We start from the raw sequence: 57671 nt of genomic DNA on the forward strand, positions 1-57671 counted from the left end.
TCCCCCACGTGGATGCCCACTTACCGGAGTCATCCATTTATCGGATACCTTTATAACTACGATTGGCGCTCAGCCAACGATGACTCTCGACAGGTAATTTATCTGAATCAGTTTGCGGTGGACCTCAATGACTACAATTACCTTCAGGTGGTCTATAACACGTTACGGGACAGAGATACCTTTACCTACCATGGACAGGATTCGCCCTACCTGGCCGCTTTTCGTGACATTACTCCAGAACTGGGCAGATACCTTAAGGACTGGAATTCTCAGGATGTTTCTGTCGTTCTCAACAAAGTAAAAGCCTTATACCCTCACTGGTTTGCCGCGTTTGCAGAAGGTACGCTGGGATGGGAACACAATTTATCTCATCCCATTGACTCCTTCCAGATATTTATGGCGCACGCATGGATTCTGGACACCCCGGGGAACACGCTCACCCGCTACACAGATATTTCATGGCTTTCAGAAGGTGACTTCTTCTACATACAAAAACTTGCTGAAGCCGTGAAACAATATCGCGGGGTTCAATGGGGAAGTGCAGTCACAGTTCAGGCATGGGCTGTCCCAGGCAACCAGAGTTTGCGATTATACTGGTGGGTTTACCCGGATGAAGATGATGGATATACATGGAGAATTGACATCAGCGGATCGGGTAGTCCCGCTCCGGTCACAGGGATCCCCTTCGCCAATAGAACTTACCTGTTTACAGGATTGTCCAACTATCAGACATATTCCATAACAGTTTCTCTGGTAAATCCAGAAGGAACGATTATTGCCTTTTCACCTGCCATTCAGGTCATGCCCAGCGATTTAATGGTTAATTTACCGCTGGTGTTTAAGGCACCTTAGGAGGCCTTTATGGGTAAAAAAGTATCCAGAAGACGTTTTTTAGCCCTTGTTTCAACCGGGGCACTCTCCACGCTGGTTGGCCTGATGCACCTGAAAGACGAACTGGTTCATGGACAGGGCGGCGCAAACTCCATATTTCTGCCCCTCGTTCTGAAACCCAGCCAGCCAACAGTCACCCCGACACCGGTTACACCCAGCCCAACCCCAACGCCCAGCCCGACGAATACCCTGCCGCCGCCTGGAGGAGCGCGTGTCGTTCATGTGCGCCACACCTCAGTAACCAGCTGGACGGAAAGCCCTTATGATTACTGGAATTACGTCAGTCAAGACAAAGTCGATCTCATGGTTGAAGAGGGATTAAAGACTCTGACCGGGCAGACCAATCTTGCCAGTGCGTGGCAGGTCCTCTTACCCAATTATGTGCAGGGGCAGGGGATTGCCATCAAAGTGAATTTCAACAATGCAATGCAAATGGCATGTGGAAATGAAACAGGACAAATTAATGCCTTGCCTCAAGTCATCAATGCCGTAATCAAAGGACTGAAAGCACGGGGGGTGGTAGAAACGGATATCAAAATTTACGATGGAGTCAACCGCATTTTTCCCCTATATTTTATTAACGCCATTCGCGCGAGATATCCGAATGTACAGTTGTTTCATGCCTGCGCAGATGACGCCCACAAAGTGACGTACAATTCCACCCAATCCAGCGCTTCGGTTCAATTTTCACCGCCCTCCGGAGTACCCAGCCCTGCTCCCCAGAAAATCGCTGATGTGCTGGTAAACGCTTCTTATCTGATTAACATCCCTATTCTGAAACATCATTCCTGTGCAGGAATTACTCTGGGTTTTAAAAATCACTTTGGCACCATCAGCAATCCGGGAGGAGTGCACAGTCATATTTTCTTGAATGATGACTGTGGAGGAGGCTTTTACACCGATTACAGTCCTCTGGTGGATATCTATAAAAATCCAAACATTCGAAACAAAACCATTCTAACCCTGGGCGATGGAATTTTCGGTTGTCTGGAAAGGGAAGATGCCACGCCTTCTTACTGGGCAAAAACATTTGGTGAAGGGGAGTTCCCAAAAAGCCTCTTTTTCTCCAGGGATCCGGTGGCAATTGACAGCGTGATGGCAGATTTTCTCCGTACAGAATCCGGGTATTTCCAGTATGCTGACAAATACCTGGATTTGGCTCAAGATGCAGGACTGGGAACTTACGAACAAGGCGATCCATGGGAGAGTGGATACAGCCAGATTGATTACCAAAAAATCGTCCTGACCTGACCTTCATTTTTCCTGATTAATTATCTTTCCATCCTCTCCTGAACCCCGTTCAGGAAAAGATGGCTTTTTTGAATTCCTCCCAAAGGATTTTCTTCTGTGGCAAAAAGACTTTTCTGGCTCAACGGTATTGCCATTCTGGCTGTAGTCATCAACCATGCCATTGGGTGGGGTTTTACAGCAATGTTCTGGTGGACAGACCGATATCGGGACGTGGCTGTTCCCAATTTCGACGCCATGGATTCCCCCATGTACATCGTCATGGTCATCCTCAAGCAAATTACCCCTTTCAGTTTGCCAGCATTTGTTGCCGTTTCAGGCTACTTTATTGCCTTTGCATCCCGGAGTGGGTTGACCTGGAAGATGATCAGCGCCCGTCTCAAAGGAATTCTCATTCCCTATGCACTCTGGTCTCTGCTGGTCATGCTATTTGACCACCTTCTTTTAGATGCCCCACTGTCCTTCTCAGGCATCCTTACCAGACTGCTCACAGGGAGTGCCAGTCCAGTTTATTATTATGTCCCTCTGATCTGTCAATTGTTCTTGCTCTCCCCATTGCTGGTTCGAGGCATTCGCAGTCCTGGCTGGAATAAAGTCCTTGCCGTGATGGGTGTTTTACAGGGACTTACGATTGTCTGGAGTTATCTGGTCTTGTTCAAAGTGTTCCCCTGGAAACCGGAATGGTTCTTTGGAAACCTGGGGTTTATTTTCACGCTGAGCATTGCGTTAAACCTGCGCGCAGAAGAGATCATCCCCTGGCTCAAAAAATGGCGCAAAGTATGGCTTGGACTCCTGATTGTTTCCACTCCTTTCGCCATTGTTGAAACGGAATGGTTTTACCGTTCTTACGGAATTGACTGGCGTGGTGGGGTGGAGACGTTCTTTGCCACTGCCTTTACCCTCTCTCTTTTGCTTACATTTCTGACTTACGATCACATTGCCCTTCCCCAGTCTGCCATCCTTTATAAACTTGGGCAAAAAGCCTTCGGTATTTACCTCATGCATCCTCTGGTACTGGAAATAACGGCAAAACTGGTCTATCACTTTGCCCCTTCCCTGCTTGGGATTCAGTGGATATTCCAGCCCTTATTGATTGCAACAGGGATCATCATTCCCTGGGTGAGTATGAAACTCATGAGCGCAACCCCATTGCGAAAAGGTTACGCATACGTGTTCGGTTAATCTAGAGGTGATGTGATGCAAACGATACATGTTCAAAAACGAAAAAAACGGTTGGGTTCGTTGTTGCTGATCACAGGGGGACTCCTTGTCGTGATCTTTGTGATCCTGCTGGCTATCCGGATCGTTGGCGGGAAGCCGCTTGGGATTCGATCCTTTGTAGAAATTCAAATCTGGAAAGCCAGCGCGCTGGTTCGTTCTCTTCAATATTCTAAAGAAATTCAAAGCCTGAGCCAGGGAAATTACACCAATGTCATTTTTCTCCACCATTCCGTTGGCGATAACCTCATTCGGCAAACCGATTATCGAGACCGCCTGACACAGGCAGGACTTTCTTTTTGGGATCACGATTATAACTACTACGGGTTGAACGATCCCAACGGACAAAACCTGGGATTTCACTTTAACATTCCCAACGATGATACCGATCCACCGGGACTGGCAAAACTGTTCTCACAACCTGTATATCCACTGCCGATTAATGCAGTCAGTGGACTGATGCAGTACGAGGTTATCATCCTGAAATCCTGTTTTACGGGGAATGTTTTGCCTGATGATCAAAGCGTGGAAAAAACCCGAACGTATTATGAAGTAATGCATCGATTCTTCGAAAAACATCCCGAAAAACTCTTTATCCTCCTCACCACCCCGCCATTAAATTCTGCAGAAGCCGATGAAGCCATGGGCGCAAGAGCGCGCGAAATTGCAGAATGGCTCCAGTCGCCTGAATATTTACGCGGGCTACCCAATGTATACGTGTTTGATCTGTACAGTGCACTCGCAGAGAATGATCCATCTTCTCCCAATTACAATCGGCTCAGGGAAGACTATAAAGAGGGAACCGACAATCATCCAACAATGAATGCCAATCAGGATATCGCTCCCGTACTGGCTGAATTCATTGTTGACTCGATTAACGATTTCCGAGCCAAACAAACCGGGGTTACATCCATTCCATAATGAAAACTAAATCCATTCAATTCTCTCTTTTTCTGATTGCTTTTCTGCTGTTCTGGAACAGTGGTTCGCAGGGCTCCCACCCTGTCCACGCTCAGGGTAGTGCAGTTGCATGGGGAGAACCCATCCCCCTGTCAAATTCTTCCATTCAAGCCTGGCAACCAACCATTGCCGCCGACCTTGCCGGGAATGTCCACATCATGTGGTCCCAATCCACCCAACTGGAACGCCCGGTTGGTTATGGAGATACGCTCTATTACACCCGCTGGGATGGAAAAAAATGGATTACTCCTGTGGATGTACTTGTCTCCCCCGAGACAGGGCTTGGCGCTGAATTCCCGGAAATTACTGTAACCCCTGACGGGACGCTCCATGCAATCTGGGGAACTGGCGGCGTAAACAGTCGTCTGTACTATTCCAGAGCCCCTGCTTGCTGTGCCGAAGACCCACGAAACTGGAGCAAGCCCATCATGATTGGCATCGGGGTAAATGAAACCAGTGCTCTTCTTCATGACTCGGAGGGAAGGCTTTACGGAATGTATGCTTCACTGGATTTCAAAGAACCGGTTTTTCTCCGTTCCGACGATGGCGGGAACACCTGGTCCAAGCCCATCCGAATTGTTTCAGGAATTCGACAAAACGACGAATATACAGCCTACCCAAGAATGGCACTGGATGGGCGCGGGGTTCTTCACGCGGTTTGGACGATCATGCCCTTTCCGGGAAGACGAATTGTTTATGTTCAGTCCCCGGATCGCGGAACGACATGGACTGAGCCCGTCTTCATTGACGAATACAGCCCCGAAAAATATCTGGACGGTTTTGGACCCTTTCTTATCGACGTAGAAGCCGTAGGAGAACAGGAGATTCATCTCACCTGGGACGGTGCTCCGACTGTTGAACGACACCATGTCTGGTCCAAGGATGGCGGAAATACCTGGTCTGAGCCTGACACCTTCATTCCGGAACTGACCGGTGGTGGGCGTGCCCTGTGGAATGACATGGTAGCCGACAGTCAAAACACCCTCCACGCGGTATCCATCAAACAGCCATGGCATGTGCAATGGCTGGGAAATGGCTGGACACCCTCCACTCCTATTGGACAGCGTGGTTTTGCCGAAAACATGCGCATTACTGTGAGTGAGGGGTATATCCTGCATGTCGTCTGGCTTGAGGTGGTGGAAGGCATTCCCAGTGTGGTTTACTATAACCGCGGAATCACCCAGGCGCCACCTCTGCCGAAACAGAATTTGCCCCTCTCTCTTCCCCAGAGCACCAAAACCATTTCAATCTCTCCCACCCATCCATTCGTTGAGACTGTGATTCCAACAATGATCAGCCCTGTTCAGGCAAAACCTCTTGAAAACAACCCCGCGCTTGGAGCGTTTATCAGCCTTGGTGTGGTAGGTGTATTTCTTGCAGGAGCCGTTTACTGGATTTCCAGAAAAAGAGCAAGGTGAAGTACCTATGGATCTTTCGATTGTGATTCCGGTTTACAACAGTGAACACAGTTTACCCGAACTGATTCAGAGGTTAAATGCATCTCTCCCGGGAATGGCAGAACACTATGAAATTCTGCTGGTCAATGACGGCAGCAAAGATGGGAGTTGGGAAACCATTCAACGACTCTCTCAACAGTATCCATGGATACGGGGCATCAACCTGATGCGCAACTACGGACAGCACAATGCTCTCCTGTGTGGCATTCGAACAGCCAGGTATCCAATTACGGTAACCATGGATGACGATTTACAGCATCCTCCGGAAGAAATTCCCCTCCTGCTTGAAAAAATTCGGGAAGGATATCAGGTGGTCTATGGGCGCCCTGTAAAGGAACAGCACAATCTCTGGAGAGACCTGGCTTCTCAGGCAACCAAAATTGCCCTGCAAAGCGCGATGGGCGCAGAGACAGCCCGAAACGTGAGCGCTTTTCGGGCATTTCATACCCAGATTCGTCAGGCATTTTCTCAGTATCAGGGAGCCTACCCTTCAATAGACGTTCTTTTGACCTGGGGAGCCAATCGTTTTACTTCTGTCCCCATTCACTTTCAGCCCCGGCGTTATGGAAATTCTCAATATTCATTTACCAAACTCGTCCGTCATGCGATGAATATGATCACCGGGTTCAGCATTGTCCCCCTGCAGTTAGCCAGTTTGATTGGATTTTCTTTTACTCTGTTCGGGCTTGGGGTACTGGTGTATGTGATAGCAAGATACATCGTTCAGGGCGGAAGCGTGCCCGGATTTCCCTTTTTAGCCTCCATCATTGCCATTTTCTCAGGTGCGCAGTTATTTGCCCTGGGGATCATCGGTGAATATCTTGCCCGTATGCACTTCCGCCTGATGGAACGTCCAACTTACACCATTCAGGAAATGACTGATTCGCAGGAGCATCTCCAGAATGAATCATGAGGATTCAGCACTGGTAGAATTCCTCCCATGGGATTCATCCTTCTTTCAGAAACGGATTGCCCGGATTATACCAAACAGGCTCACCCCCTCCACCATTGAAAGGATCTTTGAGTGGGTAGCCAGCCATCAAATTGATTGTCTTTATTTTCTGGCAGATCCAGAAAGCAAAGAAACCACTGCACTGGCTGAACAAACCGGTTTTCACCTTACCGATATTCGGGTGACGCTGGAACGGCACATCTCAGGGGAAACAGAAATCCCAGCCATGGTACGCCCCGCAGTGGAAAGTGACCTTCCCACACTGAAATGGATTGCCCGTCAGAGCCACCATGATTCCCGGTTTTATTACGACAACCATTTTGCAACGGAACAATGCGATAAATTGTTTGAAATTTGGATTGAGAATAGTTATAATGGATTTGCTAATCAGACTCTGGTTGCTGATCTTAATGGTATTCCCACAGGGTACATTACCTGCCAAGTAGAAGAAAAAGAGGGAAAAATAGGTCTTTTAGCGGTACATCCAGACCATCAGGGTAAAGCGCTAGGGTCTGCATTGGTCAATGTATCTCTGGGCTGGTTTGCGTCACAGGGGGTCAAAGAGGTTTCTGTTGTTACCCAAGGCAGGAACATCCGGGCGCAACGATTGTATCAGCGCTGTGGTTTCATCACTCAATCCATCCAGATCTGGTATCACTGGTGGAACACCCCCAAGAGGCAGGAAACATGAGCATAACCTCGCAGAATATTGTGATTCCATTTAACCGCCTGACCGTGGTGGGGAATGAACTTATCTATTTACAGGAAGCGATTGAAAGCGGACATGTATCGGGTGATGGAACCTTTACCAGACGTTGTCATGCTTATTTAGAACAAACTTTGGAAGTGCCAAAAGTACTGCTGACCACTTCCTGCACCCATGCCCTGGAGATGAGCGCGCTGTTGCTGGAAATTCAGCCGGGGGATGAAGTCATTGTTCCAGACTTCACATTTGTTTCTACCGTCAATGCTTTTGTGTTGCGCGGGGCAAAACCAGTTTTTGTGGACATCCGTCCGGATACCCTCAATCTGGACGAAAGCCTGCTGGAAGCAAAAATCACTTCGAAAACAAAAGCCATCATCCCTGTCCATTACGCCGGAGTCGGGTGCGAGATGGATAGCATCATGGAAATTGCCAACCGGTACAGCATTGCAGTTGTCGAGGATAACGCTCACGGATTGTTTGGAAAATACAAAGGAAAGTACCTGGGCACATTTGGGCAACTGGCTACTCAAAGTTTTCACGAAACCAAGAACTTTTCCTGTGGAGAAGGTGGCGCGTTATTGATCAACGATCCCCGGTTCATCGAACGTGCAGAAATTCTGCGAGAGAAAGGCACGAACCGGAGCCGTTTCTTCCGCGGGCAGGTGGATAAGTACAGCTGGGTAGATATTGGTTCAAGTTACCTGCCTTCAGACATGCTGGCAGGCTTCTTACTGGGGCAACTGGAAGCCCGGGAGTCCATACAATCAAGGCGTAAAGAAATCTGGGAAACCTATTATCAAGAATTGCAATCCTGGGCTGGGCGCAATCAGGTCAGGCTCCCCATCGTACCGGAAACCTGTGAACAAGCCTATCACATGTTCTACCTGTTAATGCCTGATCTTGAAAGCCGGCAAGGGCTTATTCAACACTTGAAAAGCCAGGGAATTCTCAGCGTTTTCCATTATCTCCCTTTGCATTTATCAGAAATGGGCAGGCGCTTTGGAGGACAACCGGGAGATTGTCCAGTTACCGAGGATATCAGTGACCGTTTGATCCGGTTACCTTTTTATTTTTCGCTCAGTTTAGAAGAGCAGGAAAAAGTCATTCAAGCCATTTTCGCGTTTCAAATATAAAACGAGGGAAGTGTACAAGAAAAAGGAGCGGAGTGAAATGATACAAGTGAAATTACATAAAGTCATTACCGTTTTGACGCTGTTGGGGATTCTCATTTCAGGTTTGATGGGAATACCCAATCAAACGGTCAAAGCGCAAGCCACAGTTCAGCGGGCAGACGCTATTGTTCTGGTCAATTCCACCAGTGCCCGGTACTGGGAATTCCAGCAATGGGTTCAGCCTTACCTGGATCAATTCGGCGTTGCCTATACCCTGGTAGATATTTCTTCCTCACCGCTCCCCTCGCAAATTTCCGATTACGCCCTGATCATAATTGGGCATGGGCAACTGGATTTACAAGGCACCTATCTGGACGCATCCGAACACCAGTTGATCACCAATGCCGTCAGCCAGGGAACCGGACTGGTTAATTTTGATTCATTCCTCACCCAAAATGGCACAACCCCTCTCTATGGATTTATTCAGAACATCTTTTCCTTTGGGTACAACAGCGGGATCTCTTCCAACCAGGCTCAGGTGCAATCCCAAGCCTCAATTGGCTCCTATATTTTGCAAAATCAAAACACCAATGCTACCTACACCCTCTTTGGAAGCATTACTCCTCAAGGAATCATTCTGGGGACTAATACATCTGTTTTGCTCTCTCTTGGGAATCAACCGCTCTTAATAGCGGGAATTTATGGTCAGGGGCGAGCCATACAGTGGAGTTCTATAGCCTGGATGAATCCTAATATTTGGGGACCCCTGCAGGGATGGGACGATATAGTATGGCGAAGCATCGTCTGGGCTGCAAGAAAGCCTTTCGTGCTGCAAGCCCTTCCTCCATTCGTGACACTTCGCATTGACGATGTGGAAGGTCCTTTCCCATGGCTGGTTTCGACAGTAAACCAGGGGTTCCGCCCCTGGACAGGAATCTTCCTGGACACAATTACCGATGTGAACACTCTCCGTTCGCTGGCGAATACCGGATCGGTAACAGTATCGATCCATGCAAGAAGCCCCTGGGACTTCTTTTACTTCAACCATGAAGGGGGTGTAAACCTTCCTGACTCTGTGATTAACCAAAATTTTGCAGATGGCAGCGCATGGCACACCCTAAACCAGATTCCGATTTCAAAACTGGTAATCCCCCATTACTACGAAATCGGGACCAACGCATTTAATGGATTGAACAACTGGGGTGTGGAATTTGTAGGTGTCCCTATTCCGCCGGGCCGTTTATATGACGGCAATTGCCTCCAGGCTGGCCCTTATCGAAAATGGGCGGGTACAGATTGTATCGTCACCGACAATCGTCCATTTTACTACGCTGACGATCTGACCATTTCGGGACACCCGGAATTGAATGGCGAATTCATGGTCATGATCAGTGAAATGCGCGGCATCCCTGCATACGAATGGGCACCTGACAATAATGTTTCAGCAACCGTCACCCGCGGGGTAAACCAGATTTCCCGCGCCCTGAACAGTCTGGTACTGGCAACCTTATTCACACATGAGTATTACATTCATAACATCTCATCCGGCAACTGGGACTCCATCCTGTCTGGAATTTATAATGGCGTTCAATTCTATAACCCCGAATTTGTGACGCTGGACTATGCGCTCCAGTACGTCAGAGCACTGCATACCTCCCACATTTCCAGCAGCGTGATTAATCCGGTCAGTGGACTGCTTGAGACAACCTTAAGCGGGCGAACCGATCTGGAAACACGCTTTATGGTCTTCACAGAATCCAACGGACAAATCCAACGATGGTTCCTGCCTGTGCCGGTTTTTAATGGCAATATCACCGTAAGTTATGATTTGGGAGTACCACCTCCCCCAACGGCTACGCCAACAACGATTCCGCTGACACCGACAGCCACTGCGGTTCAACCCACCCCGACATTTACCACACAACCCACCTCAACGCCGAATCCCACCCAGCAACCTACAGCCACCCCAAGCCCTACCCTTTCCCCCACCCCGATTCCCGGGCAACCCATACAAATTAACCTCTATGAGGATCAGCATCAGGATCCAGTACTGGTTACCACTACAAACCTCAACGCGTTAAATGCTACCGATAACCAGTGGACAGAATTTCTCTACGAACCGCGGGGATATCCGGGCATTTTTGCTGGAACAGCAGAACAGCCCCCTCTGATGCGTTTTTATGAAACTGTTCCTTCAGGGACGTATACCCTGATTGCCAACCTGTACAAGCATGCCAACCTCAGATACTTCTGGGGATACAGTGCCACTTCTCCACAACAGTATTCTTATGATGTAACCACCGGCAATAGCGGCGACTTTTACGAGTACACCCTGGGGACAGTAACCATCACCAATGGGCTGTTTGAAATGTTTGTGAATCGGGCTGATATGCTACCTGGATCGAGCACCTACCCGTTTTACGGCTGGTCTTACATTCGACTGATCCCACAGGTGCCGGCAGTGTCCCCTACGCCCACAGCGACCGACACGCCTGTCCCGCCCACTGCCACCCCATTGCCACCCACAGCGACCGACACGCCTGTCCCGCCCACCGCCACCCCATTGCCGCCCACCGCAACGCCCTTGCCACCCACGGCGACCAACACACCCGTCCCGCCCACCGCCACCCCATTGCCGCCCACTGCCACCCCATTGCCGCCCACCGCGACCAACACACCCGTCCCGCCCACCGCCACCCCATTGCCGCCCACCGCAACCAACACACCCGTCCCGCCCACTCCAACACCAACCAGAACCCTTACTTCACCTTCTACAACGCCCACAAGAACGCCCGTACCTACCACCATACGCTTTGATGTGTGGGATGACGCCCATCAAAGCCCTATCCTGACTACAACAACCAATTTCAGTGATCTGATTGCCACGGATAATCAATGGACAGAATTCTTATACGAACCCAGGGGGTATCCGGGAGTTTTTGCCGCGGTCAGTGAACGTCCTCCAGTAGAACGTTTCTATGCTGAAGTGCCCAATGGACGCTACACTTTCTATGCAGGTCTATATCTGCACGCCAATCTGAGATACTACTGGGGATACACAGCCGATAACCCACAAGCGATGAACTTCAGAGCCGCTAATGGAACTCGAGGTGGTTTCAACGAATATAATCTTGGCACCGTCACGGTGACCAACGGCGTTTTTGAGATTTATGTCAACCGCGCTGACCTGTTAACCGGTAAGGGAACATACCCATACTATGGCTGGGCGTGGATTCGCCTGGTCCCTGCGCCGTAAGATTTACTCCGCTAAGCCTCTTCGAAAAGGGCTTGCCGATTAACCGACAAGCCCTTCCTTGATTATGAATTTTCAGGGAATGGTATGAAATCCAACACGCGACTTTTACTGGCGGGATCTCTCCTGATCGGAATTCTCACCCTTTTATTGGGGCAAACCGTCATTTCTATATCGCCGGCACTCACCCATGATACCAGTGTTTATTTAAATGCAGCCTATAACCTGGCACAGGGGAACGGCTTGCGAATAGACATGACATTAACCCCCATGCAAGAATCCTCCCGCCGTTATTGCGACTACATGCCCGGATTCCCTGCATTTCTTTCATTCTTTCTCTGGCTGGGAGTGCCTGAAGGCTTTGTTTTAAGAGGGGTTATCCTTGCAGGCATGCTTTCCATGGTAATGCTGGGAATCGGGCTGATGTGGGAATGGAGCCATCGCTTGATCCCATCCCTGGCAACAGGACTGCTGTTGTTACTCTTCCCACCTCTGGTCAATTATATGACCTACGCCCTGACAGAGTCGTTATACCTTCCCCTAACAATCGGGGTTATTCTGGGTTTGAGCCTGTACTTTCGCAAGACACCCCCATCCAGAAAGGTCTTGATCATCCTTGCCCTGCTCATGGCTTCGATCTCGCTGACTCGTATTGTTGGTCTGCTTCTCGTTGGGATTGTCGGCGCAATGATGCTCATCCGTTCAATCATCCACCGGGAATGGAAACAGGCTGCTGTGGAAACCACTGCCATTTTCCTCTCGCAGGTACCCACATTTCTGGTATTGCTGAGCAATTACCTTCAAACGGGAAAGTTTTACTGCGCCACCAATTCTGCAGGCTGGGAAATTGAACGCACCACTCGAGGGTATCTGCTTCAACTTCTGATCAATCAATTTAAGCCAGATTTAAGCCTGGGATTGGGTTTTCGCAGAGCATTTAGCGCTCTCCCTGTTGAAGTGATCATGATGGCAGGGCTGCTGGCATTCATACTTGCTGGAATAGTCATCTGGAAAACCAGATTGCAGATTCGAGAAGGTTTTCAGAAATGGGTTTCTCTGCCAGTTCTCACCGTACTTCTTTACCTGGCAGGGTATTTTGGTTTTCTCTTTTTATTCGGTAATTCCTGGGCAATGTGGGATTTCCCCCGTTATTTCATTCCCGGTTATCCATTCTTACTTTTGCTAATTGTATTTTTCATTGACTCCCTGTGGCAATCCTGGAAACATTTTTTGCCGAGGACACTTTTGTTCCTGGCAATGGTCTTCCTGATCATTTCTTATGCCCAAATGACCTATCAAAAATTGCCGGAAATGATTACAGGAAGAGGCATTGAGTCTGAACCCATTAAGAATCATCCGGTGTTCACCTATTTGCAACAAAACCTGCAACCTTCTGACCTGTTATTGAGCACCCGAGAACCCACACTATGGTATTATCTCCGAAGACCTGTAAGAAGGGTAGAAAGAATCGAAAATCTTTCCTGTGCTGAACTGCAAAAGCCGCCTTCAGGGGGACGAATGTTCTTCGTTTTGTTTCCGGAAGGTAATTATCAGGGTGACCCGACAAGTGCCGAAAATGAAGCGTGGTTTCGCGGCTGGATAGCCCCCTGCGGCGTCATCATCGAGCACAGAAATTTCAACGAAACTGCAGTGTATATCATTGATTTTCCAGAGTAGAATAGGATAATTATGGTCGAAAATTCTCTTTCGCGATCTGCAACACCTTCACATCACCCACATGTCACTGTGATTGAGGCAACAAAAGGCTGGATATCCCTGGGACTGAAAGACATCTGGGAATATCGAGAACTTTTGTGGCTTCTCATCTGGCGAGAAGTGCGGGGAATGTATCGCCAGACAGCACTGGGGGCTTCGTGGATATTCCTTCGCCCTGTGCTGAATGTGGTCATTCTGACACTGGTTTTCGGTACCTTTGTAAAAGTTCCCAGCGATAATCTCCCTTACGCTCTCTTCTCCCTCTCTGCGTTACTGCCGTGGGGATATTTCTCGAATGCAGTTTTGCGTTCCGCTGGCAGTCTGGTTCAAAATATGGAAATTATCTCAAAAGTGTACTTCCCCCGGATAATTATCGCGATTGCTGGTGTACTTTCTGGACTGGTGGACTTTGCAGCATCTTTCGGGATTTTCCTGTTGTTTATGTTGTATTTCAAAGTCCCGATCCGGATTGAAATCCTCTGGTTGCCTGGTTTCATCCTGGCTTCGATGTTGCTGGCGCTGACTGTAGGTCTCTGGTTGTCAACACTCTCCGTAAGATTTCGAGATGTTTCTTTTGCAATCAACTTTCTGTTACAAGCCATGATGTACCTTTCACCGGTCATTTACCCGGTGAATCAGGTTCCTGAGGCTTTGCGATTTTTCTATCGGTTGAATCCAATGGCAGGTATTATCGAAGGATTTCGATGGTCGCTTCTTGGAATTGGCTCACCTCCAGATATCACCTTCTGGATTTCCATGGGATTGATGTTTGTGGCTATGTTATTAGGAGCCTTTATTTTCCGACGCACTGAACGAACAATTGTGGATTACCTATGAGCGACATTGCAATTCATGTTGATAACCTTTCAAAAAAATATCGCATCGGGCGCAATCAAAATGAGGCTTTGCATAAACCTTCGCCCCTTCGTCATCTTGCCCATTCCATGCGATATTTTCTGGGGGCTTTCTTCCAACCCGAAGAAACCCTCTGGGCATTGAAAAATGTCTCGTTTGAAGTAAAGCAAGGGGACGTCCTCGGAGTCATTGGGAGAAACGGTTCAGGTAAAAGTACCCTGCTCAAACTGCTCTCTCGGGTCACTGAACCTACAACTGGACGTGCAGTTATCTATGGGCGAGTAGGAGCCTTACTTGAGGTAGGTACAGGATTTCATCCCGAATTGACCGGACGGGAAAACGTCTTCTTGAGTGGGGCAATTTTAGGAATGAAACGGGCAGAAATTGAGCGGAAGTTTGATGAAATTATAGCCTTCTCTGGAATCGAACGATTTATTGACACACCCATTAAGTATTATTCTTCAGGAATGCGGGTGCGGCTGGGCTTTGCAGTTGCCGCACATCTGGAGCCTGAAGTCCTGCTGATTGACGAAGTTCTTGCAGTGGGTGATGCAGAATTTCAACAAAAATGTCTGGGGAAAATGAGCCAGGTGGCGACTGAAGGACGCACGGTTCTGTTCGTCAGTCACAACATGGCAGCGGTTCAATCCCTGTGCAATCGAGGACTTTACCTGCAAAAAGGGGAAGTTCTGGTGGATGGCACCATCAGCGAGGCAGTGAAGATGTATCTCAAAATCATTGATGAAATTTCTCAGCAAGAAATTTCTGAACGCTCAGACCGAAGCGGATTGGGAAACATCCGCCTGGTTGGAGTGGATATTACAGACCAGAGTCACCTTACAGCCCTCACGCTGATCACCGGGGAACCTGCTCAATTTGTATTCCATCTCTCTCATCTCGAACCTAACACAGTGTTTGAATATCTGGATTTCACCATTTGCGATTTGCAGGGAAATCCGGTAGCCTACTTTAACAGTATTGACTCCAGCCCGGAAGATCAGAAATCCCCCGAACTGCATGATAAGGTCATTTGCTGGATTCACGAATTACCTTTGCTCCCCGGACGTTATCGGATTAACGTTGGGATAAAAGCCAATGGTGAAATGCAGGATCACGTTGAGGCTGCGGCCATTTTTAACGTTGAACAGGGACGATTAAGAGGCCGTCCCATTGATAACCGAAGCCAACGGCTTGGGAGTGTCATCTTTCCTCACCGCTGGATACTCCCGGGATAAATACCACATGAAACAAAAAATCTTATCCAACTTGCTCAGGTTCTACGCCAGATGGGCGGGCACTTTTATCAAACCCTACCCCAATTCCGTCATACTGCTCCCCCCTTACTCTCCAGGGAGTTACGGAGATGCCGCTGTTGTGACTTCATTTGTTGAAAATCTTTCAAAACGTGGAGTCAAACGCATTGCCCTGCTCAATTACCAGGAAGCCGATGACTGGTCTTTCATTAAAGGAGTAGATGAGTTTTTCTGCCTGGAAGATTTTTTCCATTACCAGGCGTGGAAAATCCGCTTCTCCTTTTGTGATACGATCAGTCGGTATGAGCAATTTTTCGTGCTGGGCACAGATGTCATGGATGGGTACTATTCACTTGAGGACTCTCTTAAACGCATTTACCTCGCTAAAATCGGTTCCCAAACCGGACGTCCTACCAGGATTGTAAGTTTCAGTTTTAATGCCCATCCTGAATCTTCCTGTGTAACGGCCTTAAGAGAATTGCCTGCATCGGTCAAACTCTTTGCACGCGATCCTGTTAGCAAAGAGAGGCTCGAAAGGTATCTTCAACGTCCAGTAACCCTGACAGCAGATATTGCATTTCTTCTCGAGCCCCGAAGTGGTGGACAGGTTTCCACCGAGGTGCTCGGGTGGATCAAACAACAACAGGACCAAAATGCTATTGTTGTCGGCATCAATGCCAACCACGTTCTCATTGAGAAATATCCAGCACTCAGCGCGGAGAGACTGGCCAAAGCCTACCAATCTGCCATCCAGGATATCTATAACCGGTTCCCCGAAGTCAGGTTCCTGTTTATCCCGCATGATATCCGCGGCAAAGCCAGTGATGTGGTGATCGCACAGGCAATATTCGATGCGCTTCCAGAATCTATTCAACAAATGAGCAAAATTGTCCCACTGCCGTGTCCAACCGCTGAGATCAAATACATTGTGAGTAAACTGGCATTTGTTCTGAGCGGAAAAATGCATCTTGCCATTGCCTGTCTGAGTCAGGGAATTCCCGTCGCCTGCATTGCCTATCAAGACAAATTTGAAGGGCTGTTTCAGCATTTTGAAATGGACAATATGACAATGGCACCTGAAGAATTACTGGAACCCGGTAAGTTAAGCCAGTTCTTTATTGAACGTTTTATGAAGAGACAAGAACTTGCAAAACAAATCCAGATCCACTTACCCAAAGTGATTGAACTGGCTGAGAAAAATATATCCTCGTGATGAAAAAGATTCTGGTCATTGCAAACATTCTTCCCTTTCCCCCCAAAGACGGCGGGAAAGCCCGTCTGTATCATCTATACAGCCGTCTCTCGAAAAAATATCAAATCACATGGGCATCACCAATCTGGGATGGAGAAGAAGCCTATCTCCAGGGCGTGTCCGGGTTCTGTCATCAGGTCATTCCTTTGCCTAAAGAAGAGAATTTTTCATTCCCCACACAAGGGGGAATGGGATTGTTAAAACGCGTCCTGGCTCATTTGCGCATTCCCAGATTGTTTGAGTTCGCTTTTGGATACGTGAAAGCCCCGGGGGTTTACTGGCTCCCCAAAACTCCCGAACGTCTTGAAGCCATTGAAGGAATTCTTCGCCAGAATCACTTTGACCTCATTATCAGTGAGTTTGAGGGAAACGCAGAACTCATCCCCGAACATGTTGAAATTCCCCGCCTGCTTTCAACACACAATGTGCAATCCAATCTATTCTGGAGAGCAAGGAAAACATTTCCCGGATCCTGGGTGGACCGGTTATTTTTCTTCCCTGAATGGTTGAAAATTATCCATTACGAAAAGAAAAATTATCGCCGATACAACGGCATATTGGCTGTCTCGGAGAAAGACAAACAGATCCTGCAAAAGCGTTGTCGCTCAATACCGGTCAGGTTGATACCCAACGGCGTGGATACAGATTTTTTCACTCCCTCTTCTTCTACTCCCATTCCCCACACCATGGTCTATTTAGGTAATTACGCCTATCCGCCAAATGCCGATGCGGTAAGATATTTCTACACCCAAATCTTTCCCAAAATCCGCGGGCGATTTCCCGATGCCAGGCTCATTCTCATTGGCGCATCCCCGCCGGAAGAACTGATCGGGCAGGAAGGCGTCGAACCGCTTGGATTTGTTGAAGATGTTCGCCCGATTGTCCAACAAGCCGAGGTAATGGTAGTTCCTTTACGCACAGGGGGAGGCACACGGCTGAAAATTCTCGATGGGATGGCAATGGGAAAAGCCATTGTCTCCACATCTCTTGGGGCTGAAGGGCTTGAAGTCACCCATGGTAAAAACATTTTACTGGCGGACACTCCCGAAGCCTTTGCCGAACGTGTCATTGAGGTTATGGAAAATGCCGATTTGCGGAGAACTCTGGAACAAAATGGACGTGCTCTGGTAGAACGCTTATATGATTGGAACGCCATAGCCAGAGAAGCGGAGGAATGGCTGGAAACCATTTTTCAGCAACCTGCCCCGCTTCTTTTGAGGAAAGAGGGAATTAATGCCCAGGGTTAGCATCATCATCCCGACCTATAACAACGCACAATTTTTGCCTTCCACGCTGGAAAGTGTTTTTCAGCAAACTTACCAGGATTACGAGATCATTGTGATTGACGATGGCTCAACCGATAATACCCGGGAAGTCCTTACGCCTTACCAGTCCAAAATCCGGTATCTGTTTCAGGAAAATCAGGAACGGTCAGCCGCGCGGAATTACGGGCTTACGGTCGCACAGGGAGAATTAATTGCCTTTCTGGACTCCGATGATCTCTGGCTCCCTCAAAAACTGGAACGCCAGGTAAAGGTCATGGATGAATATCCCGAAGTGGTTCTGGTATTCTCACAGGCGTATTTTATAAATCCTGAGGGTCAACCTACTGCATTTTGCGGAGATTGGATTGATGGAAAGCCTGCTGAGGGGATTGAGATTCGCTCTTTTTTTGAAGACTTTGCACAGGGTAACGTGGTTTATGGAGGAGGCTCCACATCCCTGGTGCGACGAGAGGCTTTGAACAAAGCAGGAAATTTTGACATTCACATTACGCACGGGGAAGATTGGGATCTCTGGTGGCGTCTTTCCGCCCTGGGACCGTTTGCATACATCCCGGAACCGCTCATTTACTATCGCGTGTTTGGATGGAAAAAACTTCTCCAGAGGCAATCCACTGAAAAAGCCCTTCAAGAACATCTGTATGTAATTGAAAAAAATCTGGGGCATATGCCAGAAGAGATTAAGAACCATTTGCTTCCGCTGGCGCAATGTCATATGACTGTCCTTGCGGCGTTAGGCTCTTATCAATTGGGAGAATTTGAGCGCGCTAAAACCTTCCTCAAGCGGATCGGAGAAATCGATCCGGAATGGGTTTCCCCACAGCGGATTATGTGGCTTGCGGTGGACCGAGCAAAAATCATTGAGAAAGACACTGGCTCATATGACGAAGCCATACACTTCATTCGTGCCATGTTCCAGAATCTCCCTTCAGATATTCAACTGCCGGGCTCATTCCTCCACAAAGCCATTGGTTGGTTGTATATCAGCGGCGCATTTGAACAACATGTGAGAAAAGACACTCAAAAAATCCGCCAGTTGCTATGGAAAGGACTGCCACATGTACCTGGAGCCCTGCTAAACCGGGGAGTGCTATCCATGTCTGTGGAGGCAATTTTGGGGCAAACCCTGGCTAACACCTTCAGAAACCTGATTGGAAAGCGTCATGCCTGAAGTAACCGTCGTCCTTCCCACGTTTAACCGTGCAGACATGATTTTAGACGCCATCCGCAGCGTGCAAGCCCAGACCTTCCAGGACTGGGAAATTGTGGTTGTGGATGACGGCTCTACCGACAACACAAAGGAAATCATTCAGGCACTGGAAGACCCCAGAATCCGCTATCTCTATCAGGAGAACAAGGGCTTACCCGGCGCCAGAAACACAGGGATTCGTAACGCTCGTGCCGAACTGATAGCCTTCCTGGACTCGGACGATGCTTTTCTACCTGAAAAACTGGCATGGCAGGTACAACGGATGGCAACTCAGCCAGATCTCGGACTGGTTGCCGGAGATGTGTTTTTCACGGATGCGCATCTTAAACCCTTGTTTGAAGCCCGCGCATGGGAGTCCCATCCCACTCTGACCCTGAGTGACTGGGTGCTGGGCTGCCCGATCATTGTCTCAGCAACGATGGTTCGGCGTGTCTGGCTGGAAAAGGCAGGATATTTCGACGAAACCATGCGCTACGTGGAAGATTGGGATTTATGGCTTCGATTATCTTACCTGGGCTGCCCTATGGAGTGGTTATCCAAACCCGTTACGCTTTACCGCATTCACGGACAAAATATGGCAAAGCATGCGGCCCTAATGAAGCAAGGCATGTTGAGAATGTTCGATAAATTCTTTTCTATTCCCAATCTTCCTTCGGAGATACTGGACTTAAAAGATCAGGCTTATGCGCATGCCTACCTGAATGGCGCGGCACGGGCTTTTTCGGCTGGAGATTCGATCGAAGGAAAAAACTCGTTACAGAATGCGCTCCGAATCAACCCCACACTGGGGATTGGTGACCCACCCCAGGCGCTCAGTTCGCTTGCCTCTTTTGCACATTCTCCGCAGTGCCATCAACCGGAAATATTTCTTCAATCCCTGATTCAGGGACTGCCAGAGGAAGTGAAGCACTGGAAGCCTCAATACATCCGGGCAATCTTCCATGCTACAGCGGCGTTCGAAAAAGTAAGGCAGGGTAAAAAGAAACAGGTTCCTGTCCATGCTTTAAAAGCGATACTGTTTGACCCAACCTGGCTGAAAAACCGCGGATTAATTGCCATTGCATTGAAATCTCTGATTTCTCCTTCCCCCTCACCCAAGGAGGATGTATGACCAAAGTACTGGTTACCGGTGGTGCAGGTTTTATTGGTTCTCATCTTGTCGATCGGCTTCTTCAAGAAGGGTTTGAAGTGCGTGTACTGGACTTGTTAGACCCTCGGGTTCATCCCAACGGAAAACCATCCTGGATTTCAGGCGAGGCTGAATTTGTTCAGGGAGATGTAAGAGACGCGCAAACACTGGCAAGCGCCCTTCGAGGGGTGCAGTACGTATTTCACGAAGCCGCCTATCAGGATTACATGCCCGACTTTAGCCGGTTTCTCCACGTGAACAGCGTCAGCACTGCGCTCATTCACGAACTGATTCTGGAATACAGATTGAACGTAGAAAAAGTTATCGTTGCTTCCAGCCAGGCTGTTTATGGAGAAGGGCAATACCAGTGTATAAATCCCCACTGTCAGCAATACCAACAGATGGTTCAACCGCCTGCACGCGATGAAGAGCAATTGCAGGAAGGGCGCTGGGAAGTGATCTGTCCATCCTGTCACACAGAGATGAATCCCCTCCGACTGAAGGAAGAATATGCCAATCCATACAACGCCTATGCCATCAGTAAATATGCAGAGGAATTGTCGGCGGTACGTTTAGGAAAACTGCACCACATACCCAGCGTAGCGCTGCGGTATTCCATTGTGCAGGGACCAAGACAATCTCTTTTCAATCAGTACTCAGGGATTTGCAGAATTTTCTCGGTCCGTCTGATGAATGGTTTACCACCCATCATCTACGAAGATGGGCTTCAGACCCGGGATTTCACGCATGTTGCCGATGTTGTGGAAGCCAATATGACCGTATTGAAAGATCCGCGAGCAGATTATCAGGTATTCAATGTCGGGAGCGGTTGCGCCACCACCGTTTTAGAATACGCCCGAGTACTCACCCAACAATTTGGAATGGATGTTGAACCCCTTCTTCCCGGGGAATACCGGCTTGGGGACAATCGCCACAGTGTTTCAGATATTTCTCGATTGCAGGCTCTTGGGTGGCAACCCACAAGAACTCTCCCTCAAATTTTTAAAGATTACCTGGAATGGATTGGCAATCAAGGAAATGTCCTGGATTACTTTAAGACAGCAGAAGCCTTGATGAAACAGGCCGGGGTTGTTCGGAAAGTATCATCTCCCTCTGGTTAATCTGAAAAAGAATGTTTGATTCCATGAAGCCACAATCCCGACAACATATTTACTTTTCTCCCCATCTCGACGATGCCATTTATTCGTGTGGAGGGCGCATCTTCAGACAACGAAGCCACGGTGAAGCCGTAACCGTGCTTAACTTCCTTGCTGGACATCCGACTGAAGGAAGGCTGACTCCTTTTGCACAACAATACCACAACATGTGGGGGAATGCCTCCGATCCAATTGCTTTGCGGCTAGGAGAGGATTCCCGCGCTCTGGGATTATGGGAAGTTCAGGCAATTTACTGGGGTACAAGCGATGCCATCTATCGCAAAGTGAACCAAGAAGCAGTTTATCCAGATTTGTCTGCTTTATTCGGACCTCCCCATCCTGAAGATGCAAAAGCCCTGATGCGCTTTTGGAAAAATGCCTGGCATGATCTTGGATTCTTTCCTGAGCAGGTTCATTTGTATGCACCGCTTGCCGCCGGAAATCATGTAGATCATGTGCTGGTACGGGAATTTGCGAAATGGTTAAAACAACAGGGCTGGCAGGTCTGGTTTTATGAAGACTTCCCTCATGCTTACGACACAACGACTCTTCAAAAAGCGCTAACTGAGTTTGGAGAAGTCCAATGGCATTGTTTCACTGAACTGATTGATGTAAAAGAAAAAGTCAAAGCCATGTGCATGTACGAATCTCAGATTTCCATGATGTTTGCAGATAGAGAAGACATGGAGAAACGGGTAAAAGATTTCACCGCAGAGCGAGCGGCGGCAATCCACTGGGGAGAACGTCTTCGTAAACTTCTAGCCGGCTCAGGCGGTAGACGCGAACGGATCTGGAGGCGTTTTTTTGGATACCGGGCACATGCTGAACGATACTGGAGTTATTCATGATCCCGGCTGACTCAAATCTAAATCCTGCTTTCGTTCCTTCGGTCTCCATCGTCATTCCTGTGTATAACGGAATGCGCACAATACAGACTTGTCTGGATGCCATCTTTCAACAGGACTATCCCAGAGAAAAGTACGAAGTGATTGTGGTGGATAACAACTCTACCGACGGCACACCCGAATTTGTGCAGAAATATCCTGTGAAACTGGTTTTCGAACATCAAATTCAGGGTCCTCATGCGGCAACCAACACGGGCGTAAAAGAAGCCAGGGGGGAAATCCTGGTATTTACCGATAGTGATTGTGTTCCCGAACCAGACTGGTTGAAGCATCTGGTTGCCCCTTTTGCAGATGAAACAGTCGTTGGAACCGGCGGAAGAATTGAAGCCTTTCAACCCTCCACGCCAGTTGAGCGATTTTTGGACCAGATGAAACCCTTCAAGAACGCGTATCAGGCTACTCCCAATTTTCCTGCCGCATTGATTACCGGAAACTGCGCCATTCGGCGAGACGATTTTATTGCCGCCGGGATGTTCAATCCCCATATGTACACTGGAGCAGAGGTGGACTTAAGTTATCGGGTGCAGTTGCAAACAGGGAAACGGGTTGTCTTTGTTCCTGAGGCTGTGGTCTATCACATTTTCAGCCCCACAGTCAAACGGCTGGGAAGGCATTTTTATATCTACGGATATTCCGAAATTTTACTGGGTACCATTTATAAAGATGTTCCGGGTTATCCATGGCCTCCTGCTGAGCAAATCAAAACCATGTTCCGGCAATTCAGAGCCTTACTGACGTATCTGGCATCTTTTGGATTTCGAGTACTTTCTTTTCCTTTCAGGCGCACCATTCCACAGGATTATTTTCTCACCCCCCTCTTCTGGTTTTGGGTTGAATTGAACAACCTGCGTGGAAAAATTGAAGGACTGTGGGTGACTCGTTTTTACCGCCGCAAGTTCTGGGAAAAAGGGGTCAGGGTCATCTAATGCGCATCGCAATCTTTCATAACCTTCCCTCAGGTGGCGCAAAACGCGCCCTCATGGAATGGACCCGTCGGCTGGTCCAGAAACACGAAGTCCATGTTTATACCCTGAACACTGCCGACCATGCATATTGCGATATTCGCCCCATGGTACTTCATCACCTGGTTTACTCCTTTCAACCCCTGCCCCTGTATCAGAGCCCCTTAGGAAGGTTAAACCAACTTCAACGCTGGAGAGATCTGGGAAGACTGACTACGCTCTATCAACGCATGGCGGAACAAATAGATCAGGGAGGATATGATGTGGTCTTTACCCATCCCTGCCTGTTCACCTTCATCCCAATCCTGAATCTCTTTCTGAGCACACCAACTGTTTACTATTTGCATGAGCATTTTCCCAATCAGGTGAACCGAAATTTCGAACGCCCTTACCTGCGTTCTTCTGTCCTGAGAAAAATCGCAGAACCTTTTGACCCTTTCATTCAAATGTATCAAAACCGACTGAGAGCGATACAAGACCAGGCTGTTGCAAAAACGCACCTTTTCCTGGCAAATTCGAATTTCACCTTACGGCAGTTTCAGAAGAGTTACTCGGTTCCCGCCTACCTCAATCGTTATGGCGTCAATACGGAACAATTCCACCCCAACGAAAAAATCAATCGGGAAGGTCACATCCTCTCAGTAGGCGAATTAAGCCCTCGAAAAGGATTCGATTTTCTCATCAAAAGTCTGGCTTACGTTCCGGAAGTTCGCCGTCCTCCATTACGGTTGATCTGTAACATGCAATTAGATGAGGAGAGAGATTATCTGCTTCAGTTGGCAGAACAATATGGTGTACAAATAGAAATTTTCACCAATCTAAACAGCGAACAACTGGCTCAGGAATATCAAAAAGCCCGGTTAGTGGTTTATTCACCAGTTCAGGAACCCTTTGGACTGGTTCCACTGGAAGCCATGGCTTGCGGCACCCCTGTACTGGGGATTGATGAAGGGGGAGTGCCCGAAACAATTGTTGATGGGGTGACCGGACGCCTTGCCCCACGCGATCCCGTCCGGTTTGGTGAAATTTTACAGGAAATGCTCAACCAACCAGACAGATTGAAGAAAATGGGACAAAACGGTGTCGAAATGGTACGTAAGAACTGGACATGGGAACAATCCACTCAGACACTGGAAGAATATCTGATGCAAACCAGTAAGGCAGGAGTCCATTGAAACCGAATATCCTTGCTATCATCTTGAACTGGAATAAACCACAGGATACACTTCGTTGTCTGGAAATGCTGGGTGAGGATATTCCCCGCCTTGTCGTGGATAATGGTTCTGCTCCAGAATCCAGAGAAATTCTGCGCAAAGCCATCCGTGGCGTCCCGATGATCGAATTGCCACAAAATCTCGGTTATGCAGGTGGGAATAATGTCGGGATTCGCTGGGCACTGGAAAACCACTTTGACTGGATTCTTTTGATTAATGAAGATGCAATCCTCACAGGAAGCGACCTTCTCCACCTGATTTCGATTGCAGAAACAGATCCTTTAGCAGGTTTTGCAGGACCTCTCATTCTCCACGCAGACTCTGATCACCTGATCCAGAGTGCCGGTGGACAGTTGAACCGTTTCTGGCATCCTTCTCACAGGGGACAAAATCAGGTCAATCAGGGACAATACGTTCACCCCGAGGAAGTGGACTGGCTGTCGGGTTGTGCGCTCTTAGCCCGTTCGCAAATGATTCGCTCAATCGGATATCTGGATGAAAGTTTCTTCCTGTATGAAGAAGAATTGGACTGGTGCATTCGGGCAAGGCAGGCAGGCTGGAAATGTCTTTTCGTGCCAGAAATTCAAGCCAGGCATGCTGGCGTTCGCCCTGATTATGAACCTCCCCCATACATTACGTATTACATGGTTCGGAATCATTTCCGTTTATTAGCCAAACATCGGGCTGGCTTCCTCCCCTGGGCATATGCCCTGATTCAAAGCCTGCGCACGCTGATCGTCTGGAGTGTGCGCCCTAAATGGCGTTCAAAACGGTTACATCGAGACGCACTCTGGCTGGCAATGAAAGATTTCCTGCAGGGGAAATCGGGACCCCTTTCACAGAACATATAAATCGGAACTCCTATGCGAATTTTATTCTTATCCCGATGGTTTCCATTTCCCCCCAATAACGGTTCAAAATTGAGGATTTACAATCTTCTGCGGTACTTGAGCCAGAATCATTCCATTACCCTGCTTTCTTTTTATGAACCAGACGAGGGCAATCCTGACCTTTCTTCAGCCTCCGCTGTTTGCCAGAGGATTCATACCGTACCCTGGAAGGAATTCCGTCCCACCCACTGGCGGTCCTTACTGGGTTTCTTTCATCCTACCCCCCGCTGGGTTCTGGACACTTACTCAAAAGAAATGGAAAAAATGGTCAGAGACTGCCTTCAGAGTCAAACTTATGATGTAATCATCGCCAGCCAGACCATCATGGCGCCTTATACCCGGAGAATCCAGGGAATCCCCAAAATTTTGGAAGAAGCCGAGGTGGGTGTATTTATCCAGAAAGCCCGGAGTTCATCTCTTCCAAGAAAAATCAGACATTCCCTGACATGGTGGAAATATCGGGCTTATCTCCAGAGTCTGTTTCACGAGTTTGATCGAATAACAGTTGTTTCTCAGGAAGAGAAAAATTACCTCTCGCCGCTTGTCCCCCAAAAAGATCGGGTGGTGGTGATTTCCAACGGGGTATCGCTTAAAGATTACCGTTCTACTGTTGCCCTCCCCAAGCCAGATACGATCATCTTCACAGGATCCTTTCGATATTCTGCCAACCACGAAGCCATGGCTTGGTTTATTTCACAGGTGCTCCCTCTGATTCAGGCACAGATTCCGGATGTTCGACTGATCATTACGGGCGATCCTGCCGGGAAAAGCATTCCTTCCAATCCCAATGTGATTCAGACAGGAGTGGTGGAAGATGTTCGAGAGTGGATTGCCTCTGCATGGGTAGCCATTGCGCCCCTTCAAACAGGAGGGGGAACCAGGTTGAAAATCCTTGAGGCAATGGCACTGCACACTCCTGTCGTTGCTACCACAAAAGGCGCAGAAGGACTGGGTGCAATCTCCCATGTCCACCTGCTTATTGCCGACACCCCTGAAGATTTTGCTAACGCGGTGATTCAGATTTGCCAGAGTCCTGCTCTTCGTGAACAGATTGCCCATTCTGCCTTCGAATTCGTCCAAAACCAATATGACTGGGATATGATCCTGCCTCTTTATCAACAGATGCTGGATGAGATTACCTCCTCTAAAAAAGAAGAAAGAGGTTAATTGCATGTTTCCTCGCTTTTCTCAAAAGTGGCTCAAACTGGATCTCAGCCCTCTGCAAGACTGGCTGGATGAAAACCGAACACGGTTGATTCGGCTTTTTGTGTTCCTCGGTCTGGCGGGATATCTGTTTCTACTCCCCCGTTATGCCATCGGGAAACACCGCCTGCCTCAAATGGTTATCTTTGCTACTTTGGGGATAGGCGGACTGGCTCTTTTGCTGGCAAATCCCGCACTGGCAACCTTACTGATCATCCCTGTCGCCTTAATGGTGCCTTTTGGAATCGGGACTGGAACACAGTCCAATCTCAACGCAGGGATTCTTATCGTGCTGGTATGCGCTGGATTATGGGTGCTCGAGATGATTGTGATTCGCAAGAAGATTAACATCATCCAGTCCAGACCTATCCTGCCTTTGTTTCTGCTCATGCTTGCTTCGGTCGTTTCGTTGGGATTTGGTCAACTGCCCTGGTTCAATATGCCGCAAGCATCTCTGGCGTCTCAAATTGGCGGCATGATGATGTATGTACTGGCAGGGTTAACCTACCTTGTCGCCGCTCATCGTTTATCCCTTCCTGCGCTCAAATGGGCAGTAATTGTATTCCTGGGAGTTGGAGCGGTCTATTTGATTTTGCGTCCATTTACAAATAACTATTATTCCCTTGTTTATCCCGTCGTTCGTCTCTTTGAACCAGGCGCAACGGGGAGCCTGTTTTGGGTGTGGATTCTCAGCATCAGCACCGGACAACTCATTTTCAATCACCGTATGCCCCTGCTGCTAAAAGTTGGATTGGGAGGATTGCTCGTGGCTTTCTTCTACAATTCTCTCATTATCGGACGAGAATGGACCTCTGGATGGCTCCCCCCAATCCTCGGCGCCAGCGCAATCATTTTTGTGGGGTTTCGGCGTACCAGAGTTTTCATCGGGTTGATGGCTATCATTGGTATTATTGCCACTTTCCCCACTTTGCAAACAACAGTCATGGGTGGCAACGAATACAGTCTGGTGACCAGAACAGAGGCCTGGGAAATCCTGTTAAAAATGGTTCAAGTTAACCCGGTTTTTGGCCTGGGACCTGCCAATTATTACTTCTACACCCCCATTTTCCCCATCCGTGGATACTATGTACAGTTCAATTCTCACAATAATTACATTGATTTACTGGTACAGACAGGTATTGTAGGGTTAGGGTTGTTTATCTGGTTCATGGTCGAACAATCTATGTTAGGGTTACGCATGATGACAAGAGTACCGGAAGGGTTTGCCAAAGGGTTAGTGTATGGCATTTTTGGCGGCACTATCGGTACGATTGTGGCAGGAATGTTTGGCGATTGGGTCATTCCCTTTATATACAATGTGGGTTTTAACGGCTTTCGAGCAAGTATTCTCGGCTGGTTCTTCATGGGGGCGCTGGTAGCGCTTGAACAGCACTTTCGCGTGGTTAATGAAAACAAATGAGGTTTTATGGATCTGTCGATTATCATTGTGAGTTGGAATGTAGCCTCTTATCTGGAAAAATGTCTTCAGTCCATATTTGAAAATCCTCCCAATTGTCTTTTTGAAGTGTGGGTAGTGGATAATGCTTCCAGTGATCAGACCATTCAAATGGTACAAAGTTGCTTTCCCCAAGTCAACCTGATTGCCAATACTCAGAATGTGGGGTTTGCTCCTGCAAACAATCAAGCCATCCGCCAGTCCACCGGACGATACGTGCTGTTGCTCAATCCTGATACAATCATTCACCCGCACCCCTTACAAACGCTGGTGCAATTCATGGACACCCACCCTGAAGCAGGTGGGGCTGGTTCGCTTTATCTATCTCCAAACGGTAAAATGCAACATTCCTGCATGCCATTTCCCACCGTGAGGAAGGAATTCTGGCGTCTTTTCCACCTTGACGTATTCTGGCACTATGGCACCTACAATATGAACCACTGGGAACGACATCAAGAGCGCGAAGTGGAAAGCCTCCAGGGAGCCTGCCTGATTTTGCGGCGGACAGTTCTGGATGAGGTTGGGTTATTAGACCCGGAATATTTCATGTATACGGAAGAAGTTGACCTGTGTTATCGTATCCACCAAAAGGGCTGGAAACTGTTCTGGGTTCCCCAAGCCGTCATTACCCATTTTGGGGGACAAAGCACTCGCCAAACCGCCAGAGAAATGTTTCTCTGGCTGTACCGAAGCAAGATCATGTTCATTCGAAAATACTTTGGCGAAAAGGAAGCCCGGCGTTATAAACAGGTCATTCGACTGAGCGCCCTGGTCAGAATCTGGCTGGGACCTTTAACAAGTGTTTTCAAGCCATCTTCTGATTATTTCAGAAAGAATATAGAAAACTATAAAGAACTGCTCAAACAACTTGCAGTGATGTAACCAGGGGGATTATGCTTCCAGGAAAATCGTTTCACGACTGGATACCCATAATAAGAGGAGGTGTTTTATCCTCACAAAAACGAGGCTGGAAGCATCATCTGGAATTCGCATTAAAGTGGCTTCAATTAGCCACCTTAGCGGCAGGCAATAAAGGGTTGCTCAAAGGAAATGAACTGATCAGAAGAAAATGGCATCCGTTGTACCCGGAAATTGCAGGACATACGATCCCCACCTTTCTAAATATTTACCTGCTGACCAGAGATTCTGCCTGGGAGTCTCTGGCACTGGAAAGCGCAACACACCTGCTGAATTACCGCACCAGAGACGGGGGAATTTACTACTGGGAAAGAGAACAACATCCATTTCCGGTAATTTTTGACACTGGACAGGCAATATTTGGGTGGATTTCAGCGTATCTTCATACAGGAAACTCTCTTTTCCTGGATGCCGCCATGCAATCTGGAAACTGGCTGGTGAACCAGCAATCCATGAACGGCTTTTGGGTAAGACATCAACACCCTGGATATTCCAAAGTGATTGATGCCAGAGTTGACTGGGCATTACTGGAATTAAATAAAATCACCGGGGAAAAAGAATATTATGAAGCGGCTCTCCGCAATCTTTGCTGGGTAATTGAGAATCAACAACCAGATGGGTGGTTTGCCCACTGCGGCTTTCGGGCAACAGAGTCACCATTTACCCACTCACTGGCATATACCGCCGAAGGTCTGTTCTTCTGCGGCAAAATCATAAACGATGAACGTCTTTTGCATGCGGCAAAGAAAACCGCTGATGCATTATTAAAACATCAACATCCCAACAGATCGCTGGCGGGGGCATTTGGGGAGCATTGGAAAATTACGGAAAAACCCATTTGCCTGACGGGCAACGCCCAGATGAGCAAACTATGGATGTGCATGGCAAAGGAATTCAATGCTACCCAATATGAAATGGCGGCAAAAAAATTTCTGGAGTTCGTTTGCAGGACACAATACCTGAAAGCAGATTACCCTCAAATTCAGGGAGGCATTGCGGGTTCTTTCCCCATTTATGGGAAATACGAGCGATTCAAGTATCCTGGCTGGGCATGCAAACTTTTTGTTGATGCCCTGCGTACTGTTCAGGAAAATCCTAACGCACAGCGATTCTTAACTTACCGCGGATAGATACCCTTATGACACTTCTTTTTTGGATTATCTGGATAATTCTGCTGATACCAGCGCTTTACTGGTGCGTGCTGGCAATTGCTTCAATTCCTGCTCCTCCCAGATATGCCTGGGAGAAGGAACAACCACAAACCCGTTTTGCCCTTGCTATTCCCGCTCACAATGAAGAAGCCGTCATTGCCGAAACAGTCAAACGACTTCGTGAACTGGATTACCCCCCGCATTTATATTCTATTTTTATTGTGGCAGACCATTGTAAGGATCGAACAGCCGAAAAGGCTCGTGATGCAGGGGCAGTGGTTTTTGAGCGCAATGAAGGACCCCGCTCTGGAAAAGGTGCGGCACTTTCATGGTTGTTCAACAAAATCTTTGAGGATTCATCCATTCAAGCCGTGGTTATATTTGATGCGGATACCAACGTTGACCGAAAATTCTTGAGAGTTATGGATGTTCGCCTCAGAAACGGGGCTCAGGTTGTGCAGGGACAGCACCGCATTCGCAATGAAAACGATGGATGGTTCCCGTTGTTAACCTGGGCAATGTTCCTGATCGACAACCGCTACCAGAACCTCGGAAGGAATAATCTGAGATGTTCAGCCAAGCACATGGGAGATTCTATTTGTTTCCGGGCGGACATCCTGCGTAAACTGGGCTGGGGTGAAGGGTTAACCGAAGATTATCAGTTGCGTCAACGTCTTTTACTGGAAGGCATACGAATCGAATACGAACCCGAAGCCATTGGGCTCGGTGAGGCTCCCCTGAACTGGCAACAAGCCCGTGCACAGCGTGCCCGCTGGTTGAGGGGAACGCGCGACGCCAGCCAGACACTTGCACCTGTTTTACTCAAGGAAGGACTTCGCCGGCGTGATGTGGCAATTTTAGAAGGGGCATTCCAGGCTTATTTTCCCTCCTACTCCACCCTGACCGTCATTGCTGCGTTCTTTCTGGCACTGACCCTGATCGTTGGGTGGACAGGACAACCTGTGCCTTCTTCTCTCCTCACTGCATGGATAGGACTTGTGGGAGGACTCTTTATTTATCCGTTTGGAGGGCTTCTCCTCGAAAGAGCGCCGCTTAAAGCCTACCTCGCCATTCTGACAGGACCTTTGTTTATTCTCTGGAGAACTCTTCTGGCTCTTCAGGCACGGCTGAGCCGAAAACCTGTCGAATGGATTAGAACAGCACATGGACAAGGAAAATGAAACGATCTGCGCTTTTCTGGATCTGTGCCTTAGCCGTCATCCTGAGAGTTGGAGTGGCTGTTTACCTGGGTAATTCCGTGGAAGCCTTGCCCGGTGTTTCAGATCAGTTATCCTATCATCATCTCGCCATCCGGGTAATTGAGGGCCATGGCTTTAGTTTTGATCGCGCCTGGTGGCCTGCTACACGGGCAGGCGAACCGACTGCTCACTGGAGTTTCCTGTATACCTTCTACCTGGCGGGTATTTACGCCCTTTTTGGAGTACAGCCGATAATCGCCCGAATCCTTCAGGCAATCATCGTGGGAATTTTACAGCCCTGGTTGACATACTGGATCGGAAAGAAAATTTTCGGGCATACCGTAGGGCTGTGGGCAGCCTTTCTCAACGCAGTTTATCTTTACTTTATTTACTACGCCGGTACTTTGATGACCGAACCATTTTACATTACAGCCATTTTAGGGGTACTGGCACTTTCCATCCAACTGGCCCAATCCTCTCAATCAGCCAACCAGCAAACTCGAATATCTATTTTGCTGGGGCTGATTTTTGGAATTGCAGTGTTGCTACGCCAGTTATTTCTTTTATTTTTGCCTTTCCTGTTCTTGTGGATCGCCTTTAAAAATAAACAGGAACGCCTTGGATTAAGATGGGCACATGTGATCATCCCCCTGGGTATTCTTTTGGGGATGATTCTTCCCTTCACCCTGTACAATTATGAGCGATTTGGTGAAGTGGTTTTGCTCAATACCAATTCAGGATATGCATTCTTCTGGGGAAATCACCCATACTACGGGACAAAATTCATCCCTATTCTGAGCGAAGAAGAATATCTAGCCCTCCTTCCTGAAGAATTGCTCCACCTGAACGAAGCCGCTCTGGACAAAGCGCTGCTCGGTCTTGGTATACAATATGTGCTGGATGATCCCATTCGCTATCTGTTATTGACTCTCAGCCGCATCCCTCCGTATTTTGATTTTCTCCCCCACAGGGACTCTGGTCTGATCAGCAATCTGACCCGCGTGTTCAGTTTTGGAGTGCTGTTTCCATTCATGTTGACAGGGATGGCACTGGCTGTTAAGAGTACCTATCGCAAATTTTCAACTTTCTTTGCCTCCTCTATCGGCTTATTGCTCCTGTTCTCGCTCGTGTATACCGGTATTCATGTGCTCACATGGACATTGATTCGATACCGCTTACCCGTAGATGCCGTCTGTCTCATCTTTGCCGGGCTGGTCTTTGATCACCTTTCTGCCCTCGCCTTAAAAAAACCTTTGACAACATGAACATTCTCTACTACGTTCCTTATTCTCCCAATCTGGTGCGGGTACGCCCGTACAACTTGATTCGGGCTTTACTCCATCGAGGGCATTCCGTCACTTTAGCCTCGCTGGTTACCCACCCAGCCGACCATGAAGACCTGCAGAAACTGGCTTCTGAAGGCGCCCGTGTTGTTTTTTCCCCTATGTCAAAATGGCAGTCACTGATAAACTGCGTCCTGTATTTACCCAGCCGGTACCCCCTGCAAGCTGTGTATTCCTGGAATGCTTCTCTGGTAAGGCAATTAAAGACGCTCATCGCCGAAGACCATTTTGATGTGATTCATGTGGAGCACCTCCGCGGAGCCAGGGTGGGCATAGCGTTGCGCAACGGAACCACCCTTCCAGTGGTATGGGACAGCGTGGATAACATCAGCCATCTGTTCCGTCAGGCACGAAAAAAAGCGGTTAAAGCCTCGAGTCGATTGATTACCTCCGTAGAACTGTTCCGTACCCCGGCTTACGAAAGATGGTTATGTGAGCAGTTCGATCATACTCTGGTAACCTCTCCCATAGACCGACAAGCCTTTCTGAATTTAAAGCCGAAATTTCCAGAACGGATCAGTGTGTTGCCTAATGGCGTAGATCTGGACTTCTTTACCCCTGGAGCACCCGAGCAACGCCACCAGGAGGAGATTGTCGTAAGCGGAAAGATGAGTTACCACGCCAATATCAGCATGGTTATCCATCTTGTGCAGGACATCATGCCTCTGGTCTGGAATGAGCGTCCAAAAGTAAAGTTGATTATCGCAGGAAAAGATCCACCTCAAACGATTAAGTCCTTCGCCCAAGACCCACGCATTACCGTAACAGGGGAAGTGCCTGACATCCGGCTCTATCTTCAACACGCCACCGTTGCCGTAGCCCCCATTACCTATGGCGCGGGGATTCAGAACAAGGTATTGGAAGCCATGGCATGCGCAACCCCTGTAGTAGCCAGCCCACAGGCAGTACAGGCATTAAACAGTGTGGATGGGAAAGACTTGCTGGTTGCCGAGTCCCCCCAATCATTTGCCGAAAAGATATTACTCTTATTAAACAACCCCTTAGTGCGTGAGGAAATTGGGCAATGTGGGCGCAGATACATCGAACAATACCATTCCTGGAACGCAGTTGCCCAAAACCTTGAAGAGGTTTATGAAAAAGTCATTGAAAATCAACCCCAAAGCCACAGGCGATGAGGCTGACGTGTTGAAATTGAATTACAGTTACCCATATTAATGTCAATGCCAGGCGACAAAGAACGCTTCTTCACGTACAATTGAAAAGAACCTCTAGAAATGATAAGGATCTCGCATGAACATCATAGAATATCTTACCCCGCTCAAGAAATGGTGGTGGTTGCTCGTGGTTGCTACCGTTCTGGCTGCCATCTCGAGTTATGTATATTCACTTCGTCAACCCCCTGTGTATCAGGTACGTACGACCTTGATGGTAGGAAATACCCTCAATGCCCCCAATCCCAGTGGAGGGGAATTTTATCTACAGCAACTTCTGGCAGGAATTTATGCCGATATTGCCTACAGGGAACCTGTCCGCCAGGCGACCATGCAGGCGTTAGGGCTGGATTTTCTGCCGGAGTACACTGTGCGCGCCTTACCCAATTCAACCCTGATTGAGATTGTGGTAACCGATACCGACCCGGTGAGAACAACCGTGGTTGCCAACGAACTGGCAAAGCAACTGATGAATCGCAGTCCCTCTCTGGACGGGAACAGCGACCAGGACCGCGAATTCCTCCAGAATCAATTACAAATCGTGCGCACGCAAATTGAAGAGACTCGCAAGGAACTGGAAAGTTTACAGACACAACTAAGCAATCTGACCAGCGCCCGTCAAATTTCTGAAGTTCAGGCACAGATCCAGTTCCTGGAAAACCGTTTGAATAATTTACAGTCCACCTATGCCGCGCTTCTGTCCAATACCCAACAGGGAGCAACCAATGCCCTCACTGTGATCGAACCAGCGGAGTTACCCACCAGCCCGGTGGGTCCGAATCGGTTGGCAGGCATCCTCCTGGCATCAGGGTTGGGGTTGGTCCTGGCGGCAGGTTCGGCATATCTCATCGAATTTCTTGATGATACGGTGAAAACGCCTGAAGAAGCCAAAAGGCTGGTATCGTACCCTGTCCTTGGAGAGATTATTGAATTTCCGCCCGAAGCCAATACCTGGAAATACGCACTGGAAGAACCCAGAGCACCGGTCACCAATTCCTTCCGGGTGTTAAGAAACAATCTGGACATGCTTCAGAAGGATTACCCTATCCGCTCATTACTTGTCAGTAGCGCAGGGAAATCCGAGGGAAAGTCCGTTGTGGTGACCAATCTGGCAATTGTGATGGCTCAACGGGATCGCAAAGTCATCTGTGTGGATGCCGATTTTCATCGTCCGGTCATGCACCAGGCTATTCAATACGATAATCATGAAGGATTAAGCGATGTTCTTCTGGGAAGAAAAAGTCTTCAGGAGGTCATTCATCCATGGATTGGAGAAAACCTCATGCTTATTCCTTCTGGAGAACTTCCCGAAGATACTGCCGACCTGCTGGGATCGCGGAAAATGGAGGAAATCATTGAAACCTTAACCCAAATGGCGGATATGGTCATTTTTGATGGTCCTCCTTTCTTTCTGGCCGACGCCTCAATTCTCAGCACGAAGGTGGACGGGCTTCTTCTGGTCATTCGACCGGGATATACCCGCAAAGATGCCATCAAAGCCGTAAAGGAACAAATTGCTCAGTTAAATCTTACCAGGGTTTGGGTAGCATTGAATCGTGTTCCCAAAAAAGAATCCTATTACAGCAGGTATTACCCTTACGAAAATAAAAAGAAATCTTAACCTTTGCAGGGAAAAATTTCATTGATTTTTTCTCGTTTTTGACACATGATAAGGAGGATGAAAAACATCCTCCTTATTTTTTTCGTGTTTCTGTTATTTGCCTCCTGTGCGGCACAACCCTACCCCGAGGGTAACGAGGGTACCCAGGAAGTCCCCCTTCCATCCTCAACAAATCCATCCGGGCAATCTTCTTTCTCCATCTTTCTCCCCACTGTGATGAGACCGGAAGAAAGCCGCTACCGGATTAACGCCCGTTTTCTGCCCGATGAGACCTGGCTGGTCCCCGCCTCAATCTTCTGGTTTGGTAAAGTTAATCGCACCGAAAATTATGTGGATGTACGGGTTGGCTATGGCGATCAAAATTTGAAACTGCATTTTGAGGTTTTCGATCGCATGCTCTGGTATGATACCACTCCAACCACCGAAGAATTAACCCGGTTTGACGCCATCCAGGTCTTTCTTAAGACTTCAGGAGCGAATGGGAACAATCTGGATACCAGTTCTTACCAGTTCGTTGCCCAAAGTCATCCCAATTACCTGAATAAATCCTCATACATGGCATCCTACCGGTGGAATGGACAGCAATGGGTCAATGCCACCATCCCATTTGATATCCGGCTGGCATATGCGGGAGAAGGGGGTTACAACCAGACCAGCAAAGACAACCGCGGCTGGTTCATTGAAGTGTCCATCCCGTACACCAGCCTTGGTATCAGCCAAAAACCGGCTACGGGAACAACCTGGGGAATGGCCGTGATATTACATGACCGCGATGACGCCAGCAGTTCTCTTCACACCCAACAGTGGCCCCCCAACGGAAACCTGAACGTGCCTGCTACGTGGGGAACACTTGGGTTTGGTTTACCCATTTATACTCCGCCATCTTCTATTAATCAGACCACCCTGATCATCCGCGAAGGCTGGAACGCCGCCAAAGTCCCCGATGCCAGTGTAGGAGGCAGCACGGTTTGCGGAGAGGGTACTGATTTCTTCGGCACCTGGGGAGACACGCCAGAGAGTTTCTACGCAAACCGGACAGTGAATAACACCCAGTTCAACATCCAGAATCAAATGGATGTTGCCGACTGGCCCTGCTTTGCCAAATATTATGTGACTTTTCCCCTAAACGCAATCCCAACAGGAAAAGTCATCGTCTCGGCAAAACTGATTCTGCACCATTTTGGCAATTCTGGTGCACCCGGGGAAGCAGAAGACTCTCTTATTCATGTCATGCTGGCTGAGAAAGAATGGGATGAACGCACTCTAACATGGAATAACGCCCCGTTAGCCCTGGAAAATTATGCCGCCGTGTACGTTCCTCCCCTGCTCAGTTACCCCGGAGATATGGGGGTCCGCCGCGAATGGGTGATCACCCCGGCACTGCTCAGGTCTTACCAGAAAGGCGAGCCCTTGAGACTGGTATTGTACTCCTCCGATTCTGCCCGTCACAGTGGAAAGTACTTTTGGGCATCGAATCGTCCAGACCTGGAGGCATCCCGTCCAACGCTGGAAATTATTTACGGAGACCCTGCACCCTAAGCGATGATCCTTAGCAGGACAATGGAAGACGCAAGGTGAATACGGCGCCGCCTTCCGGACGATTTCCGGCTTCCAGTGAACCTCCGTGAGCAATCGCCAGATGCCGCGCAATCGCTAATCCCAAACCAGTACCTTCATGGGAGAGGTTGCGATTCCCGCGGTAAAACCGTTCAAAAATGAAGGGTAAATCTTCGGGAGCGATGCCAGGTCCCGTATCTTCTACCACAAAAGCCATGAAATTACCATCCTGAAGCAATCGCAGACGAATGTTTCCGGCTTCGGGGGTAAAGCGCAGGGCATTACTCAGCAGGTTGTTTAAGATTTGCTCGATCCGCTGTTCATCTCCCCAAACTGCCGGTACAATCCCGGGAAGTTCATTCACTATCTGTAATTGAATGGATTTTCCTTCTGCCTCGGGACGGAACCGTTCATAGACCTTCTGCGCCAGATGAACGGGCGAGATTTCCCGCTTCTCCAGCGGAATTTGCCCTGCATCGGCTAAAGCAAGCATCCTCAAATCTTCGACCAGCCGAGCCAGAAATTCAGTTTGATCCAGAACCGGCTGGAGATTCTCAGGGGTAAGAGGATAGATTCCATCCTGTAAGGCTTCTAAATGGGCGCGTTGAACGGCAATGGGGGTGCGCAATTCATGAGCGATATCCGCTGTCATGGCTTTGCGATTATTTTCTGCCTTTTGCAAAGAGTCTGCCATGTGATTGAATGCCCGCGCAAGAAGCGCCAGTTCATCTTTACCTTTTTCAGGTACCCGAACAGACAAATTCCCCGCCGCCATTTGTTGAGATGCCTGAATTAATGCTTTCAAAGGTGACAGGAACAGATTGGATAAAATCAGTGCCAGCACAACAGCCGTAATGCCGCCAATGACTCCAGCCCAGATACTTGCCTGTGTGAGCCGATTGAGGAGTTGAGCACTGTTCTGTCCACTCATCATCCCGCCTTCAACCAGCAAATACCCGATAATGCGGTTTTGGGCATCCCTCAGAATCACTGCACGGGAGCGATCCAGAAGAGAAATCCTCTTCCCCGACACCCCCTGGGTATCCGCAACAATTTTCCCTGCTTTATCGGCTACGCGAATACTGGATCCCATCATCATTCTTCCCATGCCGCGCCCGCCAGGCAATAAGGCTTCTACCCCTTCCCAGCCGCCATTCTGCTGGTAGTATTCTTCCAGGGTACCTGCCAGATCTTCCACTCCGACCATTCCCCCTCTAAGCATGAAAGATCGTAATTCCCCTATAGATGTGTATTGAAAGATGAGAATGACACTGAGCGCGGTGATAACCGCAACCAGCCCGTACGAAAGAAGCAATTTCACCCTCATGGTTTACCCCTTGCGGAAACGATAACCTACCCCAAAAACCGTCTCAATATACCGGGGATGGCGAGGGTCGTCCTCAATTTTGGCTCGCAGGTTTTTAATATGGGCATCAATGGTACGTTCATACCCTTCATAGGCTACCCCCTGAAGGGATTCCAATAATTGCATCCGGGTAAATACCCGTCCGGGTTGCATCATCAGCGTCGAAAGCAACTGGAATTCTGTAGGGGTCAGAGAAATTTCGCTTTCTCCCTTTCTGACGGTGTGAGTATCCAAATCCACCTCTAAATCTCCTTCATGGAGGATTTGAGAACCACCTGCAGCACGGTTGAAACGCCTTAAGACCGCGCGCACCCGTGCAACCAGTTCTCGAACCGAATATGGCTTGACAATGTAATCATCTGCCCCCAGTTCCAGTCCAATCAAACGGTCTGTTTCCTCCACCCGTGCAGTGACCATAATGAGCGGGACATCGCTCTGGCGGCGGATCTCCCGGGCAACATCCAGACCATCCATTCCCGGGAGGTTCAGGTCGAGCAACACCAGATCGGGTTTATGCTGTTTGAATGAGGTCAAGCCGGTATCGCCACGGGAAGCAACGATGACCTGAAATCCTGCCTTCTCCAGATAAGATTGTGCCACTCTGGCGAGTTCTGTTTCATCCTCAATGAGCAATACGGTAGACATGTTCCCCAATCCCTTTCAGCACTTCCAGCAACCTTGTTTTCCAGGTTTCATCCTGTACCTGGAGCCAGTACGCGTTTTTCCCTGCTCGAATATCGCGTCCAAGGGGAGGAAGTCCTCGTTCAGAGAGACCTTCAGGCAAAGGCGGAAAACGAAGGACAATCTGATCGCCCTCAAAAGAGACAGAAGACAATCCGGCTTTTTGGGCATACAGTTTTATCCGCATCTGGTAAATCAGATTTTTCACCTGCTCAGGAATTGGACCAAAGCGGTCCCGGAATTCTTCTTCCAGCGCATCCAGTTCATCTTCCCGTTCCACATCCGCAAGGCGCCGGTAGAGTTTCAGCCGAAGATTTTGATCAGGGATGTAAGAGACCGGAATACCCATTGCCAGGGGCAAATCTACATTAACAGGATTGGAGATGCCCCCTTTTAATTCCTCTTCGGGAGAAACAGAAATTCCACTGACCTCGCGAATCTGGCGTACGGCTTGTGCCAGTAAACGAGTGTATAAATGAAAGCCAACCGCGGCAATCATGCCATGCTGACGGGTGCCAAGCAGTTCTCCAGCGCCGCGCATTTCCAGATCCCGCATGGCAATAGAATACCCTGAACCCAGTTGCGTATTCTCAGCAATAATTTCCAGGCGTTCCTGTCCTTCAGGGGTGGGCGCTTTTTTGCGGTGGCGGAAGAAGTAAGCATAGGCTCGTTGCGCTCCCCTGCCCACTCTCCCGCGGAGTTGATACAGTTGCGCCAAACCAAACGTGTCTCCGCGATCGACGATCAGGGTGTTGGCATTGGGAATATCTAAGCCGGATTCGATAATTGAAGTACACAGAAGCACATCCAGTTCGCCGCGGGTAAATGCCATCATGACACGGGACAGAGCCTCTTCAGGCATTTGCCCGTGAGCGATTCCAATCCGGGCTTCCGGCACCAATTTCTGGAGATGCCTTTCCATCGCGTGAATCGTTTGCACACGATTGTGAACAAAGAACACCTGCCCACCGCGTTCAATTTCACGTAAAATCGCCTGCCGCACCAGCCGGGGTGAATATGGACCGATGTGGGTGATAATGGGCAAGCGCTCAGCCGGGGGAGTATTGATCTGCGAGATGTCTCTTACCCCCGTCAATGCCATATACAGTGTGCGGGGGATGGGGGTGGCAGTCAGGGTCAGCACATCCACTTCGGTGCGAAGTTTCTTGAAGTATTCTTTATGGGTAACGCCAAAGCGCTGTTCCTCGTCAATGATGACCAGACCCAAATCCTTGAAGGCTACATCAGGTTGGAGCAAGCGATGGGTTCCAATGATGATATCAATCGTGCCATCCCGAAGATGTTGAAGGATGCGTTCCTGTTCTTTTGGGGTGCGAAAGCGGCTGAGCATTTCCACCATGACCGGGAAGGGAGCCAGGCGCTGGCGAAACGTCTCGAAATGTTGCTGAGCAAGCACCGTTGTCGGCACCAGCATGGCAACCTGTTTTCCATCCATAACTGCTTTAAATGCAGCGCGAAGTGCCACTTCCGTTTTTCCATACCCCACATCTCCACACAGTAACCGATCCATGGGACGGGAACGCTCCATATCCTGCTTGACCGCCTGAATGGCTTTGATCTGGTCTTCCGTCTCAATATAGGGGAAACTGGCTTCCAGTTCTTTCTGCCAGACTGTATCCGGAGAAAACGCATGCCCTCTGGCTACCTGTCGTTTGGCGTACAATTCCAGCAATTCTTGCGCAACTTCCAGCACCGACTCTCGTACCCGCTGTTTCACCGAAGCCCATTCGCTCCCGCCTAAATGGGTCAGAGAGGGAGTCTCGCCGCTGGGACCTATATAGCGGGTGAGACGATCTGCCTGATATACCGGGACAAAAATGGTGTCTCCACCCTCGTATTCAATGGCTAAATACTCCCGTTCAATGCCATCTACTGTTCGACGGCTTAAGCCCGCAAACCGCCCGATACCGTAATCCACATGAACGATGTAGTCACCCACTTTAAAGTCGGTGTACTCCGATTCAGGGGCATAAACTGCCTGACGCGCCCGACCTCTCGGCTGAGGACGATCCCACCCGAAGATCTCGCTATCAGTAAACAGGTAGACCTGTTGACCATCATCAAGGGTAAGCACCCAGCCCTCACTTAAAGTACCTTCCAGAAATTCTGGCTGGCAAGAAACCGGGTTTTGTTCAGTTTGTTCTTGCCAGACTTCACGAATCCTCCCTACCTGGCGGGAAAGGATGAAAAATTTCTGACGGTCCGCACATCCTGAGAGCAGGAAGTCCACAAAGGATTTCAGTCGTCCACCAAAACGAGGTCCGGGCTGGAAAGCCTCTGCCAGAGGCGAATTTTCTGTCGCCGTGCCACGTCCCAACTCAATCCAGGGGTACGCGCTGAGGATTTCCCTGATTTCAGAAAAAGAGATATAGGGAACGGGAAAATCTTTTTCCAGAATGCCTTCTGCAAGGCTATCGTGACGGGTTTTTATCGCCTGTTCTTCAATTTCATTGCTGAAAGTTTGCAGTAAATCCAGGTCATCCAGAATTATCAGGACATTTTGCGGGAGAAATTCCAGCACACTTGCAGGCGTGGAGTGCACAACGGGTAAATAGAACTCGTCTAAATCCTGAAGAGAAAGATTCAATTCACTGGCTTTCCCTGGCAGGACCTCCCGCGCTGGAGTAATCAATACCGATTGAATCGGTTGAATTTTTCGCTGGGTAGCCGGATCAAATGTACGCAGGGTTTCAATTTCATCGCCAAAGAATTCTAACCGCACAGGATACGCCTCAGCGGGAGGCCAGATATCCAGAATTCCACCCCGATGTGAGAACTGCCCCGGCTCTAACACCGTATCCATGGATTGATAACCAATTTGCACCCACCAGCGCTTTAATTGCTCCAGAGAAATGGTTTGTCCCTGGCGAATGGGTTTGCTTGCTTTGAGAAACTCCCGCCTTGAGAGCGTCCGGGTCATTACTGCCCGGATTGGGGCAACAATCAACGGGGGGATCTCCGGTTTGGGTACGCCAGGAATGGCGTATTTCGCCAGTAAAGTAAGCACCTGAATTCGATCCCTGCGAACCTGTGCCCCCCAGGCCGCGGGCTCATAAAAGAGCGGTGTAGGTTCCGGGAACAGATAGACCGGCAAATCTTTTGCCCAGAAGGACAATTCATCAAACCAGTACAGGGCATGGTCGGCACGGTCGGTGATCAAAAAAACAGGGCGTTGTAAATCTTCTCGCAGGCTTTCTGCCAGCGGGATTCTGGCAGAGCGCATCAGGGCTAAACCGGGCAAGGGCAATCCAGCCCGCAGATCTTCTAAAAGACTCCGATAAGCCTTAAGGGAACGAATCGAATCGAGCACTTATGTCCCTTCTTTTCCTGAACCATTAAACTCATTCATTGCCGTCTGAATGCCGGCTTCTACGTAACGCAAAGCGGCTTTAACCGCGCGATCCAGCACTTCATCCAGAATTTCCTTTTCTTTTTCGGAAAAATCCTGCAACACATACGCCGCAGGATCCATCTGACCTGGCGGACGACCAATACCAATCCTCAAACGACAAAACTGAGCAGTCCCCAGTTGCTGAATGATGGAACTGACCCCTTTCTGGCCTGCAGATCCGCCTCCCGGGCGAAGCCGCAGGGTTCCCAATGGCAGGTCAAGGTCATCGTGAGCAACCAGAATTTGTTCCGGAGGGATCTTATAAAACTGCGCCAGCCCTTTTACTGATTGACCCGAAAGATTCATATAGGTTTGAGGCTTTGCCAGAATCAGACGTTTGCCAGCATATTGACCGGTAGCAATGAGGGCTTTCGATTGCACCCGCCCCGGGGTGATTAACAGGGCTTTGGCAAGGCGGTCAATGAACATAAAACCGGCGTTGTGACGATTTTCTCGATACTCTCGCCCGGGATTCCCCAATCCCACAATCAGAAAAGGCTTGAGCGGTTCGTCTGTTTGAGAATGATGAAACAACCGCTGAAACATGGATTATCCCCCTTTCCGGAAAAGAACCTGTAACAGGAAATATCCTCCCAAAAGGATAAAAAGCCCAATTGCTACAATTCCTCCTAAGAGGAACGAACGTTGAAGTTTATCGGATGAAATTTCCAGCGGGTTGGCAGGCACAGTGCCCTGTCCTTCTACGCCAGAAGGGGTGTAATCGCCGGGAGCGGTGATGGTCTTTTGCGAACCTACTGCGCCCTGAGGAACCGGTGTGCTGGTTTCAATGGGGGTGTAATTTCGAACCCGTACCTGTTGAACGATGGTTTCAGCCATCCTGCCTTCGGAGAGATACACCCTCACGCGAATACGGTATTGTCCATCGGTAATGGTAGTTGTGTCCCAGGTTGCCAGCGTCCCCCCACGGACAATTTGATCCCCTTTGTCAATCAGAAACCAGGTGTTGGTATCGTCCCTTTGATAGGCAAAAGAAACCTCGTACGATTGGAAGCCTTCCAGGTCAACGTTGCCTGCAATGGTAACCTGCCCCTGAACAGCCTCCCCAGGGCGTGGCGTATCCACAATGACTTGCTGTGCTAAAGGCACAAACCAGCCAGCCACAAGCACCATCCACCAACGAACAAGCCAGAGGATTATTTTGAACATAAGCAAATGTAAAGTTTATCATGAAGCCAGAGAACCTGCAAATTTTTTGACTCGACGGCAAAGGCGTGCTTTTCCTTAAGGGATAGACTATACTGGACCCATGTCTCACGACCGCCTGTATCACGCTCTGCGTCTGTTGGGAAAGCCTTTTCGATATTCCTGTGATGGGACAACCTCTCTACCAGATGGAGAACCTGTGCTACTGGTAGGCAACCATTGTGGTGCCACCGGACCTGTTCAATGCGTCTTATCGCTCCCTCGCCGGGTTTACCCCTGGATTGTGGTGGATATGCTGGACCCCCAACGGATTGTCCCTTACCTGTATCAGGATTTTATTACCACCACCCTGCACCTGAAGGGAACCTTTGGGTGGTTCCTGGCAAAGGCAATTGCTAAAATAGCCCTGCCCCTTCTGCAAGGTCTCGGCTGTATTGCAGTAGATCGCTATGACGTGCGTTTTAGTGGAGCGTTTCGTCGCAGTATGGAATTGTTAGAGACGGGCAAGGCACTGCTGATCTTTCCAGAGGATCCTCTGCTCCCCATCAACCCCCAAACAGGAATGCGCCCTTTTATGAGTGGCTTCCTGTGGCTGTGTGTGCTTTATGAACGAAAAACGGGCAAACGCCTTCCGGTAATTCCCATAGCAATCGTACCTTCTAAAAAGAGCATTGTTCTGGGCGACCCACTGGTTTTTCCGCTTCTTCAATCTCCCAGGGAAGACATGAAGAGACTGGCTCTGGAACTTGAGATAAACATCTCCCGATTACTGAAAAGATAGAATCTACCTTACATAGTCCTTCGATATAATGAAACTGCAAAAGGAGGAAAGCCATGAGCAAACTGGTTACAGTATCGGAAATGCGGGAAATTGAAGCCGAAGCAAATGCAAAAGGATGGACTTACGCCCAAATGATGGAGCGTGCTGGCACGGGAGTAGCGCAACTGGTGCACTCGCTGTATGGATATGAAGAAAACCTCCAGGCGCTCGCACTGGTGGGATCAGGAAATAACGGCGGCGATGCGCTTGTGACGTTGCACTGGCTGGCAAAAGCAGGCTGGAAGGTTCTGGCATATCTGGTACGCCCTCGTCCCGCTGGCGATCCTCTCGTTGAAAAGGTGCTGAATGGCGGTGGAGAAATTGCCCTGGCGTGGGAGGATCCCTCCTTTGCCCGTTTGAATGCATGGCTGGAAGGTTCAACGGTTCTGATTGACGGTGTACTTGGAACCGGAATCCGCCTGCCTCTCCAGGAAGAGGTTGCCCGTGTGCTTGCCCATGTGAAGAATTTGCCCAATCGTCCACCCTGCGTGGCTGTGGATTGTCCTTCCGGGGTAGATTGTGACAGTGGAGAAGCAGCACCCGAGTGCATCCCGGCAGAAATTACCGCCTGTATGGCGGGCGTGAAAATTGGATTGATAAAGTATCCGGCATTTTCTCTTGTTGGCGAAATTCAGGTGATTGATATCGGGTTGCCTTCTGGACTTTCTTCATGGGAAGGTGTTCAAAGAGAAGTGATTGACGAGGAATGGGTCAGCGCCCGATTGCCTGTCCGACCAGTGGAAGGGCACAAAGGTACATTTGGAACCGCTATGATTTGCGGCGGGTGCCTTTCCTACAGCGGAGCGCCCATGCTCGCTGCCGAAGGCGCGGGAAGGAGCGGTGTTGGACTGGTTCAAGTTGCTGTGCCTGCTTCCGTCCATGCCGTGATTGCAGGGAGCAACTGGAATGTAACCTGGGTTCCTCTCCCCGAAGAAAAGGGGTTTATTGCTGCGGAAGCAGCCTCTGTGTTATTCAAATCACTCCAGCGGACCACTGCACTTCTCATCGGTCCCGGGTTCGGACTGGAGCCCGATACCCAGAAATTCCTGCAACGCATACTGGAAGCCAATGAGAAAATCCCGGAAGAGCGTCCAATGGGGTTTTTATCCAGTAAAGACTTATCTGCCCGGAAACCTTCGCACCGCTCCCTACCACCTCTGATTCTCGATGCCGATGGATTGAAATTGTTATCTCAAATTGAGAACTGGCAAACCTTGCTTCCACCCAACAGCATTCTCACGCCTCACCCCGGTGAAATGGCAGTGCTTACCGGTTTAAGCACCAGCCAGATTCAAGCCAACCGAATCAATACGGCGCTGGAATTTGCGCAAAAGTGGAATCAGATTGTGGTTTTGAAAGGCGCATTTACGGTCATTGCTGCCCCGGATGGCAGGCTGGGGTATATCCCCATTGCCACAAACGCACTGGCACACGGTGGCACCGGTGATGTCCTGGCAGGGATCATCACCGCCCTCCGGGCGCAAGGGATGGACAGTTTCGAAGCCGCCTGCGCAGGCGCATGGATCCATGCACAGGCAGGATTGATTGCCGCGCAGGAAACTGGACATCCGGCTTCCGTTCAGGCTACAGATGTGTGTAAAGCCATCCCTGCTGTACTGGAATGGGTCTGGAAAGAAGGCTAAAAAAACCGCCCACAGGCTAGTAACCTGTGGGCGGTTTCAGGCATTACTGAAAGAAAACCAGAAATCCTAAACGGGAGTTTCCCCTTTGGGTTTGGAAACAACGTTCTGAACAACCTCAGTCACTTTGGCTTTCTGCTCTTCCAGAACGGCTTGCCCTTTCTTTGCCAGTTCCTCGGCTTTGCTTAAATACTCTTCTGTGCGCGTTTCAACTTCCTTGCTAACGGTTTGAGCGGTTTCAGAAGCCTTATCCGCCAGTTCAATCGCGCGCTCTTTGATAAGCACACGGGTCTCTTCACCGCTCTGAGGGGCGAAAAGCAGAGAAACCACCGCGCCGGTAACAGCGCCAACAACAAAACCAATCAGGAACGCGCCGAATTCATCTCGATCCGACATATGAAACTCCTTTCGTGCATTTTGCACAACTGTGGACTACTTGCGAGTCATTCGCAAAATCTCTGTGAATTTGCGGATTGCCGCAAGATACTCGTTTAACTTGATCACCGGCTCACTGAGGTTGTCACTTAAGAAAGTAACCGTCCCTTTCAGGGTATTCACCGTTTGATTGGTTGACTGAATGATGGGACGAATTTCGTGATTGATCAGGTTAATCAAAATCGCCAGTTGGACAATTAAGATAACCAGGGCAACCCCAATGACCAGCGATTCAAGCGCCATAAAGATAATAAAGACATCCCGCACACGGGCAGTCGTCTCATTATCCGATTGAATCAGCAAGACTGCGCCGGCAATCAGTCCGGCAAGCAAAACTACTCCCGCAATGATCAGCCCTATCGGTACGCCAGATTTCTTCTCCACATCCGCGGGCGCTGACGGGAGGGTTTCAGACGGTATTTCCTGCGAGGGAGATTCAGGAGAAAATTCACTCATACACTTTATTATACATCATCCTGGAGAGTACACCCTTCAAAAAAGGGTATCTTTTGCGAGAAAAGGGGGATTTTTCACCCAATTTAACCACCCCGGACAGGATGACACAGCAAGTGATCAACGGCATCCGACAATTGACGTAAATTGCTTACCTGAAAGGCTAAATCACAAAACGGGAGATAACGGGGCATGTCTGAATCTCCTGTGCCCCATAACGCGAGCGGATCGGGATTTAACCACACGCAGGTCCTGGCGCGTTTCGCCATCTTCTGAAACAAATCTTCACGGGGAGGATTAAAATTATTTCTCCCGTCTCCCAGTACAATCAAAATCGTGCGGTGATCCAGTAAATCCATATAACCGGCGGCAAACGACTCCAGGGCATTCCCCAGGTCTGTATTGTAATAGCCAGGTGGCATACGGCGTAACACCTGCTGGATAACTTGATTGGGTGCCATGCGCTCAAAATCCGGAGAGATATATTCCAGATGATCAATATAGGCAAAAGAATGGGATTTGCGGATCTGATCTCTCACCATCGAAATGAACGTGAGAAAAAATTCCACGCAGTAACGCATGGAGGTACTGAGATCACAGAGAATCACCAGTTTGGGTTTAAGAGTGTGGTCTCTATGACGTAGTTCGATCGGAATACTTCCATGCTGGAGATTGGCGCGGATCGTTGCCTTTGGATCAAACTGTCCATCCTTTGCCCGGCGCAGACGCAACGCCAGACGGGTTCGCAAAGCAGCAGCCATGCGGCGGACCTCTTCACGGAGTTGGCGTGTCTCGGCTTCAGTTAAATTTTGAAAAAGACGATCCACCAGACTTGCGTTGCCTTTTTGAGGCGGATTCTCCGCCATATTCTGTAGAATTTGCTGTCCCGCAAATTGCCGGATTTGTTCTTGCAGAGCGCGGCGATTCTCTTCCAGAGCTTTCTGGATCTGTGCAACCCGCTGGCGGTTCATTCCCAATTGTTGAAGCAACTCTACCAGTTCCTGAATACTCTGACGCAATTCGGGAAATTGCAGGGCGTTTTCTAATTGCCTTGCCAGATAATTCTGGTAACGCAAATCTGTAAAGTGGGAAGGATTGAACCAGTTATCCAGTTCCTGAAAATCCTGTGAAGAAAGGGGTTTGCCTTCCAGGAGGCGCTCCAGCATCTCGCGTAAACGGAGATTGAAGGCTCTCAAGGCTTCTGCCAGCATTTTGGCTTCGGATTCACTCAATCCTTCAAGGATATTTTGCAAAGGCGGGGGATCGCTGTTCTGGAAAAACATGGGGAAGAGCCGTTCAAACGTCGGGAAATCCTGAGCATCCTTGACCAGTGTTGCTCGAAGCGTCAACCGAAAGGTTTCCCGATCCGTCACACCTAACCACTCTACAGCCCGAAAAGCGTCAGCGCTTTCTGCGAGACTGATGCGCACCCCGCTGGCACGCAAAGCGGCGATAAATTCAACAATTCGGCGTTCCATCTGACACCTTTGTTTAATTTCTCCAGGGAGCAGAAGGAAAGGAATCCGTTTCACTGCGTTGATCTCTGGATGGGCGAGCAAAGAATTGCTGTCTGGCGCGTTGCAAATCGGCTTCATGTTTCAGCAGAACACTCAGGGTGGTTTCCAGGGTTTGCTGATCAAGCGCACTGGCATTCAGTGCCACAAGCGCCTTTGCCCAGTCCAGTGTTTCACTCACCGAGGGGGATTTTCTTAAGTCCATTGTCCGCAAACGTTGAACCAGTTCCACCGCCTGACGGGCAAGTTTTGGCGATAACTCGGGCACTTTGAGACGAATCACCTGAAGTTCCTGCTCCAATGTGGGGTAATCAATGTACAAATAAAGACACCGGCGCTTGAGGGCTTCGCTTAACTCACGGGTGTTGTTGCTGGTGAGTACAACTACAGGCATATGCACGGCTTTTAATGTACCCAATTCCGGAATGGAAACCTGAAAATCGCTCAGCACTTCAAGCAAGAAGGCTTCAAACTCAGCGTCTGCGCGGTCAATTTCATCAATCAACAGGACAACCGGTTTTTCGCTGAGGATGGCTTTCAACAACGGACGCTGGAGTAAAAAGCGCATGGAAAAGAACACATCCTCTTCTTTTTCGAGACGATCAGCGGCTTCCCGTAAAGTGGAGACATCGGAAAGGGTCTGAGAGAGTTTCTCCCGTAAAAGTTGTGTATATAACAACTGTTTGGCGTATTCCCACTCATAAAGGGCTTTGGTCTCGTCCAGCCCTTCGTAGCATTGAAGGCGAATCAATTCTCTGCCCATCGCGTTTGCCAATACTTTTGCCAGTTCCGTTTTTCCTACTCCTGCAGGACCTTCCGCCAGGATGGGTTTTTCCAACTGTAAACTCAGATACACCACTGTAGCCAGTTCATCACTGGCAAGGTATTTCTGGTTTAAGAGCGAGTCTTTCAACATGTTTGGGGAAGTAAAGTGTGTCATAAGCAAACCTTTATTAATTGGATAACAATAGTCAGTATAGCAAGATTTCAGCGAGAATTCCAGCCCCTGTCAAACTAAATTTCATAGAAAAAATCACTCATTTTTTATACAGAACTCCGTGAAAGCCTTTACATACTGGTATACTATTTTTTAAGCCTTTGAGGAGCCCTTTTACCATGGATCATCTTCCTTCAACCGAGTCGCGAAAATCTGATCATATACGTATCAATCTGGAAGAAGATGTCCGTTCTGAACTCACCACTGGTCTGGAACGCTTCTTCTTCATTCATGAGGCATTACCAGAACTGAACCTGGAAGATATTGACCTGCGACTTTCCTTATTTGGAAAGTCATTGAATGCCCCCATTCTCATTTCCTCCATGACAGGAGGAACAGAAAAAGCGGCTCAAATCAATCAGCGTCTGGCTGAAGCGGCACAGGAAACCCGCATCGCCATGGGAGTGGGCTCACAACGGGTTGCGCTGGAAAATGCTCAATGGCGAGATTCATTTCAAATCCGAAAATACGCTCCCGACATCCTGCTCTTTGCCAACATTGGCGCTGTGCAATTGAATTACGGATACACTGTAGAGCATTGCCAGCGAGCCGTGGACATGATTCAAGCCGATGCGTTAATCCTGCACCTGAACTCCATACAGGAAGCCATCCAACCGGAGGGAGACACCCGTTTTGCCGGGCTGATTGATAAAATCGAGCAGGTCTGTAAGAAAATTTCAGTTCCGGTGATTGGCAAAGAAGTGGGATGGGGAATATCTGAAAGGACAGCGCGCATGCTGGTGAATGCCGGTGTTGCGGCAATTGATGTCGCCGGCGCGGGAGGGACTTCCTGGTCCCAGGTTGAGATGTACCGGACGACAGACGAACGGCGGGCGCGAATCGCAGCGGCATTCCGCGATTGGGGCATCCCTACTGCATACTCCATTAAAATGGTCAAACACGCCGTTCCCCAGGTGCCTGTTATCGCTTCCGGTGGATTGAAGTCGGGGGTGGATATTGCAAAATGTATTGCCCTGGGCGCCTGCATGGGTGGAATGGCAGGACCATTTCTCAAAGCAGCAACCCAATCTACAGAAGCAATCATCCATCTTATTGAAGAAATACGCGAAGAGATTCGCATTACCATGTTCGGGGTTGGCGCGGCGAATTTATCGGCTTTATCCCAAACCCCTTTGATTGAGTATTAATTTGAAGGAATGTAAGATGCTTAACCAGATTATTCAGGAAATGTTACCCCGCATCGAAGAAGAACTGCGCCTTGTAATAGAGGCAACCGCCCGTCCTCATTCCGCTCAACTGTCTGGTATGCTTCGGTATCATCTGGGTTGGGAAGGAGAAGGCGCCGGACCGGAAGCGCAAGGGAAACGCATCCGCCCGCTGCTGGTGCTCCTCAGCGCCCGGGCAGTTGATGGAAAGTGGGAACAGGCTCTGCCTGCTGCAGCAGCAGTGGAATTAATTCACAATTTCTCCCTGATTCACGATGATATTCAAGATCAAAGCACCGTGCGACGGGGACGTCCAACCGTGTGGGTAAAGTGGGGCATTGCTCAAGCCATTAATGCCGGCGATACCATGTTCACCCAGGCTTTTTGGGCTTTAAACCGACTGGAAGAAACCGTCTCCCCTGAAACCGCTCTGGAAGCGTCCCGTGTTCTCCAACAGGTGTGCCTGCAACTCACAGAAGGACAATATCTGGATCTGGCTTACGAGCAGGTAGACTTCCTTTCTATTGAGGCTTACTGGCCCATGGTCAGTGGAAAAACCGCCGCCCTCTTAGGGGGATGTATGGAGTTGGGCGGATTGTGCGCTCATGCCACTCCCAATCAGCGCGAGTCTTTACGGGAATTTGGAGAGAACCTGGGACTGGCTTTTCAGGTCCTGGATGACTGGCTGGGAATCTGGGGCGACGCCGCTTTAACGGGCAAGTCTACCGAGAGCGATCTGGTCTCGGGGAAAAAATCTCTTCCTGTACTGTACGGGCTGGCAAACAGCGAGATCTTCTCTCAACGCTGGAGAAGAGGGAAAATTACCAGTGAGGAAGTCAACGACATTGCCGGAATTCTCCGGGAATGCGGCGCAGAGGCTTTCACCCTGAGCACGGCAGAACAATTAACCCAGAAAGCCCTGAACGCTTTGACGAGCGCGTTCCAGGATGACATAAGCCAAGCCAGCCTTTTAAGCGAACTGGCAAAACAATTACTCAGCCGGAAATCCTGACAGACTCGCGCAACCGTTTTCCAAATACCCAAAGGGAGACAACCAGAATCAGCCAGGCAATTATCTGTGCCTGTCGAAAAGGACCAATCCAAAGGCTATCGGCACGGAAGGTTTCCACAATTATCTGTCCGATTGCCGTAAGAATCACAAATAACAGGAACCTGCCTCCGGGCACCTCAAAAAAGAGGCTTGCCTTGAAATTCTTTCGCGGAATCCATACTGCCAGCAGAATCGCCAGAGAAACAACTACCTCATAAATCTGTGTGGGATGCCGACGGGCTCCCCAAAGGTCCACCCCCCAGGCAAGAGTGGTGGGAATGCCAAATTTCTCCCCGCTGGCGACGTGGGATAATCCGATAGCAACTGCGAGAATGCTGAAAAATGTGGTAAGGGCGTCCAGCGTTTGCCAGAACGGCAAGCCTGCTCGTTGAAGATATATGAGGCTCACCAGCAGGGCAGCCAATATCCCGGCTTCTACGGAAAGCATCTGTGGGGTGAGGGATAGAAAGCTCAACGGACTGCTCAAAAATGCCTGGGGGAATTGCAGCGCATAGCCTATTCTTGCCCCCAGCACACCAGAAATCAACCCAATGACTATGAGACGGTACACCTTAGCAGGATCGACTTGAAACCTCAGGGCATGTTTTTCCGTTACATCCATCGCAAACCAGACCCCGAGAAGCAAAATCAATCCCGGTGTTTGTACAGCAAACGGTCCAATGTGAATAACGGGAAGCATTAAGGTTCTCCCTGAGAGAATTTCTCAGCCTGGGCAAGAAGCAGTGCTTCGGGCAACGGTCCACCCACAATCCAATCCCGGATGATACCTTCTTGATCGATAAAAACAGTTGTAGGCAAACCGCTGGTGCGATACACCGATTGAACCTCACCTTGCTCATCAAGCAGTACAGTAAAAGTTACCCCGCTGGATTGAATAAATTCCTGCACACTCGAAAGCACATCCTCGCTGGTAACGTTGACGGCAATCACTTCAACCCCTCTGGACTGATATGCCTGACTCACCCGCTGCAGGGCTGGCATTTCTTCACGGCAGGGCGGACACCAGGAAGCCCAAAAATTTAAGATAATGGCTTTCCCACGGAATTCGCTCAGGCGAACCGTCTCTCCGTCCAATGACTTCAGGGCAAAATCGGGCGCAAGGAACCCCCGATGCGCAATTGCACTCTGCTGTGTGGACCCCGGGATTAGATACGAAGATAACCCAATCCAGAGTGCCGCCAGGAGTGCAACCAGAATGGCAAATCGCCGAAACGTGGCAAAAGAGTTCATAGAGTTATCCTAATAGATGCACAAAACTCTGTCAAGTTGCACTTTTTCTGCGACTTTTATCCTTATGAAGCGCCGGCTTGGAGATAAAATGGAATCAACTGGAAACGATTTGGAATCACCGGGAGAAAGAATGAAAACACCCTTTTCGGTCCTCAGTGTGGATCTAGGCGCAGAAAGTGGGCGGGTGATGGGGATATCGTTTTCTACACAAAGCCTGACTGTGGAAGAAATTTACCGCTTCAAGAATGGCGCTATTCGAACACCTGAGGGGCTGCACTGGGATATTCTCCGTCTCTGGGAAGAAATCCTGCAGGGGCTGGCGCTGGCGAAACGCAGGGATATTCACCCGGCAAGCATGGGTGTAGATGGCTGGGGCGTGGATTTTGCCCTGTTAGACCGCCAGAAAACCCTGATTGGTATCCCCTATCATTATCGGGACAGCCGGACCAATGGAATTCTGTCCAAAGCCTTTCAATGCATACCCAGAGAGGACATTTTCACCCATACCGGGGTTCAATTTATGCCCATCAATACCCTCTATCAATTGCTGGCAATGGTTCTTCAGTCATCTCCCCACCTGGAAATTGCTGAAACCCTGCTGATGATTCCTGATCTGTTTCATTACTGGCTATGTGGGTTTATCGGAAACGAGTTCACAAACGCAACCACATCTCAATGTTTTTCACCCCTTACCGGAACCTGGGCATACCCGATCCTCCGTGCTTTAGGCATCCCCGATCATCTCTTTCAATCCATTGTCCCACCGGGGACAATGCTGGGAACACTGCGTCCGGAAATTTGTGAACAGACGGGTTTATCTTCCATTCCAATCATTGCACCGGCAACCCACGATACCGGTGCAGCGGTGGTAGCGGTACCGGCACAATCATCCCCCTGGGCATGGATCAGTTCGGGGACATGGTCTATTGCAGGGGTAGAAAGCCCTACCCCGGTAATTGACTCCCGTACCCTGGCACTGAATTTTACCAATGAGGGTGGCGCCTTGGGAACATGGCGTCTCTCGAAGAATGTGATGGGACTCTGGCTGGTCCAGGAGTGCCGCCGCATCTGGCAAGCAGAACAGACAGAACCGCTTACCTATGACGAGCTCACCTTTCAGGCATCTCTGGCACAGCCATTCCTGGCATGGATCAACCCCGACCATCCGGATTTTCTTCCCCCCGGGGATTTACCTGCACGGATACGAACGTATTGCGAACGAACCCACCAGAAAATCCCCCAAACGAGAGGAGAGGTGGTGCGCATTATTCTGGAAAGCATGGCTCTCAAATACCGGTGGATCATCGCCCAACTGGAACAGGTGACAGGAAGCGTGATTCAGGTCATCCATATTGTCGGAGGGGGAAGTAAAAACCGACTCTTAAACCAGTTTACCGCCAATGCTACGGGAAAACCCGTCCTGGCAGGGCCTGCAGAAGCAACTACCATTGGCAATGCCATTACCCAGGCAATTGGATTGGGGTATTTCTCTTCAGTGGCAGAAGCGAGAGCATGGGTTCGAGCGTCTTTTCCGATTGAGGCTATTGACCCTGTAGAAACTGAACGCTGGAATGAAGTCTATACGCATTTTTATCAGAGGATGAAGGAAGATGAAAACATATACCTTTAATATCCAGCCATTGCTGGAAATGATGGGCGAAGCTGGCAAACGCCTTTCCGAAATGAATGCCTGTGAAGGAGCGGCTGGAAATCTTTCGATATGCTTTCGTGGAGAGGTTTCCCCCCAAAAGGTGTTCTCAATGGTGGAAGAAATTTCTTTACCCATCCCGGTGCCTGAATTATGCGGCGCCAATCTTTTGGTATCCGGCTCAGGACAACGCCTCAAGGACATCATGGATCATCCTCTGGAAACAGTAGGATTCCTGATAGTCGGTGAGGGAGGACTTACCGGAAAACTCTTCACCTCTCCTCAACGGATGTTTCAACGACTGACCAGTGAATTCAACTCCCATCTGGCAGTTCATGCTACTCTGATGAACGGGAAAAACCTCCATTTTCATGCCATTGTCCATGCTCAACCCCCCTATCTGACCTACCTGAGTCATCTGCCCCAGTACCAGGAAGAATCCACCTTAAACCAACACCTGTTCCGCTGGCAACCCGAAACCATTATCCAGTTCCCTGAAGGGTTCGGCGTATTGCCCTTCCTGGTACCGGGCTCGGAAAATTTGATGCGTGCCAATGTGGAGGCTCTTCAACACCACAAAATAGCCCTCTGGTGTAAACATGGGGTCATGGCTTGTTCAGATGAGTCCATCCTGCGGGCAGTGGATTATATTGAATATGCTGAGGCAGCGGCAAAGTATGAGTATATGAACCTTGCACTGGGCTCTCCTACGGCTGGATTGACAGTGGATGAACTTCTGCAAATCTGCCAAGCCTTTCATGTGCATCAAACCATCTTTCCTCAAACCTCTTAACGCGCTGATTTGGGGAGGAATGTTGTGAAAATAAATGAAAACGAAATTCAACGAGCCTATTCGCTGGCACAGGAGCGATACGCATCTCTCGGGGTAGATACCGAGGACATTCTGAAGAGAATGCAAGGTATTCACCTCAGTTTACATTGCTGGCAGGGCGATGATGTAACCGGTTTTGAAAACCGGGAAGGGCCATTAACGGGTGGAATAGCAGCAACCGGAAATTATCCCGGCAAAGCCAGAAACGCCGATGAACTTCGCGAAGACCTGCAACAGGTTTTCAGGTTGCTTCCAGGAAAACACCGGTTAAATTTACATGCCATTTACGCAGAAACTGGCACCCAGAAAATAGAACGCAATCAGATTCGTCCCGAACACTTTTCCCGCTGGATAGATTGGGGAAAGGAGCACTGTCAGGGATTGGATTTCAATCCGACCTGTTTTTCTCATCCGAAATCCGCAGACGGCTTCACCCTTTCCCATCCGGATACCAGCATCCGTCAGTTCTGGATTGAGCATTGTATTGCGAGTCGAAGCATTGGAGAAACCTTTGGAAGAGCCTTCCATACTCCCAGCATCGTAAATATCTGGATACCGGATGGATACAAAGATACCCCCGCCGACCGTCTTGCTCCCAGACAACGTTTGCTGAACTCCCTGAACCAAATTCTGAGTCACCCTATCTCCAGAGAATATATTCTGGACGCCGTTGAGCCCAAACTGTTTGGAATTGGCTCAGAAAGTTATGTGGTGGGGTCTATGGAATTCTATGTCGGTTATGCCATACGCCGGAACATCCTGCTCACGCTGGATACAGGACATTTTCATCCTACGGAATCGGTTGCCGATAAAATCTCCTCCCTGTTACTCTACCTGGAAGGGATTTTACTTCATGTCAGCCGTGGGGTTCGCTGGGATAGCGATCATGTGGTGATATATAACGAAGAATTGCAAGGATTAATGCAGGAAGTTATTCGCGCCAATGCACTTCAACGGGTATATATCGGGCTGGATTACTTTGACGCCAGCATCAACCGTATTGCCGCATGGGTGATTGGCGCCCGCACCACTTTAAGAGCCCTGCTAAACGCTCTGCTTGAACCCTATCCCCTGCTCCAGCAAGCCGAAAAGGAAGGAAACCTGACTTTACGCCTGGCGCTTCAGGAAGAATTCCAAACCCTCCCCTCGCAGGCTGTCTGGGAGTACTACCTGCTGACTCAGTCCGTCCCTGTTGGGATTTCCTTTATGGAGGAAATCAAAACCTACGAAAGAGAAAAACTCTCCAGACGCATGTAAAAAATTACCGGGTGGGATCAGCCTTTTTCAGACCTTTCCCGGAAGATGTGGCTCAAAGAGGCAAAAGATTGATCCTTTCAAAGCGCGATTGCTGCGGTTGACATGAAAACTCAAGCAGATTCGGACTTGACAAGAATCTAAGGAACGTTACAATTCTGGTAAATTCACCCGATACGTGCAGGAGGAACGCGATGAGCGACACATTCGAGCAGGTCAAAGCCGTGATTATGGACGTAATGAAAATTGACGGCGAAGGGATTACGATGGAAACCCGCTTTGTGGAAGACCTGAAAGCGGATTCAATGGATCAATTCTTCTTAATCGATGGATTCTGCGAAAAGTTCAACATGTCCATCAGTGATGAGGACGCCCGCCAGATCCGCACTGTGGGAGATGCTGTACGATACATTGACGCCCACCGCAGTTAATCCGGTTTCAAGATAATCAAAGACCGCCGGCAGGAAACATCACCGGCGGTCTTTTCGTTTCTTTCTCGTTGTCTCAATTGAGTAAAGCAGGAATCTCTTCGGGGTGATTGGCTACGCGAACACCACTCTTTTCCAGCGCCAGTACTTTATCCCGGGCAGTACCCGTCCCACCTTCTATTATTGCTCCGGCATGCCCCATGCGCTTACCAGGAGGAGCTGATTGACCGGCAATGAATGCTACCACCGGTTTGGTCATATGCCGGGAAATAAATTCAGCGGCTTTTTCCTCATCTGTTCCGCCAATTTCTCCAAT

The 57671-nt window shown here is 49.2% G+C and carries 50 protein-coding genes (2 of these 50 running past the window's edge); 38 read left to right on the forward strand and 12 right to left on the reverse strand.

Annotation, left to right across the window (positions count from 1 at the left end; all coding sequences use genetic code 11):
- The 30 genes from LHF31_RS10390 to LHF31_RS10535 form a co-directional block, all read left to right on the forward strand.
- Positions 1 to 852, forward strand: partial view of a hypothetical protein gene (locus tag LHF31_RS10390; protein ID WP_298003251.1) — the final stretch only. 1971 nt of this gene lie to the left of the window's left edge; 852 of the gene's 2823 nt are visible here — the last part of the coding sequence; its start codon lies beyond the left edge, outside the window; it ends in the stop codon at positions 850 to 852.
- 9 nt (positions 853 to 861) lie between these two features.
- The gene (locus LHF31_RS10395; RefSeq protein WP_298003246.1) at positions 862 to 2142 is read left to right on the forward strand and encodes a DUF362 domain-containing protein; all 1281 of its coding nucleotides are present in this window, start codon (positions 862 to 864) and stop codon (positions 2140 to 2142) included.
- 96 nt (positions 2143 to 2238) lie between these two features.
- Positions 2239 to 3321, forward strand: coding sequence for an acyltransferase (locus tag LHF31_RS10400; RefSeq protein ID WP_298003243.1), 1083 nt, complete (start codon positions 2239 to 2241; stop codon positions 3319 to 3321).
- Positions 3322 to 3411: 90 nt separating this feature from the next.
- Complete coding sequence (locus LHF31_RS10405; protein WP_298003240.1) at positions 3412 to 4278, forward strand: hypothetical protein; 867 nt, start codon at positions 3412 to 3414, stop codon at positions 4276 to 4278.
- On the forward strand, positions 4278 to 5735 hold the full coding sequence (locus LHF31_RS10410) for a sialidase family protein (RefSeq protein ID WP_298003237.1): 1458 nt from the start codon (positions 4278 to 4280) through the stop codon (positions 5733 to 5735). The genes LHF31_RS10405 and LHF31_RS10410 overlap by 1 nt, the downstream gene beginning before the upstream one ends.
- Before the next feature lie 7 nt (positions 5736 to 5742).
- Positions 5743 to 6687 carry a glycosyltransferase family 2 protein gene (locus LHF31_RS10415; protein WP_298003234.1) on the forward strand — a complete coding sequence of 315 codons (945 nt, stop codon included), beginning with the start codon at positions 5743 to 5745 and terminating at the stop codon, positions 6685 to 6687.
- Positions 6677 to 7417 carry a GNAT family N-acetyltransferase gene (locus LHF31_RS10420; protein WP_298003231.1) on the forward strand — a complete coding sequence of 247 codons (741 nt, stop codon included), beginning with the start codon at positions 6677 to 6679 and terminating at the stop codon, positions 7415 to 7417. The genes LHF31_RS10415 and LHF31_RS10420 overlap by 11 nt, the downstream gene beginning before the upstream one ends.
- The gene (gene rffA / locus LHF31_RS10425; RefSeq protein ID WP_303774205.1) at positions 7414 to 8565 is read left to right on the forward strand and encodes a dTDP-4-amino-4,6-dideoxygalactose transaminase; all 1152 of its coding nucleotides are present in this window, start codon (positions 7414 to 7416) and stop codon (positions 8563 to 8565) included. Before LHF31_RS10420 ends, rffA begins: the two co-directional genes overlap by 4 nt.
- Positions 8566 to 8602: 37 nt before the next feature.
- Positions 8603 to 11800, forward strand: a complete 3198-nt coding sequence (locus tag LHF31_RS10430; protein WP_303774206.1) for a hypothetical protein — start codon at positions 8603 to 8605, stop codon at positions 11798 to 11800.
- Between the two features lie 84 nt (positions 11801 to 11884).
- Positions 11885 to 13474 (forward strand): hypothetical protein, encoded by a 1590-nt coding sequence (locus LHF31_RS10435; protein ID WP_298009301.1) that lies wholly within the window; start codon positions 11885 to 11887, stop codon positions 13472 to 13474.
- A gap of 12 nt (positions 13475 to 13486) precedes the next feature.
- Complete coding sequence (locus tag LHF31_RS10440) at positions 13487 to 14350, forward strand: ABC transporter permease (RefSeq protein ID WP_303774207.1); 864 nt, start codon at positions 13487 to 13489, stop codon at positions 14348 to 14350.
- A complete protein-coding gene (locus LHF31_RS10445; protein WP_298009296.1) occupies positions 14347 to 15603 on the forward strand; it encodes an ABC transporter ATP-binding protein in 1257 nt (418 codons plus the stop codon). The genes LHF31_RS10440 and LHF31_RS10445 overlap by 4 nt, the downstream gene beginning before the upstream one ends.
- Before the next feature lie 7 nt (positions 15604 to 15610).
- Positions 15611 to 16834 (forward strand): polysaccharide pyruvyl transferase family protein, encoded by a 1224-nt coding sequence (locus LHF31_RS10450; RefSeq protein WP_298009294.1) that lies wholly within the window; start codon positions 15611 to 15613, stop codon positions 16832 to 16834.
- A complete protein-coding gene (locus tag LHF31_RS10455) occupies positions 16834 to 18120 on the forward strand; it encodes a glycosyltransferase (RefSeq protein ID WP_298009292.1) in 1287 nt (428 codons plus the stop codon). The genes LHF31_RS10450 and LHF31_RS10455 overlap by 1 nt, the downstream gene beginning before the upstream one ends.
- Positions 18107 to 19327, forward strand: coding sequence for a glycosyltransferase (locus tag LHF31_RS10460; RefSeq protein WP_298009290.1), 1221 nt, complete (start codon positions 18107 to 18109; stop codon positions 19325 to 19327). Before LHF31_RS10455 ends, LHF31_RS10460 begins: the two co-directional genes overlap by 14 nt.
- Positions 19320 to 20477, forward strand: a complete 1158-nt coding sequence (locus LHF31_RS10465) for a glycosyltransferase (RefSeq protein WP_298009287.1) — start codon at positions 19320 to 19322, stop codon at positions 20475 to 20477. Before LHF31_RS10460 ends, LHF31_RS10465 begins: the two co-directional genes overlap by 8 nt.
- Entirely contained in the window at positions 20474 to 21616 is a 1143-nt protein-coding gene (locus LHF31_RS10470; RefSeq protein WP_298009285.1) for an NAD-dependent epimerase/dehydratase family protein, read from the forward strand. Before LHF31_RS10465 ends, LHF31_RS10470 begins: the two co-directional genes overlap by 4 nt.
- 23 nt (positions 21617 to 21639) lie before the next feature.
- Positions 21640 to 22500, forward strand: coding sequence for a PIG-L deacetylase family protein (locus tag LHF31_RS10475; RefSeq protein WP_298009282.1), 861 nt, complete (start codon positions 21640 to 21642; stop codon positions 22498 to 22500).
- The gene (locus LHF31_RS10480; RefSeq protein WP_298009279.1) at positions 22497 to 23483 is read left to right on the forward strand and encodes a glycosyltransferase family 2 protein; all 987 of its coding nucleotides are present in this window, start codon (positions 22497 to 22499) and stop codon (positions 23481 to 23483) included. The genes LHF31_RS10475 and LHF31_RS10480 overlap by 4 nt, the downstream gene beginning before the upstream one ends.
- Positions 23483 to 24694, forward strand: coding sequence for a glycosyltransferase family 4 protein (locus LHF31_RS10485; protein ID WP_298009276.1), 1212 nt, complete (start codon positions 23483 to 23485; stop codon positions 24692 to 24694). Before LHF31_RS10480 ends, LHF31_RS10485 begins: the two co-directional genes overlap by 1 nt.
- Positions 24691 to 25584 carry a glycosyltransferase family 2 protein gene (locus tag LHF31_RS10490; RefSeq protein WP_298009273.1) on the forward strand — a complete coding sequence of 298 codons (894 nt, stop codon included), beginning with the start codon at positions 24691 to 24693 and terminating at the stop codon, positions 25582 to 25584. Before LHF31_RS10485 ends, LHF31_RS10490 begins: the two co-directional genes overlap by 4 nt.
- 12 nt (positions 25585 to 25596) lie before the next feature.
- Positions 25597 to 26790: a glycosyltransferase gene (locus LHF31_RS10495; RefSeq protein ID WP_298009270.1), complete on the forward strand. Its 1194-nt coding sequence runs from the start codon at positions 25597 to 25599 to the stop codon at positions 26788 to 26790.
- Positions 26791 to 26794: 4 nt separating this feature from the next.
- Positions 26795 to 28246 (forward strand): O-antigen ligase, encoded by a 1452-nt coding sequence (locus LHF31_RS10500; protein ID WP_298009266.1) that lies wholly within the window; start codon positions 26795 to 26797, stop codon positions 28244 to 28246.
- 6 nt (positions 28247 to 28252) lie between these two features.
- Positions 28253 to 29164, forward strand: a complete 912-nt coding sequence (locus tag LHF31_RS10505) for a glycosyltransferase family 2 protein (protein ID WP_303774208.1) — start codon at positions 28253 to 28255, stop codon at positions 29162 to 29164.
- A gap of 11 nt (positions 29165 to 29175) precedes the next feature.
- Positions 29176 to 30330 carry a hypothetical protein gene (locus LHF31_RS10510; protein ID WP_298009259.1) on the forward strand — a complete coding sequence of 385 codons (1155 nt, stop codon included), beginning with the start codon at positions 29176 to 29178 and terminating at the stop codon, positions 30328 to 30330.
- 8 nt (positions 30331 to 30338) lie between these two features.
- The gene (locus tag LHF31_RS10515) at positions 30339 to 31532 is read left to right on the forward strand and encodes a glycosyltransferase family 2 protein (protein WP_298009256.1); all 1194 of its coding nucleotides are present in this window, start codon (positions 30339 to 30341) and stop codon (positions 31530 to 31532) included.
- Entirely contained in the window at positions 31529 to 32815 is a 1287-nt protein-coding gene (locus LHF31_RS10520) for a glycosyltransferase family 39 protein (RefSeq protein WP_298009254.1), read from the forward strand. Before LHF31_RS10515 ends, LHF31_RS10520 begins: the two co-directional genes overlap by 4 nt.
- Positions 32812 to 34029, forward strand: coding sequence for a glycosyltransferase (locus tag LHF31_RS10525; RefSeq protein ID WP_298009251.1), 1218 nt, complete (start codon positions 32812 to 32814; stop codon positions 34027 to 34029). Before LHF31_RS10520 ends, LHF31_RS10525 begins: the two co-directional genes overlap by 4 nt.
- Before the next feature lie 115 nt (positions 34030 to 34144).
- Positions 34145 to 35686 carry a polysaccharide biosynthesis tyrosine autokinase gene (locus LHF31_RS10530; RefSeq protein ID WP_298009248.1) on the forward strand — a complete coding sequence of 514 codons (1542 nt, stop codon included), beginning with the start codon at positions 34145 to 34147 and terminating at the stop codon, positions 35684 to 35686.
- A 57-nt stretch (positions 35687 to 35743) separates the two neighbouring features.
- On the forward strand, positions 35744 to 37225 hold the full coding sequence (locus LHF31_RS10535; protein WP_298009246.1) for a DNRLRE domain-containing protein: 1482 nt from the start codon (positions 35744 to 35746) through the stop codon (positions 37223 to 37225).
- 10 nt (positions 37226 to 37235) lie between these two features.
- On the opposite strand, the gene LHF31_RS10540 is transcribed toward LHF31_RS10535, so the two are convergent.
- From LHF31_RS10540 to LHF31_RS10560, 5 genes are read right to left on the reverse strand one after another with little or no spacing between them, the layout of a single operon-like run.
- Positions 37236 to 38570, reverse strand: a complete 1335-nt coding sequence (locus tag LHF31_RS10540; RefSeq protein ID WP_303774209.1) for a cell wall metabolism sensor histidine kinase WalK — start codon at positions 38568 to 38570, stop codon at positions 37236 to 37238.
- Between the two features lie 3 nt (positions 38571 to 38573).
- Entirely contained in the window at positions 38574 to 39254 is a 681-nt protein-coding gene (locus LHF31_RS10545) for a response regulator transcription factor (RefSeq protein WP_298004849.1), read from the reverse strand.
- A complete protein-coding gene (gene mfd / locus LHF31_RS10550; RefSeq protein ID WP_303774210.1) occupies positions 39232 to 42621 on the reverse strand; it encodes a transcription-repair coupling factor in 3390 nt (1129 codons plus the stop codon). The genes LHF31_RS10545 and mfd overlap by 23 nt, the downstream gene beginning before the upstream one ends.
- Positions 42622 to 43248 carry an aminoacyl-tRNA hydrolase gene (gene pth / locus LHF31_RS10555; protein ID WP_298004657.1) on the reverse strand — a complete coding sequence of 209 codons (627 nt, stop codon included), beginning with the start codon at positions 43246 to 43248 and terminating at the stop codon, positions 42622 to 42624.
- A 3-nt stretch (positions 43249 to 43251) separates the two neighbouring features.
- Positions 43252 to 43869 (reverse strand): hypothetical protein, encoded by a 618-nt coding sequence (locus LHF31_RS10560; RefSeq protein ID WP_298004654.1) that lies wholly within the window; start codon positions 43867 to 43869, stop codon positions 43252 to 43254.
- A gap of 100 nt (positions 43870 to 43969) precedes the next feature.
- On the opposite strand from LHF31_RS10560, the gene LHF31_RS10565 reads away from it, so the two are divergent.
- The gene (locus LHF31_RS10565) at positions 43970 to 44647 is read left to right on the forward strand and encodes a 1-acyl-sn-glycerol-3-phosphate acyltransferase (protein WP_298004651.1); all 678 of its coding nucleotides are present in this window, start codon (positions 43970 to 43972) and stop codon (positions 44645 to 44647) included.
- A 53-nt stretch (positions 44648 to 44700) separates the two neighbouring features.
- Positions 44701 to 46329 carry an NAD(P)H-hydrate dehydratase gene (locus LHF31_RS10570; RefSeq protein WP_303774211.1) on the forward strand — a complete coding sequence of 543 codons (1629 nt, stop codon included), beginning with the start codon at positions 44701 to 44703 and terminating at the stop codon, positions 46327 to 46329.
- Between the two features lie 66 nt (positions 46330 to 46395).
- Here LHF31_RS10570 and LHF31_RS10575 read toward each other — a convergent pair whose 3' ends face one another.
- From LHF31_RS10575 to LHF31_RS10590, 4 genes are all read right to left on the reverse strand, one after another.
- Positions 46396 to 46722, reverse strand: a complete 327-nt coding sequence (locus LHF31_RS10575) for a YtxH domain-containing protein (protein ID WP_298004644.1) — start codon at positions 46720 to 46722, stop codon at positions 46396 to 46398.
- A 36-nt stretch (positions 46723 to 46758) separates the two neighbouring features.
- Complete coding sequence (locus LHF31_RS10580) at positions 46759 to 47217, reverse strand: hypothetical protein (protein WP_298004642.1); 459 nt, start codon at positions 47215 to 47217, stop codon at positions 46759 to 46761.
- An 83-nt stretch (positions 47218 to 47300) separates the two neighbouring features.
- Positions 47301 to 48692: a VWA domain-containing protein gene (locus tag LHF31_RS10585; RefSeq protein WP_298004639.1), complete on the reverse strand. Its 1392-nt coding sequence runs from the start codon at positions 48690 to 48692 to the stop codon at positions 47301 to 47303.
- A gap of 13 nt (positions 48693 to 48705) precedes the next feature.
- Positions 48706 to 49668, reverse strand: coding sequence for a MoxR family ATPase (locus LHF31_RS10590; protein WP_298004636.1), 963 nt, complete (start codon positions 49666 to 49668; stop codon positions 48706 to 48708).
- Positions 49669 to 49844: 176 nt separating this feature from the next.
- Between LHF31_RS10590 and fni the strand changes: the two genes are divergently transcribed.
- Both fni and LHF31_RS10600 read left to right on the forward strand, forming a co-directional pair.
- A complete protein-coding gene (gene fni / locus LHF31_RS10595) occupies positions 49845 to 50873 on the forward strand; it encodes a type 2 isopentenyl-diphosphate Delta-isomerase (protein WP_298004633.1) in 1029 nt (342 codons plus the stop codon).
- Positions 50874 to 50889: 16 nt separating this feature from the next.
- On the forward strand, positions 50890 to 51903 hold the full coding sequence (locus LHF31_RS10600) for a polyprenyl synthetase family protein (RefSeq protein ID WP_298004630.1): 1014 nt from the start codon (positions 50890 to 50892) through the stop codon (positions 51901 to 51903).
- Here the strand turns inward: LHF31_RS10600 and LHF31_RS10605 are convergent.
- Both LHF31_RS10605 and LHF31_RS10610 read right to left on the reverse strand, forming a co-directional pair.
- Positions 51887 to 52642 (reverse strand): prolipoprotein diacylglyceryl transferase, encoded by a 756-nt coding sequence (locus tag LHF31_RS10605; RefSeq protein ID WP_298004627.1) that lies wholly within the window; start codon positions 52640 to 52642, stop codon positions 51887 to 51889. The genes LHF31_RS10600 and LHF31_RS10605 overlap by 17 nt on opposite strands.
- Positions 52642 to 53193 carry a TlpA disulfide reductase family protein gene (locus LHF31_RS10610; protein ID WP_298004624.1) on the reverse strand — a complete coding sequence of 184 codons (552 nt, stop codon included), beginning with the start codon at positions 53191 to 53193 and terminating at the stop codon, positions 52642 to 52644. Before LHF31_RS10610 ends, LHF31_RS10605 begins: the two co-directional genes overlap by 1 nt.
- Positions 53194 to 53323: 130 nt before the next feature.
- Between LHF31_RS10610 and LHF31_RS10615 the strand changes: the two genes are divergently transcribed.
- The 4 genes from LHF31_RS10615 to acpP all read left to right on the forward strand — a co-directional run bounded on the left by LHF31_RS10615 (position 53324) and on the right by acpP (position 57358).
- Complete coding sequence (locus LHF31_RS10615) at positions 53324 to 54823, forward strand: rhamnulokinase family protein (RefSeq protein WP_298004621.1); 1500 nt, start codon at positions 53324 to 53326, stop codon at positions 54821 to 54823.
- Positions 54804 to 55634, forward strand: coding sequence for a class II aldolase/adducin family protein (locus tag LHF31_RS10620; protein ID WP_298004619.1), 831 nt, complete (start codon positions 54804 to 54806; stop codon positions 55632 to 55634). The genes LHF31_RS10615 and LHF31_RS10620 overlap by 20 nt, the downstream gene beginning before the upstream one ends.
- A gap of 30 nt (positions 55635 to 55664) precedes the next feature.
- Positions 55665 to 56930 carry an L-rhamnose isomerase gene (locus LHF31_RS10625; protein WP_363324757.1) on the forward strand — a complete coding sequence of 422 codons (1266 nt, stop codon included), beginning with the start codon at positions 55665 to 55667 and terminating at the stop codon, positions 56928 to 56930.
- Positions 56931 to 57121: 191 nt separating this feature from the next.
- On the forward strand, positions 57122 to 57358 hold the full coding sequence (acpP, locus tag LHF31_RS10630) for an acyl carrier protein (RefSeq protein ID WP_298004615.1): 237 nt from the start codon (positions 57122 to 57124) through the stop codon (positions 57356 to 57358).
- A gap of 73 nt (positions 57359 to 57431) precedes the next feature.
- Here the strand turns inward: acpP and sucD are convergent, their stop codons facing one another.
- Positions 57432 to 57671, reverse strand: partial view of a succinate--CoA ligase subunit alpha gene (gene sucD, locus LHF31_RS10635; RefSeq protein ID WP_298004611.1) — the 3' end only. 624 nt of this gene lie beyond the right edge of the window; the window shows 240 of its 864 coding nt (coding positions 625-864); its start codon lies off the right edge, out of view — the gene reads right to left on this strand; it ends in the stop codon at positions 57432 to 57434.

The organism is Anaerolinea thermophila (assembly GCF_020723905.1).
Taxonomy (GTDB): domain Bacteria; phylum Chloroflexota; class Anaerolineae; order Anaerolineales; family Anaerolineaceae; genus Anaerolinea; species Anaerolinea thermophila_A.

Excerpts from the sequence above, each read along its gene's own strand:
- LHF31_RS10395 (WP_298003246.1), top strand. The coding sequence starts at position 862 with ATGGGTAAAAAAGTATCCAGAAGACGTTTTTTAGCCCTTGTTTCAACC.
- LHF31_RS10410 (WP_298003237.1), top strand. The coding sequence starts at position 4,278 with ATGAAAACTAAATCCATTCAATTCTCTCTTTTTCTGATTGCTTTTCTG.
- LHF31_RS10415 (WP_298003234.1), top strand. The coding sequence starts at position 5,743 with ATGGATCTTTCGATTGTGATTCCGGTTTACAACAGTGAACACAGTTTA.
- LHF31_RS10420 (WP_298003231.1), top strand. The coding sequence starts at position 6,677 with ATGAATCATGAGGATTCAGCACTGGTAGAATTCCTCCCATGGGATTCA.
- rffA (WP_303774205.1), top strand. The coding sequence starts at position 7,414 with ATGAGCATAACCTCGCAGAATATTGTGATTCCATTTAACCGCCTGACC.
- LHF31_RS10430 (WP_303774206.1), top strand. The coding sequence starts at position 8,603 with ATGATACAAGTGAAATTACATAAAGTCATTACCGTTTTGACGCTGTTG.
- LHF31_RS10435 (WP_298009301.1), top strand. The coding sequence starts at position 11,885 with ATGAAATCCAACACGCGACTTTTACTGGCGGGATCTCTCCTGATCGGA.
- LHF31_RS10440 (WP_303774207.1), top strand. The coding sequence starts at position 13,487 with ATGGTCGAAAATTCTCTTTCGCGATCTGCAACACCTTCACATCACCCA.
- LHF31_RS10445 (WP_298009296.1), top strand. The coding sequence starts at position 14,347 with ATGAGCGACATTGCAATTCATGTTGATAACCTTTCAAAAAAATATCGC.
- LHF31_RS10450 (WP_298009294.1), top strand. The coding sequence starts at position 15,611 with ATGAAACAAAAAATCTTATCCAACTTGCTCAGGTTCTACGCCAGATGG.
- LHF31_RS10455 (WP_298009292.1), top strand. The coding sequence starts at position 16,834 with ATGAAAAAGATTCTGGTCATTGCAAACATTCTTCCCTTTCCCCCCAAA.
- LHF31_RS10460 (WP_298009290.1), top strand. The coding sequence starts at position 18,107 with ATGCCCAGGGTTAGCATCATCATCCCGACCTATAACAACGCACAATTT.
- LHF31_RS10465 (WP_298009287.1), top strand. The coding sequence starts at position 19,320 with ATGCCTGAAGTAACCGTCGTCCTTCCCACGTTTAACCGTGCAGACATG.
- LHF31_RS10470 (WP_298009285.1), top strand. The coding sequence starts at position 20,474 with ATGACCAAAGTACTGGTTACCGGTGGTGCAGGTTTTATTGGTTCTCAT.
- LHF31_RS10475 (WP_298009282.1), top strand. The coding sequence starts at position 21,640 with ATGAAGCCACAATCCCGACAACATATTTACTTTTCTCCCCATCTCGAC.
- LHF31_RS10480 (WP_298009279.1), top strand. The coding sequence starts at position 22,497 with ATGATCCCGGCTGACTCAAATCTAAATCCTGCTTTCGTTCCTTCGGTC.
- LHF31_RS10485 (WP_298009276.1), top strand. The coding sequence starts at position 23,483 with ATGCGCATCGCAATCTTTCATAACCTTCCCTCAGGTGGCGCAAAACGC.
- LHF31_RS10495 (WP_298009270.1), top strand. The coding sequence starts at position 25,597 with ATGCGAATTTTATTCTTATCCCGATGGTTTCCATTTCCCCCCAATAAC.
- LHF31_RS10500 (WP_298009266.1), top strand. The coding sequence starts at position 26,795 with ATGTTTCCTCGCTTTTCTCAAAAGTGGCTCAAACTGGATCTCAGCCCT.
- LHF31_RS10505 (WP_303774208.1), top strand. The coding sequence starts at position 28,253 with ATGGATCTGTCGATTATCATTGTGAGTTGGAATGTAGCCTCTTATCTG.
- LHF31_RS10510 (WP_298009259.1), top strand. The coding sequence starts at position 29,176 with ATGCTTCCAGGAAAATCGTTTCACGACTGGATACCCATAATAAGAGGA.
- LHF31_RS10515 (WP_298009256.1), top strand. The coding sequence starts at position 30,339 with ATGACACTTCTTTTTTGGATTATCTGGATAATTCTGCTGATACCAGCG.
- LHF31_RS10520 (WP_298009254.1), top strand. The coding sequence starts at position 31,529 with ATGAAACGATCTGCGCTTTTCTGGATCTGTGCCTTAGCCGTCATCCTG.
- LHF31_RS10525 (WP_298009251.1), top strand. The coding sequence starts at position 32,812 with ATGAACATTCTCTACTACGTTCCTTATTCTCCCAATCTGGTGCGGGTA.
- LHF31_RS10530 (WP_298009248.1), top strand. The coding sequence starts at position 34,145 with ATGAACATCATAGAATATCTTACCCCGCTCAAGAAATGGTGGTGGTTG.
- LHF31_RS10535 (WP_298009246.1), top strand. The coding sequence starts at position 35,744 with ATGAAAAACATCCTCCTTATTTTTTTCGTGTTTCTGTTATTTGCCTCC.
- LHF31_RS10540 (WP_303774209.1), bottom strand. The coding sequence starts at position 38,570 with ATGAGGGTGAAATTGCTTCTTTCGTACGGGCTGGTTGCGGTTATCACC.
- LHF31_RS10545 (WP_298004849.1), bottom strand. The coding sequence starts at position 39,254 with ATGTCTACCGTATTGCTCATTGAGGATGAAACAGAACTCGCCAGAGTG.
- pth (WP_298004657.1), bottom strand. The coding sequence starts at position 43,248 with ATGTTTCAGCGGTTGTTTCATCATTCTCAAACAGACGAACCGCTCAAG.
- LHF31_RS10560 (WP_298004654.1), bottom strand. The coding sequence starts at position 43,869 with ATGTTCAAAATAATCCTCTGGCTTGTTCGTTGGTGGATGGTGCTTGTG.
- LHF31_RS10565 (WP_298004651.1), top strand. The coding sequence starts at position 43,970 with ATGTCTCACGACCGCCTGTATCACGCTCTGCGTCTGTTGGGAAAGCCT.
- LHF31_RS10570 (WP_303774211.1), top strand. The coding sequence starts at position 44,701 with ATGAGCAAACTGGTTACAGTATCGGAAATGCGGGAAATTGAAGCCGAA.
- LHF31_RS10575 (WP_298004644.1), bottom strand. The coding sequence starts at position 46,722 with ATGTCGGATCGAGATGAATTCGGCGCGTTCCTGATTGGTTTTGTTGTT.
- LHF31_RS10580 (WP_298004642.1), bottom strand. The coding sequence starts at position 47,217 with ATGAGTGAATTTTCTCCTGAATCTCCCTCGCAGGAAATACCGTCTGAA.
- LHF31_RS10585 (WP_298004639.1), bottom strand. The coding sequence starts at position 48,692 with ATGGAACGCCGAATTGTTGAATTTATCGCCGCTTTGCGTGCCAGCGGG.
- LHF31_RS10590 (WP_298004636.1), bottom strand. The coding sequence starts at position 49,668 with ATGACACACTTTACTTCCCCAAACATGTTGAAAGACTCGCTCTTAAAC.
- fni (WP_298004633.1), top strand. The coding sequence starts at position 49,845 with ATGGATCATCTTCCTTCAACCGAGTCGCGAAAATCTGATCATATACGT.
- LHF31_RS10600 (WP_298004630.1), top strand. The coding sequence starts at position 50,890 with ATGCTTAACCAGATTATTCAGGAAATGTTACCCCGCATCGAAGAAGAA.
- LHF31_RS10605 (WP_298004627.1), bottom strand. The coding sequence starts at position 52,642 with ATGCTTCCCGTTATTCACATTGGACCGTTTGCTGTACAAACACCGGGA.
- LHF31_RS10610 (WP_298004624.1), bottom strand. The coding sequence starts at position 53,193 with ATGAACTCTTTTGCCACGTTTCGGCGATTTGCCATTCTGGTTGCACTC.
- LHF31_RS10615 (WP_298004621.1), top strand. The coding sequence starts at position 53,324 with ATGAAAACACCCTTTTCGGTCCTCAGTGTGGATCTAGGCGCAGAAAGT.
- LHF31_RS10620 (WP_298004619.1), top strand. The coding sequence starts at position 54,804 with ATGAAAACATATACCTTTAATATCCAGCCATTGCTGGAAATGATGGGC.
- acpP (WP_298004615.1), top strand. The coding sequence starts at position 57,122 with ATGAGCGACACATTCGAGCAGGTCAAAGCCGTGATTATGGACGTAATG.